The organism is Campylobacter sp. VBCF_01 NA2, from assembly GCF_027797205.1.
Lineage (GTDB): Bacteria > Campylobacterota > Campylobacteria > Campylobacterales > Campylobacteraceae > Campylobacter_B.
Window position 1 is genome coordinate 919,291 of the sequence record NZ_CP115607.1, and the last position, 57,671, is coordinate 976,961.

At 39.5% G+C, this 57,671-nt stretch carries 58 protein-coding genes, 1 tRNA gene and 1 other RNA gene (2 of these 60 only partly in view); 34 read left to right on the forward strand and 26 right to left on the reverse strand.

Going from position 1 to position 57,671, the window contains the following annotated elements; all coding sequences use genetic code 11:
* From PF027_RS04740 to PF027_RS04765, 6 genes are all read right to left on the reverse strand, one after another.
* Positions 1 to 345, reverse strand: the 5' end (the start) of a protein-coding gene (locus tag PF027_RS04740) for an ABC transporter ATP-binding protein (RefSeq protein ID WP_270876199.1). The gene continues 420 nt to the left of window position 1, outside the view; the window shows 345 of its 765 coding nt (coding positions 1-345); the start codon lies at positions 343 to 345; the stop codon falls past the left edge of the window.
* 144 nt (positions 346 to 489) lie between these two features.
* On the reverse strand, positions 490 to 1,206 hold the full coding sequence (locus PF027_RS04745; RefSeq protein WP_270870645.1) for an arginyltransferase: 717 nt from the start codon (positions 1,204 to 1,206) through the stop codon (positions 490 to 492).
* Positions 1,206 to 1,430, reverse strand: coding sequence for a hypothetical protein (locus PF027_RS04750; RefSeq protein WP_270859463.1), 225 nt, complete (start codon positions 1,428 to 1,430; stop codon positions 1,206 to 1,208). Before PF027_RS04750 ends, PF027_RS04745 begins: the two co-directional genes overlap by 1 nt.
* 9 nt (positions 1,431 to 1,439) lie before the next feature.
* Positions 1,440 to 2,870, reverse strand: coding sequence for an acetyl-CoA carboxylase subunit A (locus PF027_RS04755; protein ID WP_270871764.1), 1,431 nt, complete (start codon positions 2,868 to 2,870; stop codon positions 1,440 to 1,442).
* Between the two features lie 104 nt (positions 2,871 to 2,974).
* Positions 2,975 to 3,061: transfer RNA gene (locus PF027_RS04760), tRNA-Leu, on the reverse strand.
* Between the two features lie 86 nt (positions 3,062 to 3,147).
* The gene (locus tag PF027_RS04765; protein ID WP_270859461.1) at positions 3,148 to 3,444 is read right to left on the reverse strand and encodes an HU family DNA-binding protein; all 297 of its coding nucleotides are present in this window, start codon (positions 3,442 to 3,444) and stop codon (positions 3,148 to 3,150) included.
* A gap of 255 nt (positions 3,445 to 3,699) precedes the next feature.
* Between PF027_RS04765 and PF027_RS04770 the strand changes: the two genes are divergently transcribed.
* From PF027_RS04770 to PF027_RS04835, 14 genes are all read left to right on the forward strand, one after another.
* Positions 3,700 to 4,380 carry a response regulator transcription factor gene (locus tag PF027_RS04770; protein ID WP_270859460.1) on the forward strand — a complete coding sequence of 227 codons (681 nt, stop codon included), beginning with the start codon at positions 3,700 to 3,702 and terminating at the stop codon, positions 4,378 to 4,380.
* Positions 4,381 to 4,396: 16 nt separating this feature from the next.
* A complete protein-coding gene (locus tag PF027_RS04775) occupies positions 4,397 to 5,632 on the forward strand; it encodes an ArsS family sensor histidine kinase (RefSeq protein WP_270871763.1) in 1,236 nt (411 codons plus the stop codon).
* 51 nt (positions 5,633 to 5,683) lie between these two features.
* Entirely contained in the window at positions 5,684 to 6,067 is a 384-nt protein-coding gene (locus tag PF027_RS04780) for a c-type cytochrome (protein WP_270864475.1), read from the forward strand.
* The gene (gene hemL, locus PF027_RS04785) at positions 6,051 to 7,322 is read left to right on the forward strand and encodes a glutamate-1-semialdehyde 2,1-aminomutase (protein ID WP_270864476.1); all 1,272 of its coding nucleotides are present in this window, start codon (positions 6,051 to 6,053) and stop codon (positions 7,320 to 7,322) included. The genes PF027_RS04780 and hemL overlap by 17 nt, the downstream gene beginning before the upstream one ends.
* 23 nt (positions 7,323 to 7,345) lie before the next feature.
* Positions 7,346 to 7,642: an AtpZ/AtpI family protein gene (locus tag PF027_RS04790; protein WP_270866191.1), complete on the forward strand. Its 297-nt coding sequence runs from the start codon at positions 7,346 to 7,348 to the stop codon at positions 7,640 to 7,642.
* The gene (locus PF027_RS04795) at positions 7,639 to 8,082 is read left to right on the forward strand and encodes a hypothetical protein (protein WP_270871762.1); all 444 of its coding nucleotides are present in this window, start codon (positions 7,639 to 7,641) and stop codon (positions 8,080 to 8,082) included. The genes PF027_RS04790 and PF027_RS04795 overlap by 4 nt, the downstream gene beginning before the upstream one ends.
* Positions 8,083 to 8,580: 498 nt before the next feature.
* Positions 8,581 to 9,639, forward strand: a complete 1,059-nt coding sequence (locus PF027_RS04800) for a quinone-dependent dihydroorotate dehydrogenase (RefSeq protein ID WP_270872350.1) — start codon at positions 8,581 to 8,583, stop codon at positions 9,637 to 9,639.
* 7 nt (positions 9,640 to 9,646) lie between these two features.
* Positions 9,647 to 10,900, forward strand: a complete 1,254-nt coding sequence (locus tag PF027_RS04805) for a M16 family metallopeptidase (RefSeq protein ID WP_270872351.1) — start codon at positions 9,647 to 9,649, stop codon at positions 10,898 to 10,900.
* The gene (gene dapA, locus PF027_RS04810) at positions 10,893 to 11,789 is read left to right on the forward strand and encodes a 4-hydroxy-tetrahydrodipicolinate synthase (RefSeq protein ID WP_270859452.1); all 897 of its coding nucleotides are present in this window, start codon (positions 10,893 to 10,895) and stop codon (positions 11,787 to 11,789) included. Before PF027_RS04805 ends, dapA begins: the two co-directional genes overlap by 8 nt.
* Positions 11,789 to 12,577: an enoyl-ACP reductase gene (locus tag PF027_RS04815; protein ID WP_270864481.1), complete on the forward strand. Its 789-nt coding sequence runs from the start codon at positions 11,789 to 11,791 to the stop codon at positions 12,575 to 12,577. Before dapA ends, PF027_RS04815 begins: the two co-directional genes overlap by 1 nt.
* 14 nt (positions 12,578 to 12,591) lie before the next feature.
* Positions 12,592 to 13,164 carry a CDP-diacylglycerol--glycerol-3-phosphate 3-phosphatidyltransferase gene (gene pgsA, locus PF027_RS04820; protein ID WP_270859450.1) on the forward strand — a complete coding sequence of 191 codons (573 nt, stop codon included), beginning with the start codon at positions 12,592 to 12,594 and terminating at the stop codon, positions 13,162 to 13,164.
* Positions 13,165 to 13,167: 3 nt separating this feature from the next.
* Positions 13,168 to 14,286 carry an RIP metalloprotease RseP gene (gene rseP / locus PF027_RS04825; RefSeq protein ID WP_270872352.1) on the forward strand — a complete coding sequence of 373 codons (1,119 nt, stop codon included), beginning with the start codon at positions 13,168 to 13,170 and terminating at the stop codon, positions 14,284 to 14,286.
* Complete coding sequence (locus PF027_RS04830) at positions 14,283 to 14,930, forward strand: YggS family pyridoxal phosphate-dependent enzyme (RefSeq protein ID WP_270872353.1); 648 nt, start codon at positions 14,283 to 14,285, stop codon at positions 14,928 to 14,930. Before rseP ends, PF027_RS04830 begins: the two co-directional genes overlap by 4 nt.
* Positions 14,927 to 15,355: a hypothetical protein gene (locus tag PF027_RS04835; protein WP_270862413.1), complete on the forward strand. Its 429-nt coding sequence runs from the start codon at positions 14,927 to 14,929 to the stop codon at positions 15,353 to 15,355. The genes PF027_RS04830 and PF027_RS04835 overlap by 4 nt, the downstream gene beginning before the upstream one ends.
* Positions 15,356 to 15,447: 92 nt before the next feature.
* Here PF027_RS04835 and PF027_RS04840 read toward each other — a convergent pair whose 3' ends face one another.
* From PF027_RS04840 to PF027_RS04850, 3 genes are all read right to left on the reverse strand, one after another.
* Positions 15,448 to 16,431 (reverse strand): diaminopimelate dehydrogenase, encoded by a 984-nt coding sequence (locus PF027_RS04840; protein ID WP_270872354.1) that lies wholly within the window; start codon positions 16,429 to 16,431, stop codon positions 15,448 to 15,450.
* 116 nt (positions 16,432 to 16,547) lie between these two features.
* Positions 16,548 to 16,916 carry a DMT family protein gene (locus PF027_RS04845; RefSeq protein WP_270864912.1) on the reverse strand — a complete coding sequence of 123 codons (369 nt, stop codon included), beginning with the start codon at positions 16,914 to 16,916 and terminating at the stop codon, positions 16,548 to 16,550.
* 42 nt (positions 16,917 to 16,958) lie between these two features.
* A complete protein-coding gene (locus tag PF027_RS04850) occupies positions 16,959 to 19,577 on the reverse strand; it encodes a valine--tRNA ligase (protein ID WP_270876280.1) in 2,619 nt (872 codons plus the stop codon).
* Between the two features lie 168 nt (positions 19,578 to 19,745).
* Between PF027_RS04850 and PF027_RS04855 the strand changes: the two genes are divergently transcribed.
* Positions 19,746 to 21,377 (forward strand): cation:proton antiporter domain-containing protein, encoded by a 1,632-nt coding sequence (locus PF027_RS04855; protein WP_270872356.1) that lies wholly within the window; start codon positions 19,746 to 19,748, stop codon positions 21,375 to 21,377.
* Between the two features lie 46 nt (positions 21,378 to 21,423).
* Positions 21,424 to 22,389 carry a methionine ABC transporter ATP-binding protein gene (locus PF027_RS04860; RefSeq protein WP_270872357.1) on the forward strand — a complete coding sequence of 322 codons (966 nt, stop codon included), beginning with the start codon at positions 21,424 to 21,426 and terminating at the stop codon, positions 22,387 to 22,389.
* A gap of 113 nt (positions 22,390 to 22,502) precedes the next feature.
* Here the strand turns inward: PF027_RS04860 and PF027_RS04865 are convergent, their stop codons facing one another.
* Entirely contained in the window at positions 22,503 to 23,915 is a 1,413-nt protein-coding gene (locus PF027_RS04865) for a DegQ family serine endoprotease (RefSeq protein ID WP_270862406.1), read from the reverse strand.
* 166 nt (positions 23,916 to 24,081) lie between these two features.
* Here PF027_RS04865 and PF027_RS04870 point away from each other — a divergent pair, with 166 nt between their 5' ends.
* The 8 genes from PF027_RS04870 to PF027_RS04905 all read left to right on the forward strand — a co-directional run bounded on the left by PF027_RS04870 (position 24,082) and on the right by PF027_RS04905 (position 32,862).
* Entirely contained in the window at positions 24,082 to 24,969 is an 888-nt protein-coding gene (locus PF027_RS04870; RefSeq protein WP_270872358.1) for a DnaJ C-terminal domain-containing protein, read from the forward strand.
* Between the two features lie 9 nt (positions 24,970 to 24,978).
* Positions 24,979 to 25,287, forward strand: a complete 309-nt coding sequence (locus tag PF027_RS04875; protein WP_270859439.1) for a heat shock protein transcriptional repressor HspR — start codon at positions 24,979 to 24,981, stop codon at positions 25,285 to 25,287.
* 397 nt (positions 25,288 to 25,684) lie between these two features.
* Entirely contained in the window at positions 25,685 to 27,253 is a 1,569-nt protein-coding gene (locus PF027_RS04880; RefSeq protein ID WP_270872359.1) for a dynamin family protein, read from the forward strand.
* The gene (locus tag PF027_RS04885; protein ID WP_270872360.1) at positions 27,250 to 29,007 is read left to right on the forward strand and encodes a dynamin family protein; all 1,758 of its coding nucleotides are present in this window, start codon (positions 27,250 to 27,252) and stop codon (positions 29,005 to 29,007) included. Before PF027_RS04880 ends, PF027_RS04885 begins: the two co-directional genes overlap by 4 nt.
* Before the next feature lie 9 nt (positions 29,008 to 29,016).
* Positions 29,017 to 30,924 (forward strand): dynamin family protein, encoded by a 1,908-nt coding sequence (locus PF027_RS04890; RefSeq protein ID WP_270877215.1) that lies wholly within the window; start codon positions 29,017 to 29,019, stop codon positions 30,922 to 30,924.
* Positions 30,921 to 31,364: a DNA double-strand break repair protein Rad50 gene (locus PF027_RS04895; protein ID WP_270872362.1), complete on the forward strand. Its 444-nt coding sequence runs from the start codon at positions 30,921 to 30,923 to the stop codon at positions 31,362 to 31,364. Before PF027_RS04890 ends, PF027_RS04895 begins: the two co-directional genes overlap by 4 nt.
* A gap of 21 nt (positions 31,365 to 31,385) precedes the next feature.
* Positions 31,386 to 31,574 (forward strand): hypothetical protein, encoded by a 189-nt coding sequence (locus PF027_RS04900; protein ID WP_270872363.1) that lies wholly within the window; start codon positions 31,386 to 31,388, stop codon positions 31,572 to 31,574.
* 145 nt (positions 31,575 to 31,719) lie between these two features.
* Entirely contained in the window at positions 31,720 to 32,862 is a 1,143-nt protein-coding gene (locus tag PF027_RS04905; protein WP_270872364.1) for a hypothetical protein, read from the forward strand.
* A 315-nt stretch (positions 32,863 to 33,177) separates the two neighbouring features.
* Here PF027_RS04905 and ftsZ read toward each other — a convergent pair whose 3' ends face one another.
* The 4 genes from ftsZ to PF027_RS04925 all read right to left on the reverse strand — a co-directional run bounded on the left by ftsZ (position 33,178) and on the right by PF027_RS04925 (position 37,882).
* A complete protein-coding gene (gene ftsZ, locus PF027_RS04910; protein ID WP_270866416.1) occupies positions 33,178 to 34,338 on the reverse strand; it encodes a cell division protein FtsZ in 1,161 nt (386 codons plus the stop codon).
* A 20-nt stretch (positions 34,339 to 34,358) separates the two neighbouring features.
* The gene (gene ftsA / locus PF027_RS04915; protein WP_270872365.1) at positions 34,359 to 35,738 is read right to left on the reverse strand and encodes a cell division protein FtsA; all 1,380 of its coding nucleotides are present in this window, start codon (positions 35,736 to 35,738) and stop codon (positions 34,359 to 34,361) included.
* The gene (locus PF027_RS04920; RefSeq protein ID WP_270872366.1) at positions 35,731 to 37,188 is read right to left on the reverse strand and encodes a peptidylprolyl isomerase; all 1,458 of its coding nucleotides are present in this window, start codon (positions 37,186 to 37,188) and stop codon (positions 35,731 to 35,733) included. Before PF027_RS04920 ends, ftsA begins: the two co-directional genes overlap by 8 nt.
* Before the next feature lie 127 nt (positions 37,189 to 37,315).
* Positions 37,316 to 37,882, reverse strand: coding sequence for a class II aldolase and adducin N-terminal domain-containing protein (locus PF027_RS04925; protein WP_270859434.1), 567 nt, complete (start codon positions 37,880 to 37,882; stop codon positions 37,316 to 37,318).
* A 63-nt stretch (positions 37,883 to 37,945) separates the two neighbouring features.
* Between PF027_RS04925 and rsmH the strand changes: the two genes are divergently transcribed.
* Together rsmH and PF027_RS04935 are read left to right on the forward strand one after the other, a co-directional pair.
* Positions 37,946 to 38,881, forward strand: coding sequence for a 16S rRNA (cytosine(1402)-N(4))-methyltransferase RsmH (gene rsmH, locus PF027_RS04930; RefSeq protein ID WP_270872367.1), 936 nt, complete (start codon positions 37,946 to 37,948; stop codon positions 38,879 to 38,881).
* Between the two features lie 128 nt (positions 38,882 to 39,009).
* Entirely contained in the window at positions 39,010 to 39,387 is a 378-nt protein-coding gene (locus PF027_RS04935; protein ID WP_270868033.1) for a hypothetical protein, read from the forward strand.
* A gap of 385 nt (positions 39,388 to 39,772) precedes the next feature.
* Here PF027_RS04935 and rnpB read toward each other — a convergent pair.
* An RNA gene (rnpB, locus tag PF027_RS04940) (RNase P RNA component class A) lies at positions 39,773 to 40,099 on the reverse strand.
* 84 nt (positions 40,100 to 40,183) lie between these two features.
* On the opposite strand from rnpB, the gene PF027_RS04945 reads away from it, so the two are divergent.
* On the forward strand, positions 40,184 to 41,026 hold the full coding sequence (locus tag PF027_RS04945) for a tetratricopeptide repeat protein (protein ID WP_270872368.1): 843 nt from the start codon (positions 40,184 to 40,186) through the stop codon (positions 41,024 to 41,026).
* A gap of 223 nt (positions 41,027 to 41,249) precedes the next feature.
* On the opposite strand, the gene mrdA is transcribed toward PF027_RS04945, so the two are convergent.
* The 9 genes from mrdA to dsbD all read right to left on the reverse strand — a co-directional run bounded on the left by mrdA (position 41,250) and on the right by dsbD (position 48,744).
* Entirely contained in the window at positions 41,250 to 43,070 is a 1,821-nt protein-coding gene (mrdA, locus tag PF027_RS04950) for a penicillin-binding protein 2 (protein ID WP_270872369.1), read from the reverse strand.
* Positions 43,067 to 43,555, reverse strand: a complete 489-nt coding sequence (locus tag PF027_RS04955; protein ID WP_270872370.1) for a hypothetical protein — start codon at positions 43,553 to 43,555, stop codon at positions 43,067 to 43,069. The genes mrdA and PF027_RS04955 overlap by 4 nt, the downstream gene beginning before the upstream one ends.
* Positions 43,522 to 44,121 (reverse strand): GNAT family N-acetyltransferase, encoded by a 600-nt coding sequence (locus PF027_RS04960; RefSeq protein ID WP_270872371.1) that lies wholly within the window; start codon positions 44,119 to 44,121, stop codon positions 43,522 to 43,524. The genes PF027_RS04955 and PF027_RS04960 overlap by 34 nt, the downstream gene beginning before the upstream one ends.
* The gene (locus tag PF027_RS04965; RefSeq protein ID WP_270872372.1) at positions 44,118 to 44,756 is read right to left on the reverse strand and encodes a GTP-binding protein; all 639 of its coding nucleotides are present in this window, start codon (positions 44,754 to 44,756) and stop codon (positions 44,118 to 44,120) included. Before PF027_RS04965 ends, PF027_RS04960 begins: the two co-directional genes overlap by 4 nt.
* Positions 44,753 to 45,268 (reverse strand): lipopolysaccharide transport periplasmic protein LptA, encoded by a 516-nt coding sequence (gene lptA, locus PF027_RS04970; RefSeq protein WP_442867878.1) that lies wholly within the window; start codon positions 45,266 to 45,268, stop codon positions 44,753 to 44,755. The genes PF027_RS04965 and lptA overlap by 4 nt, the downstream gene beginning before the upstream one ends.
* Positions 45,232 to 45,762, reverse strand: a complete 531-nt coding sequence (gene lptC, locus PF027_RS04975) for an LPS export ABC transporter periplasmic protein LptC (protein WP_270872373.1) — start codon at positions 45,760 to 45,762, stop codon at positions 45,232 to 45,234. Before lptC ends, lptA begins: the two co-directional genes overlap by 37 nt.
* Entirely contained in the window at positions 45,753 to 46,241 is a 489-nt protein-coding gene (locus PF027_RS04980; protein ID WP_270872374.1) for a KdsC family phosphatase, read from the reverse strand. The genes lptC and PF027_RS04980 overlap by 10 nt, the downstream gene beginning before the upstream one ends.
* A 95-nt stretch (positions 46,242 to 46,336) precedes the next feature.
* Positions 46,337 to 46,561, reverse strand: coding sequence for a hypothetical protein (locus tag PF027_RS04985; protein WP_270859425.1), 225 nt, complete (start codon positions 46,559 to 46,561; stop codon positions 46,337 to 46,339).
* Positions 46,562 to 46,962: 401 nt separating this feature from the next.
* Positions 46,963 to 48,744 (reverse strand): protein-disulfide reductase DsbD, encoded by a 1,782-nt coding sequence (gene dsbD, locus PF027_RS04990; RefSeq protein ID WP_270872375.1) that lies wholly within the window; start codon positions 48,742 to 48,744, stop codon positions 46,963 to 46,965.
* Positions 48,745 to 48,845: 101 nt separating this feature from the next.
* Here dsbD and ppk2 point away from each other — a divergent pair, with 101 nt between their 5' ends.
* From ppk2 to PF027_RS05005, 3 genes are all read left to right on the forward strand, one after another.
* Positions 48,846 to 49,766 carry a polyphosphate kinase 2 gene (ppk2, locus tag PF027_RS04995; RefSeq protein ID WP_442867879.1) on the forward strand — a complete coding sequence of 307 codons (921 nt, stop codon included), beginning with the start codon at positions 48,846 to 48,848 and terminating at the stop codon, positions 49,764 to 49,766.
* Between the two features lie 122 nt (positions 49,767 to 49,888).
* Positions 49,889 to 51,481, forward strand: coding sequence for a long-chain-fatty-acid--CoA ligase (locus tag PF027_RS05000; RefSeq protein ID WP_270859423.1), 1,593 nt, complete (start codon positions 49,889 to 49,891; stop codon positions 51,479 to 51,481).
* A 207-nt stretch (positions 51,482 to 51,688) separates the two neighbouring features.
* On the forward strand, positions 51,689 to 52,240 hold the full coding sequence (locus PF027_RS05005) for a hypothetical protein (protein ID WP_270872376.1): 552 nt from the start codon (positions 51,689 to 51,691) through the stop codon (positions 52,238 to 52,240).
* A gap of 94 nt (positions 52,241 to 52,334) precedes the next feature.
* On the opposite strand, the gene PF027_RS05010 is transcribed toward PF027_RS05005, so the two are convergent.
* A complete protein-coding gene (locus tag PF027_RS05010) occupies positions 52,335 to 52,460 on the reverse strand; it encodes a hypothetical protein (protein WP_270872377.1) in 126 nt (41 codons plus the stop codon).
* A 1-nt stretch (position 52,461) separates the two neighbouring features.
* Positions 52,462 to 52,707 carry an XRE family transcriptional regulator gene (locus PF027_RS05015; protein WP_270859471.1) on the reverse strand — a complete coding sequence of 82 codons (246 nt, stop codon included), beginning with the start codon at positions 52,705 to 52,707 and terminating at the stop codon, positions 52,462 to 52,464.
* Positions 52,708 to 53,045: 338 nt separating this feature from the next.
* On the opposite strand from PF027_RS05015, the gene PF027_RS05020 reads away from it, so the two are divergent.
* The 4 genes from PF027_RS05020 to napA all read left to right on the forward strand — a co-directional run.
* On the forward strand, positions 53,046 to 53,834 hold the full coding sequence (locus tag PF027_RS05020; protein WP_270859420.1) for an HrcA family transcriptional regulator: 789 nt from the start codon (positions 53,046 to 53,048) through the stop codon (positions 53,832 to 53,834).
* Positions 53,831 to 54,451, forward strand: coding sequence for a nucleotide exchange factor GrpE (locus PF027_RS05025; protein ID WP_270872378.1), 621 nt, complete (start codon positions 53,831 to 53,833; stop codon positions 54,449 to 54,451). Before PF027_RS05020 ends, PF027_RS05025 begins: the two co-directional genes overlap by 4 nt.
* Before the next feature lie 54 nt (positions 54,452 to 54,505).
* Positions 54,506 to 56,377 (forward strand): molecular chaperone DnaK, encoded by a 1,872-nt coding sequence (gene dnaK / locus PF027_RS05030; protein ID WP_270872379.1) that lies wholly within the window; start codon positions 54,506 to 54,508, stop codon positions 56,375 to 56,377.
* Positions 56,378 to 56,670: 293 nt separating this feature from the next.
* Positions 56,671 to 57,671, forward strand: the start of a protein-coding gene (gene napA, locus PF027_RS05035; RefSeq protein ID WP_270868046.1) for a nitrate reductase catalytic subunit NapA. The gene runs 1,777 nt beyond the window's last position; the window shows 1,001 of its 2,778 coding nt (coding positions 1-1,001); the start codon lies at positions 56,671 to 56,673; its stop codon lies beyond the right edge, outside the window.

Genomic DNA, 57,671 nt, shown 5'->3' on the forward strand with positions numbered 1-57,671 from the left:
GGTGTCGTTTTCTTTGTCCGTAAAATACCTGCCCCCGTGCGCATATCTGCCCGCCATAACTAGCTCCAAGCCCGTCAAATTAGAAGCGTCTGGTAAAATTTGGGGCAAATAAGCAACACTTTTGGCAAATTCTTTTTTTGCGTAATCTTCGATTTTTTTGCCATTTAGCGAAATTTCGCCACTTTGATTTTTGATTTGTGCGGCTAAAAGCTTGATAAGCGTGGATTTGCCAGAGCCATTGTGCCCTATGAGAGCGTAAAATTCGCCCTTTGCAAACTCTAAATTTATATTATTTAAAATTTTTTTATTTTGTATTTGGTAATTCAAATTACTAGTTTTTAACACGATGATAATATCCATTATTAAAATAAAAGATAGATATTATCAAAAATTTAATAAATTTAAACTAAATATTTAACAATTATTATCAAAAGCCATATCAATTTAAAAATTTTAAAAATGATAAAGTATAGCAAAACCTGCCCTACTCTACTCCCATAGACTAGGCTCCTGCGGGTCTGTATAGCTAAATAAAATTTGATATGGCTGGTAGTCGAATTTGTATTTTAGGCTCGGACACTCACGCACTGCATACCCCAAATATATCCAGCGCAGATTAAATTTTTTCGCAATCTCAATCTGCTTTAAAAGCGAAAATTTCCCAAGGCTAAGATCGCTTCTGTATGGGTCGTAATAGCAATAAATCGAGCTTATCCCATCTTCGACAATGTCGATCAAATCGACGCAAATCAGCCTGTCAAACTCATCGTAATACGAAATTTCCTTGCCGAAATTTCCATATCCCTCCACATAAATTTCATAGTATTTCTCAGGCGTGATATTTTGGCGTGGCCAGCCCTTTTTTTCGCTCATATAGTTATGATAAATTTCGAAAAGCTCCAAATGCTCGCCGTCTAAAATCGGTGCTGAAAAGCCAAGAGTGGTTTTTTCGTTTTTTTTATAAACTCTGCGGTGCGATTTGGAAAATTTGAAATTTCTCGCATCTACTCTCAGGCTTTTACACTCATCGCAACCCGCACAAATGGGCTTTTGGAAGTAATTCCCAAAGCGTCTGTATCCGTGAGTGACTAAATTTGAATTATAAGAATACGAGGCATTTTTGACAAAAATGTATTCATTTCTAGCTGATTTTCCCTGCAAATACGGGCAGGGAAAATCGAGCGTGCAAAATGGAATTTCAAGCATTAAATTTTTCTAATATTTGCATTTTCGATATATTTCAAAAACTCATCTTTTAGCCGATTTTCGCGCGCACTCACACTCTCATCGCCTAAATCCTCATCTTTGAAAATATCTTTAAATTCATCGCGATTTGGGTTTGGTTTTGGCTTAGGTTTGGGCGGATTTTTCGCCTTTTCTTCTTTAATCATATCTTTTTTTATGCTATTTAGCGATTCTAAAAAATCCATTTTCGCTCCCTAAATTTCGGCTTCTCGCATAGCAGAAGCGATTGCAGCGACGACTTCGGTTTTTTTCGTATCGAAATCGTCCTTGGTATTTGCCAAAATTTTGTCCAAATTTTTCTCGACATAGCTCGTATCGAAAAATCCCAATCTAAACTCACGCGATTTGCTGATCGAGAGCAAAAATGGGATTATCGTGCGCACACCCTCTATGCGGAACTCCTTCAATGCCCTTTCTAGCTTATTTACCGCCAAGTCGTAATCTGTGGTTTTGATAATGAGTTTAGCTAAAAGCGAGTCATAAAATGGCGGAATTTTATAGCCTTTGTAAATATGACTATCCACGCGCACGCTAGGTCCCAAAGCTGGGTAATAATCCTCGACCTTGCCAGGTGCTGGGGTGAAATTTTTCCATACATTTTCGGCTGTAATTCTCGCCTCAATCGCGTAACCGCGCGGTTTGATATCGCTTTGTTCGAGCTCTAAAATTTCGCCATTTGCGATACGGATCTGGCGCACGACGATATCCACGCCAGTGATTTCCTCGGTGATTCCGTGCTCGACTTGAATTCTGGTATTCATCTCCATAAAATAGAAATTGTTGTAATCATCGAGCAAAAACTCCACAGTGCCGACATTTGAGTAATTCACAGCCTTAGCTGCGGCTACTGCGGTGATACCCATGGTCTTGCGCAAATGCTCGCTAATCGACGGGCACGGGGCGATTTCGATGATTTTTTGGTGACGGCGTTGGATTGAGCAATCGCGCTCGCAAAGGTGGATAATGTTGCCGTAATTATCGCCGATGATTTGAAACTCGATATGGCGCGGATTGACGACGAGTTTTTCCATAAAAACTTCATCGTTGTTAAAATACGCCTTCGCCTCTCTGGTGCAGGATTCAAACGCCGCTTCCATATCCTCTTCGCTCCAAACTTCGCGGATTCCACGCCCTCCACCGCCGCCGCTTGATTTCAAAATCACCGGATAACCGATTTTGCGGGCGTATTCTTTGATAGTCTCCATTGATTCGTTGTTTAATTTTTCGGTGCCTGGCACGATAGGAATACCATTTTTACGCATTAAATAGCGAGCGATGTTTTTATTACCCATTTTGCGGATAACTTCTGGTTTTGGACCGATAAAGATAATCCCCGCATCCTCGACCTCTTTTGCGAAATCATAATTCTCACTCAAAAATCCATATCCAGGGTGGATAGCGTCCGCACCGCTTGCTTTGGCTATTTCTACGATTTTTTTGGCGTCCAAATACCCAGTAAGTGGTTCTGTACCGACCTCATAGGCCTCATCAGCAATTTTAACATGCAAGCAGTCTCTGTCAGGCTCGGTGTAAATCGCTATACTTTTTATGTGCAAATCTCTACATGCTCTAATAACCCTAACCGCGATTTCACCGCGATTTGCTATGAGAATTTTGTGTATCATACTAAAACACCTTTTTGTAAAAATAATATTGCGTATGATAGTATAAAAAATGTTATATCAAGTTGAAATTTAGGGGAAAAAGTCAAAATTTTAAAGGATTTTAGTGGTGCCCAGAGCCGGAATCGAACCGGCACGGAGTTGCCTCCGCCAGATTTTGAGTCTGGTGCGTCTACCAATTTCACCACCTGGGCTTGAATTAAAAATCGAGATTATACAAAAATTTGATTAAAATAAAATTAAGCCCCAAAAATTTTGGGGCTTAAAGAGTTAAGAAAAATTATTTTTTCTTTTTAGCTTTTGAAGCAGCAACAGCCTCTTTAAGTTGTTTGCCAACTTTAAATTTAACTACTTTTGTAGCAGGTGATTTGTAAGTTTTGTTTGTGCCAGGAACTTTGCCTTCACGAGCAGCACGCTCAGCAATGCTAAAAGAACCAAAGCCAATGAAACTAATCTCATCGCCTTTAACTAATAGCTCTTTAATTGTTTCAAGAGCTTTATCTACTACTGCTGTAGTATCTTTTTTGCTTTGTCCTGCTTTTTCAGCAACAATACTGATAAAATCAGCTTTTTTCATAGAGTATCCTTTGTGATAAAGTGTAACGGCGACCATTTTACAATACTTTGATAAAAATTTCAATAGAATTTTGCGAATTTTTCGCCAAATTTGGCAAAATTTCACGAAATTTGGCAAAATTTTGCCTATTTTCACACTATTTGAAAAATAAATTTTTTCATTTTTTCCCAAATTTACACAAATTTAGGCGCTAAAATTTTTTATAATCTTAAATTTGATATAATGCGCCCAAAATTTTAAATTTAAGGTAAAAATATGACAAAAATTTTGATGATAGAAGATGATTTGGAGTTGGCTGAAATTTTAAGCGAATACTTAGAACAATACGAAATCGACATTACCGTCGCAGATGACCCATTTATCGGACTTTCGAAGCTTAAATTAGAAAATTTCAACCTTGTGATTTTAGACCTAACGCTTCCTGGTATGGACGGGCTTGAAGTCTGCAAAGAAATCCGCAAAACCTCGAATTTACCTATTATCATTTCTAGTGCGCGCCACGATTTGACCGATAAAATCAACGCCTTTGATTTCGGCGCAGATGATTATCTACCAAAACCATACAACCCCCAAGAGCTTCTAGCCCGCATTAAACGCCATGTCGAGCGCTACAACACAGGCTCGATCAAACAAAGTGGCGAAAAAACCAACAAAGACATCGTAGTAGATGATTTTTCGCACATTATCACCTTCAAAGGGCAGCCTTTATCGCTGACAGTCGCTGAATATGATGTCCTCTCATATCTAGTCAAAAAAGAAGGCGGAGCAATCACGCGCGAAGAGCTCATTTACAACAGCTCCTCAATCAGCGAAGAATCTTCGCCAAAAAGCATAGATGTCATCGTCGGTCGTATCAGAGTCAAGCTTGGCGAAACCTCCAAGACACCGCAATATATCCACGCAATCAGGGGCGTGGGATACAAGCTCGTGCAATAAATTTTGAAATTTAAATATGAAATTTAGATCTTCGATTTTTTATACCATTACATTTATTTTCGCGCTTGCGACGATTGGCGTATCGCTCGCACTCATTTGGCTCATCGGATATGATAAACAAAACTACACCAGAGAGCTAAACACAAAATACTCCATAGTCGCGCGCTCGCACCTATACCAGATGAGTAGGCTCATCTCGCAAAACGAATTCCAAAGACAAATCGCAAATTTCGAATTTTCTAGCATTAATGACGAAAATTTTATAAAGCAACTAAACGAAAATGGCGAAATTTTAGATAGTATTTCGGCTGACATCGGCTCGGCTGATATTATAATGTATAACCGCAAACACTACCTCAAAATCACTCACGCAAACGAGGTTAGAATTTTAAACGACAAAGAATACCAACCATATCGCTACGATATTTTTAGGGCGATTTATGGCGGAATTTTGGTGATTATTTTGCTCGCATACATTTTTATTATACGCAAAATCAAACCACTTCGCAAGCTAAAACGCCAAATCGATAAATTTGCCACAGGCGATCTAAATATCGCAAATGTCGCCACAGGCACAGACGAAATCTCCGAGGTTTCGCGCGCGTTTTACGGCGCAGTTACGCAGATCAACAAACTAAACGAATCGCGCCACCTATTTTTGCGAAACATCATGCACGAGCTAAAAACGCCCATTACCAAAGGTCGCATAACCGTCGAAATGATCGAAAAAAACAAATATCAAGAGCGCTTGTTATCGGTATTTGAAAGGCTAGAAGATTTGATTAACGAATTTGCCGCAGTCGAAAGGGCGACTTCTGGGATTCCGCTTGGAGAGCGTGGAATTTACTCAGCCAAAGAAATCATAAACGAAGCCCTAAAAATCGCAATGATAGGCGAAAATTTAGTAACCATAAATGCGCCAGAGGATTTGAAATTTAATGTAGATTTGAAGCTGTTTTCAATCGCTGTGAAAAATCTAATCGACAACGCAATCAAATACTCCACCGACCGCCATGTCATCATAAATGTCGGAGCGACCTTTGATTTTATCAGCAATTCGCCAGAGTTAGAGCAGGATTTCGAGCATTACAAAGAGGCATTTTCCAAGGGCTCAAACGCCAAACAAAGCTTCGGTCTTGGGCTATACATCGTCGATAATATCGCCAAATCGCATGGTTTAGCCTTTAAATACCGCAGAGAAAATGAGACAAATATCTTTTATTTTGATAATATGAGTGAAATTTTACTCTAAATTTTAAGGCGATTTGATATATGATTGCAAAATTTTTTAAAAAGTGAGTTTATGCGAAATTTAATATTTTTACTAGCATTTTTCGGTGTTTGTTTGTGTGCAGAGAGCTTCATCACAGATGAAGAATACGGAGCCATGCTCTATCAAAACCCCCGTGGAATCGGCTGTGATAAGTGCCACGGCGAGCGTGGCGAGGGACAGCTCATCGCAAAATACGAGGAATTTAACCGCTCAAACGAAACCTACTATGAAAAATCCCTTTTTGCACCCAAAATCAACACCCTTTCACTGCAAGAATTAGCCGACGGAATCGGCGCTAGCAAGGACATTATGCCAAGCTATTTTCTTACAAAAGATGAAATTATCATTATTTACAAATATTTAAAAGCCAAAAATCAAACCCAAAAAAAGGACGAAAATGACAAACAAAACTGAATTTGCAAAGGCTATGAAATTTATCCCAGGTGGCGTTGATTCGCCTGTTCGCGCATTTGGAAGCGTAGGTGGCGAGCCATTTATGGTAAAAAAGGGCAAAGGCGCATATATCTACGATGTCGAGGGCAGAAAATACCTTGATTTCGTGCAAAGTTGGGGTCCGCTAATTTTCGGACATGCCGATAAAGATATCCAAAAAGCGGTTTGCGATGCAGCGAAATTTGGACTAAGTTTTGGCGCACCAAGCCCGCTAGAAACGAAACTTGCTAAGCTTGTTTTAGATAAATTTCCATTTTTGGATAAAATTCGCTTCACTAGCAGTGGCACAGAGGCCACAATGAGTGCAATCCGCCTAGCGCGCGCTTACAGCGGAAAAGACGGCATAATAAAATTCGCTGGTTGCTACCACGGACACAGCGACTCGCTTTTGGTCAAGGCAGGTTCAGGGGCAACTACATTTGGGTATTCAAGCAGTGCTGGCGTGCCAGAAGATATCGCTAAAAACACATTTGTCGCTGTTTATAACGATATCCAAAGCGTCAAAGCGATTGTCAAAGCCAATGATATCGGCACCATAATCATCGAACCAATCGCTGGAAATATGGGCTTGGTGCCTGCAAAAGCCGAATTTTTAAGCGAACTTCGCAAAATTTGCGACGAGAAAAAAATCGTGCTAATCATGGACGAGGTAATGAGCGGATTTCGCGCTAGTGCGCGCGGAAGCTACGATGTGTATGGCATAGAGGGCGATATCGTAACCTTTGGCAAGGTAATCGGTGGGGGTATGAGCGTGGCAGCCTTTGCCGGAAAGTCTGAAATCATGGATCTAATCAGTCCTCTTGGCGGTGTTTATCAAGCAGGCACGCTAAGCGGAAACCCAGTGGCAATGGCGGCTGGAATTGCGAGTTTGAGTAAAATTTATGCTAAGAAAAATTTATACAAAGATTTAAATTCACTCGCCAAACGCTTTATAAACGGCCTTAGCAAAGCCGCCAAAAAGCATGGTATCGCGCTTCAAACGGCTTGTGTGGGAAGTATGTTTGGGTATTTTTTCAACGAAAATGAGGTGAATAACTACGATGACGCGCTCAAATCCGACACTAAGCGTTTTGCGAAATTTCACCGCGAAATGATAAAACGGGGCGTATTTTTGGCGCCAAGTCAGTTCGAAACTGGCTTTATTTGCGAGGCAATGAGCAAAAAAGATATAGATTTTGCCATAAAAATGGCAGATGAAGCAATGGCAAATTTGTAAATTTTGAAATTTAAGGCGAGATTATGAAATACACAAAAAACCTGCACAAGGTCGTCCCGATCGCATACGATGTGAGCCTTGGGATTTCGATAGTCGTCGCAATCGCCATTGGCGTGGGACTTGGGCTATGGCTCAAATCCCTAACCGGCTCGTTAATCGTTTTTTGGGTTTGCGTGTGCTTTGGTATAGCTGCGGCGTTTTTAAATGTCTATAAGGCGTTTAAGGGGCTAAACGAAAGTCTCAAAGAGCTCGAAGACGATCCCAAATACAAGGCCGCAAAAGAGAATTTCGACGATGATGATTGGGACGAAAAAGAGTGAAAAAAGAAATTTTAAAAATCTACTTGATTTTTGATTTTCTAGTCCTTGCGCTTGGGGGTTTGCTTTGCGCTTTTGGGGCGAAATTTGCCCCATTTTTCGCTAGTTCGCAACTCGGATTTTTCTGCTCGCTTGCGGTTGTGTTTTTTTCGCACAGAGCCTACGCACTGCGCCTCGAAGATGAAATTCGCTCTGGCAAATATGACAAAATCGCTAATGATGAATTTGATGATGAAAATTTAGCCGAGCCCAAAAAAAGCGCGGTCAAATCAAATTTTACCACCGCGTTTTTTTCACCATTTAAAATTTTATCTTACGCTGCGCTAATTTTTGGAATTTGGCTTTTGGCTAAATTTGGACTTTTAAACCCGCTTGCACTAATGCTTGGCGTAAGCGTAATCCCACTAGGCACGCTCGTTTTTGCATTTTGTAATAAAGAGTGAATTTTACTCTACAATTGCAAAGAAATGCGAAGCATTTCAGTAAAATAAACCCAGCTAAATTTAGAAAAACGAAGTTTTTCTAAATTTAGCCACTTCTAAGGTTTTACAGGGGTGGGGGTTGGTAAGGGGGAGGGTAGCGTCTCCTAAAAAGCGCGCCCTCCCCCTTACAGAGAATTTCACGGCGCAGGTTAAATTCAAAAAATCGTTCAATGCTAAATTTAGTTTGAAATTTGAATTTAAATTTTCTGGATTGCTTCGCTTTCTGCGAAAGCTCGCAATGACAAACCTAGCGTAAATTTTGCCTAATCTGTCATTGCAAGATTTACGAAGTAAATCGAAGCAATCTACGAATTTAAAATTCCCGCCGCTAAATTTGCAAAATTACTGACCCGAAATTTTAAAAAACAAAAACAATCAAAACTACACAAATTTGGCTAAAAATATAAAGAATTATTAATTCAAATTTCGCTAAAATGATGAGTTTTGAAAAGGAATTTTATGGATTACAACACGCTAAAAAAAATATTTTTTAAATTTCAGCCAGAAACTGCACACCATATCGCAGAATTGGGGCTTCGCACACTAAGTGTAGTTCCGTTTGGACTGGAAATTTTAGCCAAAAATACAACCTTTAAAGATGAAATTCTAAATCAAAAAATCTGGGGGTTAAATTTCGAAAATCCGCTTGGAATCGCCGGTGGATTTGACAAAAACGCAACCATGCTAGCCCCACTTTACGCCCTTGGATTCGGGCATGCTGAGTTTGGGACATTTACACCAAAACCCCAACCTGGCAACGCCAAACCGCGCCTTTTCCGCCTAGTCGAAGAGGAAAGTATCCAAAACGCAATGGGCTTTAACAACGAGGGTGCCGAGGCTATCGCAAATCGCGTGCGCAAAATTTACCCAGCCAAATTTCCGCTTGTCGCAAACATTGGCAAAAACAAAATCACGCCAAACGAAAACGCTCTAAGCGATTATGAAATTTTAACTCGCAAATTTGAGGGTCTTTGCGATATTTTTGAAATCAACATTAGCTCGCCAAATACGCCAAATTTGCGCGCTTTGCAAGACGAAAGTTTCATAAAAGAAATTTTATCTATGATGAGAGGCATTACCAAAAAACCAATAATTTTAAAAATCGCCCCCGATATGAGCGCGCAAAAGGCCGTGTCGCTATGCTCGTGCGCCATAGAGGCTGGGGCAGATGCCTTGCTAGTAAATAACACTAGCATTGATTACTCGCTAACGCCCAAAGCAAGGGATTTTGGCGGAATTAGCGGCAGGTTAATTACGCAAAAATCGCGCGAACTATTTCGCGCTGTCGCAAAAGAGCTATTTGGCAAAGCAGTGCTGATTAGCTGCGGTGGTATCGATAGCGCTACCGAAGCATACACCCGCATAAAAGACGGCGCGAGCCTAGTGCAAATTTTCACAAGTTTTATTTTCAAAGGCCCTAAAATAGCCTATAATATCAACTCCGAGTTAGCTTCACTCTTGCGCCAAGACGGCCTTTCAAATATCACAGAAGCAATCGGTTTAAATTTAAAAAAATGAGGTTTTTATGTTTGCAAAATTCAATAAAATCACGCTAGAAAACGGCTTAGCCGTCTATCACATACCGGTAAATTTAGGTAGCGATGTCATCAGCGTCGATCTATTTTACGATGTGGGCTCAAAGGACGAAGTCATGGGCAAAAGTGGCATAGCCCACATGCTCGAACACCTAAATTTCAAATCCACCAAAAACCGCAAAGCTGGCGAATTTGACGCCATTGTAAAAGGTTTTGGTGGCGTGAATAACGCAAGCACAGGCTTTGATTTCACGCACTATTTCATCAAATGCGAGCGCTCGAATCTAGCCACCTGCCTCGATTTATACGCAGATATCATGGAAAATTTAAAGCTCGAAGAGAGCGAGTTTTTGCCAGAGCGAAATGTGGTTTTAGAAGAGAGGCTTTGGCGCACAGATAACGATCCGTTTGGGTATCTGTTTTTTAGGCTGTATAACAGCGCCTTTGTTTATCACCCATATCACTGGACGCCGATTGGATTTAGAAGCGATATAGAGGGCTGGAAAATCGAGGATATCAGGGAATTTCACGCTAAATTTTATAATCCAAACAACGCGGCACTTCTAATCAGTGGCGATATCGACGAAAATAATGCGTTTGAGCTAGCAAAAAAGAGCTTTTCGCATATCAAAAATCGCTGCGAAAAATCGCATGTTTGCGCGCCAGAACCAGAGCAAGACGGCGCTAGATTTAATCTCATACACAAAGACTCTCATGTCCAAATCGTGGCAACCGCCTTTAAAATCCCGCCGTTTAACCACACTGACGCAGCCAGCATAAACGCTCTTTGCGACTATCTTGGCGGTATGAAAAGCTCGCTTTTGCAACGAATTTTAGTCGATGAGAAAAAGCTAGCCAATCAAATCGATGTCTATAATCTAGCCAGCAAACATGAAAATTTAATGATAATTTTCGGCGTTTGCAACGCTGGGGTCGCTGGCGAGAGGCTAAGAGATGAAATTTTTGCTATCCTAGAAAATGCCAAAAATTCTCAAATCAGCGATGATGAAATCACAAAACTCAAAAATTCAGCCAAATCAAGCCTAATTTACTCCATGGATAGCGCTAGCAAGGTGGCTAGCATTTATGGCTCATATATCATCAGAGGCGATTTGGACGCGCTGTTTAGACTCCAAAGCGATATCGAAAACATCTCAGCGCAAAATTTAAACGAAACTATGAAAAAATATCTCAAATTTAAAAATTCAACCACATTGATTTTACGAAAGGAAAACGATGAATAAAAATGTAATTATCGGTTCAATGACCGCATTAATCACACCGTTTAAAGATGGCAAACTTGACGAGCAAACCTACGCCAAACTCATAAAACGCCAAATCGATAACGGCATAAATGTCCTAGTCCCTGTCGGCACCACAGGCGAGAGCGCCACATTGACCCACGATGAGCACAAAGTCTGCATAGAAATCGCAGTCGATACCTGCAAAAACACAGGCGTCAAAGTCCTAGCGGGTGCCGGCTCAAACGCCACGCACGAGGCTGTGGATTTAGCCAAATTTGCGCAAGCACATGGGGCCGATGGAATACTCTCTGTCGCGCCATACTACAACAAACCGACCCAAAAAGGCTTGTATCTGCACTACAAAGAGATTGCAAACTCTATCGAAATTCCAGTGCTTTTATACAATGTCCCGGGTAGAACAGGGTGTAATATCGACACAGAAACCATAATCAAGCTTTTTAACGACTGCGACAACATTTATGGCGTAAAAGAGGCAAGTGGCAGTATCGATAAATGCGTAGATTTGCTAGCGCATGAGCCGAAACTAAGCGTGATTAGTGGCGAGGACGCGATAAACTACCCTATCCTATCAAACGGCGGAAAGGGCGTCATCTCCGTAACTGCAAATTTATTGCCTGATTATATTTCAAAGCTCGTAAATTTCGGACTAAATAGCGATTATATCAAGGCAAAAGAGATTAATGATGATTTGTATGCAATAAATAAAATTCTCTTTTGCGAAAGCAACCCAATCCCGATAAAAGCGGCAATGTATATCGCTGGGCTAATGCCAGCTTTGGAGTATCGCTTGCCACTTTGCGAGCCTAGCAAGGAAAATTTAGCTAAAATTGAAGCTGTTATGAAACAATACAATATCAAAGGATTTTAATGATAGAAACTATCAACGAATTTAAAGGAAAAACCCTAGTAATCAGCGGTGGAACGCGTGGAATCGGTCGCGCGATTGTTTTGGAATTCGCCAAAGTTGGCGTAAATGTCGCCTTTACCTACAACTCAAACGAAGAGTTAGCCAAAACCCAAGCAGCGGAGTTAGAGAAGGAATTTGGCATTAAAGCAAGGGCGTACGGCTTAAATATCTTAGAGCCAGAGACCTACAAAGAGCTATTTGAAAAGATCGATGCGGATTTTGATAGAGTGGATTTTTTCATCTCAAATGCCATTATTTCGGGTCGTGCGGTGGCTGGTGGATACACTAAATTTATGAAACTAAAACCACGCGGGATTAACAATATCTTTACCGCGACCGTAAATGCCTTTGTCGTGGGCTCGCAAGAAGCAGCCAAACGCATGGAAAAGGTAGGCGGTGGCAGTATAATCAGCCTAAGTTCGACTGGAAATTTAGTCTATATCGAGCATTACTCAGGACACGGCACTGCAAAAGCGGCAGTTGAGGCTATGGCAAGATACGCTGCAACCGAGCTTGGCGAGAAAAATATCCGCGTAAATGTCGTAAGTGGCGGACCAATCGAAACAGACGCGCTAAGAGCTTTTACGAATTATGAAGAAGTGCGCGACAAAACAGCCGAGCTAAGCCCACTTAATCGCATGGGACAGCCGACAGATTTAGCAGGTGCGTGCCTGTTTTTGTGTTCGAGCAAGGCTAGTTGGGTTACAGGTCATACATTTATCGTCGATGGCGGAACGACTTTTAAATAAAATTTGGAAAAAATATGTGGAATTTACCAAATATATTAGCAATTTTTAGGGTTTTACTAGCACCTTTGTTTTTTTATCTCATTTTGCTGGCTGGCAATGCCGATAGTAGCGGTATGGTTGGCGCGGTGCATGTCAGCTGGATAAACTACTTCGCCGCCCTAACCTTCGTAATCGCCTCCGTGACGGACTTTTTCGACGGATTTATCGCTAGAAGCTGGAATCAAATCACCAAATTTGGCGGTATCATCGATCCTCTGGCTGATAAAATGCTAACCTTGGCTGGATTTTTAGGGCTTATGTATATTGATAGAGCGAGCCCATGGGCTGTGTATCTAATCCTAATCCGCGAGTTTTTTATCACAGGTTTTCGCACGGTTATGGTGAGCGAAAATATCAGCGTCTCAGCCTCAATGGCGGGCAAGGTAAAAACGGTGTCGCAAATGTTTGCCATAGGATTTTTGACAATGCAGTGGAGTGGCGGAAATTTCTTGCTATGGCTCGCAGTGGCACTCACGCTGTATTCGGGACTAGAATACATTTTAGCTTATGCTAAAAATCACAAAAAAAATGCAAAAGCAACGGAGTGATGTTTGAAAAGCATACTTTTAACCATAGGAATTTTGCTTTGTGGATTGTATTTTTACGGGTTGCATTTTTTCGTAACGATTTTAGCCATTAGCTTTTTGATATTTTTCCACGAGCTTGGCCATTTTAGCGTTGCGCGCCTGCTTGGCGTGGGCGTAAATGTATTTAGCGTGGGCTTTGGCGAGAAAATTTACACCAAACAAATCGGCGCGACACAGTATTGCATAAGCGCAATCCCGCTTGGCGGATATGTCAGCCTAAAAGGCCAAGAGGATTTAGACCCAAGTGCGAAAAATTTCGACCCCGATAGCTACAACACCAAAGGCCCGCTAGCGCGCATTGCCATACTTGTGGCTGGGCCTGCATTTAATATAATTTTGGCGTTTTTAATCTACATTAGCCTAGGCTATATCGGCGTAGAGCGTATCGCGCCAATCGTAGGCGCAGTTAGCGAAAACTCAGCCGCACAAAGTGCTGGAATCATGGTTGGCGATGAAATTTTATCAATAAATGGCGCGCAAATCAGGGAGTGGGACGATATCTCTAAAAATGTCGTAGCCGGGGATTTAAACCTGCAAATCAAGCGCGCAGGCGAAATCAAAAACCTAAATTTAACCCCAAAAATGGGCGAGAAACTAAACATTTGGCGAGAGCGTATCCAAACCCCGCTAATCGGAATTTCTCCTGGAAAAGAACCCAAATATATCACGCTCTATCACACGGGCGCTAGCTCGCTAAGTTTTGCGCTAGATGAGACAATCCAATCGAGCAAAATCATCTTGGTGGGGCTCGAAAAACTAGTCTCGGGCGTCGTATCTCCTAAGGAAATGGGCGGAATCGTCGCTATCACCGATATCACGACTAAGGCCGTAAGCTACGGAGCTTCGGTAGTTTTGCTCCTTGTCGCGCTGATTTCTGTGAATTTGGGCATAATAAATCTCTTCCCAATCCCGGCTCTTGATGGCGGACATATTTTGTTTAATCTAATCGAGCTTGTGTTTCGCCGCCCAGTGCCAGAGAAGGTTTTCATCGGCGCTAGCTACGCTGGAATCGCGATTTTGGCAATGCTAATGATTTTTACGATAGTAAATGACTTCGCGCGCATGCTAGGATTTTATCAATGAATCTAGCGCAAATTTTAGAGCGTATCCAAAACGCTAGAATTTCGGCTGGAATTTGGGACAGCGTCCGTCTAATCGCTGTGAGCAAAAATGTAGATACTGACGCAGTGCAAAATCTCTACTCGCAGGGGCAAATCGAATTTGGCGAAAACCGTGTCCAAGAGATGAAACGAAAATGCGAAATTTTAAGCAACCTGCCCCTAAAATGGCACTTCATCGGCTCGCTTCAAAGCAATAAAATAAATCATTTGCTCTCCTTACGCCCGTGCTTGTGGCAAAGTTGCAACTCTTTTGAGCTTGCTACTGCTGTGAATAAACGGCTAAATTTCACGCTAGATACGCTTTTGGAGATAAACTCAGCTAACGAAAGTAGCAAAAGCGGGCTTGAAATTTCGCGCGCGATTGATGAGTTTTTGCAAATAAAAGAGAGTTGCGAAAATCTAAATTTATGCGGTGTGATGAGTATCGGCGCACACTCGAACGATGAGCGCGAAATACAAAAAAGCTTTGAAACCACTTACAAAATTTTTGAAAATTTGCATCCACACGGCGCAAAAATCTGCTCAATGGGCATGAGCGATGACTTCGAATTAGCCATAAAATGCGGGTCAAATATGGTGCGTTTAGGACGAATTTTGTATCGATGAAAAACGATATCGTAATATTTTTGCTAGGCATTTGCTGTATAGCGTTTCCAGCCCATGATAATTTGTTCATCTGCTTTGAAATTTTGCTTTTTAATATTCTAGCTTGCGCCCTATTTATAGCGATTGCGTATAAATTTCAAATCTTGCAAAAACGCTACTTCGCGTTATTTTTTTTGATTTTGGCAAATCTTGCAACATTGGCGAATATCTGGGGGATGCCGTGGCCTTCTAACGGATACGAAGGCACTATCGTCCGAATCGAGATTTTCAAGGCAATTTCGGTTTTTAACTTTTGGCTAGTTTATGCTGGATTTTGGCTCTTAGCGGTGCCAATTGTCATCTATATATTCTTTTTGGATCTGCTTGGCAGAATTAGCCTAAAAATACTTTCTAGCAAAAAATCTATCCAAAATTCGAATATTTAAAACAAAATTCTGCAAATTTGGCTAGTGTTTGTGAAAAAACGAATTTCGCCGTGCAAATTTGCCAAATTCGGCATTTCACACGGTAAGTAAATTTACAAAATCTCTTTTCTGAGTTGCTCGGGGGTTTTTGGCGAGATTAGAGCTGGTGCGATGTCAAAAATGCTAAACGCACCGCTTTTGCCGTCCTTATGTAATCTATACGCCGCTCTTGCGTAAGCCACTAGCACGCTAGCTGTGAATTCAGGGTTTGAATCGAGTTTTAGGCTAAATTCGATTAAATGTTTTGTCTCGCCGTGTTCGCCTGTGCTACCGCTTCTTAGCACGAAGCCACCATGCGGGATTCCGCCGTGTTCGCGTTTTAGCGTTTCAAGGTCGATAAAATGCACGGTCGTATCGTAATCAGCGAAATAATTTGGCATTGTTTTGATTTCGTTTTCGATTTTTGCTTTATCAGCGCCATCTTCGGCGACCACGAAACACTCACGCAAATGCTTTTCTCTCGTGCTTAAATTTGGATTTTCTCCGGCTCTGACACTAGCCAACGCACTTTCTATCGGCACAGTGTATTGTCTAGCATCGACTACGCCTTTGATTCGGCGGATAGCGTCAGAATGTCCTTGGCTCACGCCTTTGCCCCAAAATGTGTAGCTCTCGCCGTTTTCTAGCACACTTTCGCCCACAAGGCGATTTAGCGAAAACAGACCCGGATCCCAGCCAATAGCGATAATGCCGACATTTCCGCCGCCTTTGGCTGCCTTATCGACATTTGCAAAGTGTTCAGGGATTTTGGCGTGTGTATCGAAACTATCGACAACGCAGAAGTTTTTGGCAAATTCTGGCGTTTGAGTCGGCAAATCGGTCGCCGAGCCACCGCAAAGCACCAAAACATCGAATTTGCCTTTGAAATTTAATATTTCATCTATGCTATAAACACTCGCGCCGCAGGTTTTCACGCTAGCTGGCTCACGCCTAGAAAAAACGCCGAAAACTTCCATGTCGCTTGTGTTTCGCACGGCAAGTTCCACGCCACGACCTAAATTTCCATAACCTAAAATTCCTACTTTGATTTTACTCATTTTTTTATCCTTTTTATTAAATTTTATTTCTGAATTTTGCCTATTTTTGGGCTTTCACGGCACCATCTCAAATCGCCAAAATCGTTTTGAAAAACCAAAAAATATCATAAAATTTCCTATTTTTTAAACATAAAATACACAGCCAAAACTAGGAAAACAAAGCTTATAATGTGGTTTATGCGAAAGGCTTCGCTTTTGAAAATCAGCAGTGCAAACACGCTAAAAACGCTAAGTGTGATGACTTCTTGCAGGACTTTGAGCTGCCAAATGTCAAACGAACCGCCGTTGCCGATGTAGCCGTATTTGTTGGCTGGTATGAGCAGGCAATACTCGAAAAACGCCACGCACCAGCCAAAGAGAATAATCCCAAAAAGCCCAAGGTTGCTAAAAAACGGGATTTTGGTAAATTTCAAGTGCGCATACCACGCAATCGTCATCAAAACATTTGAAAAAATCAGTAAAATTATGGTGTAGTATGGTTTCATTTTATCTGCCTAAATTTTTAATTTTATACTCTTTCGCATTTTTCACTTCACTCCCAAATTTGCGAGTTCCCCGCAAACTTTGCTAAATTGTTCTTTTGCGTTTGCTAAGCCATTGCGATTTGTTTCGATGACGCTAGCTGGGGCCGATGCCATAAATTTCTCATTTCCTAGCATATTTTCTAGCTTGTTAATCTCTTTTTCAAGCTTGGTTTTTTGCGAATTCAGGCGATTTATGATAGGGCTTAAATCCACGCCTTCAAGCGCGACAAAGCTTTCTAAATTCGCGCTCACATCACGCACGGCATTTGCCACAGGAGCGCTTACAAACTCGATTTCATCGCATTTGGCAAGTGTTTTGATATAATCTTTTGCCCCGCTTAAATCAAATGAGCTTAGCACAAAAGCCTTTGCGATTTTTGCATTTCCTAGATCGATCGTCGCTTTTGCACGGCGAATGCTCACAATCGCTTCAATCACGCGCTCAAAAAGCTTTTCGATCCCTTCGTTTTGCGCCGAAGTTTTTGGGTATCTCATCATGGTTACGGATTCTCCGCTCTCCAACGAAGTCCCGCTAAGCTCGTGGTAAAGATATTCGCTGATAAACGGCATAAATGGGCTAAGAAGCTTCAAAGCTTCTTTAAAAATCATACCAAGCTCAGGGATTGCGGCTTTGTTTGCTTTGCTTAGCTCAATCCCCCAGTCGCAAAATTCGTCCCAAAAAAACTTATACAAATCAGTCGCAGCGTCGTTGAAGCGATACGCGTCGAGATTCGCCCTGACCGAATTTACACACGCTTTAAAACGGCTTAGCATATATTCTCCAAGCTCGGTTTTAATTTCGCTCTCAACCAAATCATCAAATTTGCTTGAATTTAAAAGCAAAAATTTACTCGCATTGTAAAGTTTATTTACGAAATTTCTATAAATCAAAAGCTTATCGTCGCTTAGGCGCAGATCCCGTCCCTGCACGCACAAAACGGTCAGCGTAAAACGCAAAATGTCGGCTGAGTATTCATCGATTTTATCAAGCGGATCGACGATATTTTTGCTTGATTTACTCATTTTTTTGCCGTCTTTGTCCTTAACTAGGGCGTGAAGATAGACATCTTTAAACGGCAATTTGGCAGTAGCGTTTTCGCATTGGAAAAACATTCTTGCAACCCAAAAGAAAAGTATGTCAAAGCCCGTAATCAGCATAGTATTTGGATAAAACTCTTTCAAATCGCTCTCATGCCATTTTTCATCTTTTAGCGCGTCGCCATTGCCCCAGCCAAGTGTGGAAATCGGCCACAAGCCGCTAGAAAACCAAGTATCAAGGACATCCGGGTCTTGCGTGAATTTCGCACTACCGCATTTTGGGCATTTGCTAGGGTTTTCGCACTCGTCCGCCCACTCGTGTCCGCACTCGCAGTAAAACACAGGGATTCGGTGTCCCCACCAAAGCTGACGGCTAATGCACCAGTCTTTTAGCTCTCTCATCCACGCATTGAAGCTATTTATCCAGTGCGCTGGGAAAAACTCAGCTCCGCCGTCATTTACCATTTTTATGGCATTTTTAGCGATGTCAGATTTCACAAACCATTGCTTTGAAATATAGGGCTCGACGACATTTTTACAGCGGTAGCAATACCCGACTTGATTTTCGTAATCTTCGATTTTTTCGATAAAGCCCAGCTCATCAAGCTTTGCGACGATTTTATCTCTGGCTTCAAGGCGTTCAAGTCCAGCAAATTCGCCACAATATTCGTTTAAAATTCCCTTTTCATCGAAGATTGTGATAAATTCCAAATCGTGGCGATTGCCGACTTCGTAGTCGTTTTGATCATGCGCTGGTGTTACTTTTACGCAGCCTGTTCCAAAAGCCATATCGACATGCTCGTCGGCGATGATTTTGATTTTTCTCCCTATAATAGGGAGTTCTACAAATTTTCCGATTAAATTTTTATAGCGTTCATCGTTTGGATTTACCATTACAGCAGTGTCGCCGAAATATGTTTCAGGACGCGTTGTAGCCACAACTATAAATTTATCTTTTTCGCCGTCCAAATAATATCGCACATAGTAAAGTTTGCCTTTATTTGCCTTGTGTTCGACTTCGACATCGCTAAGTGCGCCGTCGTGAGTGCACCAATTCACCATATAATTTCCGCGAACAATAAGCCCTTTTTCGTATAAATTCACAAATGCTTTTCGCACGGCGTTTTTAAGCCCGTCGTCCATGGTAAATCTCTCTCTACTCCACGCTGGACCCACGCCAAGACGGCGGATTTGTCGAACTATCGTGCCGCCGCTTTGCTCTTTCCATTTCCAAACATGTTTTAAAAACTCTTCCCTGCCGATTTCTTCTTTTTTTATGCCTTTGGCTAAAAGTTCGCGTTCGACGACATTTTGAGTGGCGATTCCTGCGTGATCAAGCCCTGGTTGATACAGTGCTTTGTATCCGTCCATGCGTTTATAACGAGTCATAATATCTTGCAAGGTGCAAGTAAGAGAGTGTCCTATGTGCAAAACGCCCGTTACATTTGGCGGTGGCATCATAATGCAAAATGTTTTGCCCTTTTCTTGGATATTTTTGTTGCCGTCGATCTCGAAATAACCGCGTTCTTCCCAAATTTTATAAAATTTTTCTTCAACTTCTTTTGGATTGTAAAAATCTGCCATTTTAACTGCCTTTTTATTTGATTTTAAAAACTGATGATTATAGTTAAATTTCACTAAAAACCAGTTAAAATTCGAAATTTTATCGCCAAATTTGCCCTAAATTTGCGATATTTTAAGCAAAATTTTAGTAAAATCAAAGATTTAAAATTTTCCCCAGAAAGGTTGCAAATGGATTTTGCTATCGAGCTATTTTTGACGATTACTGCACTTGCAATCGTTCTAAACATAGTTTTTAAAGTTTTTGAAATCCCTAGCATTATCGGATATATCGTCGCAGGTGTGTGCTTCACGCAGATTTATAGTCTCACACGCGACGAGAGTATGTATATGTCGCAAATCGCCGAATTTGGCGTGGTTTTTCTGATGTTTAGCATAGGATTAGAGTTTAGCTTCAAGCACTTGATGAGTATGAAAAAAGATGTTTTTTTCAACGGATTTTTGCAGGTTGCAGGCACTGGGCTGATACTCACTCTCATAATAGATCAAGTTTTAAGCGAAAATATCAAAACCGCCATTATTATCGGTCTTGCGCTATCTTTAAGCTCGACTGCTATCGTGCTAAAAAGCCTAAATGACTCTGGCGAAATAAATCGCAATCACGGAAGAAAGGTGCTTGGAATTTTGCTTTTCCAAGATTTGGCTGTAATTCCGATTTTGCTTATGATTGATATTTTTGCCTCCACAGATAGCACGCCCGTAAATGAGCTGGTTTTGCGCACAGCCATAAGCGCGGCGATTGTGATTATATCGCTTTTTTTAATCGGCAAATTCCTGCTAAACACCCTGCTAGGCTATGTTACAAAGCTAAATTCCAAAGAAATTTTCATCGCCACGGTTTTATTCGTGGTAATCGGTGCTAGCTTTTTGGCTCATGTGTTTGGATTTAGCTACACGCTGGGCGCATTTATCGCTGGCATGCTGATTGCCGAAACCGAATACAAGCGCGAAATCGCCGCAGGTATGAGTTCGCTCAGAGATATTTTGCTAGGACTTTTTTTTATCACAATCGGAATTCAGATTAAATTTGACATTATCGCCAACCACTACGGCGTGATTTTACTAGGAATTATCATTATAATGGCGTTAAAAGCAGGTATTGTATATGCGATACTCATCATATCAACTCACAAAAGAATCGCGCTCAAATCAGCCCTATCTCTGGCGCAAATCGGCGAATTTGCCCTAGCGATTTTCGCACTTTTAATCTCCAAAAATTTAATAAACAAAGAAAACGCTCAAATTCTAATCGCTATCGTTGTGGCGACGATGATTTTGACACCATTTATCCTAAAAAACCTAAACCGCATCGCAAACCGCTTCGAATCAAATGTCGAAAAACTCGAAGACGAGGTGCATAAGGTCAAAATTTCGCCTATGAAAAACCATTTTGTCATCGTTGGATACGGCAGAGTAGGACAAGAAATACTGCTTAGACTACGCGATAATGGTCTGCCATATATCGTGGCTGAAAGCGATTTGGAGCTTGTGGATCTTGGTAAATCGCGCGGAGAAAATGTGCATTTTGCAAATATGATGCAAAAAAGCGTCATCGACGAATTTAGCCTGCGTCAGGCATCTGTGATAATCCTAACGCTCACAAACCAAGAAAAACTCGATATCGTTACAAATATGCTAAATAAGGAAAATTTAAGCGCAAAAATCATTGTGATGTATTCAGGGCCGTATCGCAAGGTCGAATTAGAGGGCGAATTCGGCGAGAATTTTATATTTATGAAGGAAGAGCGTATGCTGGCTGGCTCACTTTTGCAAGAGGCGTTAAGACAAAAATTACAAAGCTAAAATTTTAAAAATTTAAGTAGAATATAGAAAAAATAAAGGAAATTTAGTGATAAAAATCGAAAATTTGCATAAAAGTTTCGGAAAATCCGAAATCATAAAAGGTGTCAGCGCCGAGATCAAAAAAGGCGAAATTTTCGCTATCGTAGGACAAAGTGGCGCAGGCAAAAGCACCCTACTTCGCTGTATAAACGGACTAGAAAATTACCAAAGCGGCAGTCTAAAAGTCGCCGGCAAAGAGGTGGCGGATTTAAAAGGCGATGAAGTGCGCGAATTTCGCAAAAATATCGGTATGATTTTTCAACATTTCGCGCTGATGAGCCGAAAAACGGTCGCCGAAAATGTCGCCACACCGCTTAGGTTTTGGAAATTTGAGGAAGGATATATCAAAGAGCGCGTGGCCGAACTACTCGTTCTAGTCGGCCTCAAAGACAAAGCAAACGCCTATCCTAGCGAGCTTAGCGGCGGTCAGAAGCAAAGAGTAGCCATTGCAAGGGCATTGGCGCTAAAACCGCAAATTTTACTTAGCGACGAGGCGACCTCAGCGCTCGATCCAAACACAACGACGCAAATTTTAAATTTGCTTAAAGAAATCAACCGCTCGCTTGGCATTACGATAATTTTGGTAACGCACGAAATGGAGGTCGTCAAAAGCATAGCCAACCGCGCCATGCTCCTAAAACACGGCGTCGTCGTGGGCTCTGGCGATATCGTGGAGCTGTTTTTGCACCCTGATGAGCACATGAAGGAATTCCTAGGCGAAGAGGAAGTGCTACCGCCAAATAATATAAATGTAAGGCTGTTTTTCCCGCCAGATGTCGCGTTTGATAGCATTATCACGCACATGGCGCACGAGCTTGGCATAAATTTTAATATCGTCTGGGGTAAGTTAGAGCGCCTGGATAAAAGCGTCGTGGGCTCGCTCGTGATAAATGTCCTACCAACCCAACTCGAAGCCGTGGAGAAATATATCAGCGAAAAGGGCGTGATTTACGAGGTCGTGGAGAAAAAATAATTTTTCCCAAAAAATTATAATTAAAATTAAAAATAAAATCGGCGAAGTCGTTTGAAATTTGACTTCGCCAAGTGAAATTTGGCAAAGCCTAAGCCCTGCCAAATTTACCAAATTTAGCGGATTACTAGCCCTTGTGGGATACCGTTTCTAATAACCCAAACTAGGACTTTTTTGCCTTTGTAGGCTTTGATATATTTGTTAAAATCATCGATATTTTCGACATCGTTTTGACCGATTTGGATAATAATATCGCCCTTTCTAAACCCATACTCGCTCGCTTTTGAATCAGCTTTTACATTTGTTACGATTGCACCTTTTAGATCTTTATTTAGCGCATATTTTGAGCGAATTTCATCATCTAGGTTTTTAAGGCTAAGTCCCTCTAATGCGCCCTCATCGACATTTGAGCTGCCGGCGTTAGATGATTTATCCATACTATCTAGTTTGAGGGTTACTTTTTGGTTTTTGCCGTCGCGCTCAAACTCGATTTCGACCTTGCTACCCGGATTCATCGAGCCGACCAAATTTTTAAGCTCGTTTGCGTTTTTGACAGGTTTATCATCGACTTTTATAATCAAATCGCCCCTTTTAATGCCCGCTTTATCCGCTGGCAAGCCCTCTTCTACGCTCGAAATCAGCGCACCTTCTTTGCTATTGTAAATCTCTTTTTGCTCTTTTGACATATCGCTAATCGTTACGCCGATATATCCGCGCTCGATTTTGCCGTCGCTAATGAGCTTTTTGGCGATATCTTTGACCATATTTGACGGGATTGCAAATCCTATGCCGTTATTTCCGCCACTTCTGCTTAAAATCGCCGAATTTATGCCAATGAGCGCACCACGGCTATCGACTAGCGCACCGCCTGAGTTGCCCGGATTTATCGAAGCGTCTGTTTGGATAAAATTTTCGTATTGATTAAGCCCGATATTGTTTTTATTTAGCGCAGAGACGATTCCTTGCGTAATCGTGCCACCCACGCCAAAAGGATTTCCGATAGCAAACACTATATCGCCCTCCACAGCCTTTGACGAATCAGCAAATTTAATCGCGGATAGCCTTTTTTCCTCGATTTTGATAATCGCCAAATCGGTTTTTGAATCCGTTCCTACGACCTTGGCTTTATACTCTTTGTCATTATCGAGCAGCGTAACTACGATTTCATCGGCATTTTCGACGACATGGTTGTTTGTGACGATATATCCGTCATCTGAGATAATCACGCCCGATCCCAAAGAGCTGACCTCGCGCTCTTGTCTAGGCAGGTTAAAATCGAAAAATTGCTTAAAAAACGGATCGTTAAACATCTCCGCCATTGGGTTGTTTGCGACTTTGTGTTTTGATTTGGTCGAGATATTTACGACAGATTTTTTCGCCTCGGCAATCGAGCTGTGGTATGAGAGAACGACATCCTTGCTAAACTCAGGATTTACACGATCAAATTTCGCCCCAGCCTCGCTGATATCGATATTCGCGCCAAAAAGCGAAGCGCTAAGTGCCAAAGATAGCAAAATGGTTTTTTTCATTTAAATTCCTTTTGAATAAAATTTTCGTGCAATTATAAATTTCTAGGGCTAATATTTGTTTAATGTAATTACAAGATTTATAAACAAAATATATTAAACTTGATTGACATAGACTAAACTTTTATGATATAATCAATATAAAATTTAGACAAAAAAGGAAGGTAAAATGGCAAATTCTAGCCTTTATGAGACTCTCGGCATTAGCAAATCTGCCAGTGCTGACGAGATTAAAAAAGCCTATCGCAGGCTCGCTAGAAAGTATCACCCAGATATCAACAAAGACCCCGGCGCAGAGGAAAAATTCAAAGAAATCAACGCAGCGTATGAAATTTTAAGCGATGAGAAAAAACGCGCTCAGTATGACCAATACGGAGATTCTATGTTTGGTGGCCAAAATTTCCACGATTTCGCCAAGGGTTCGGCTGGCATGGGCGATTTAAACGACATTTTAAACAGCATTTTTGGCGGATTTTCTGGCGCAAAGGGCTCACGCGGGGGCTTTGATTTTGGTGGCGGGTTTAATCCGTTTGGATTCGGCGCTGGGTTTAGTGGTGGATTTGGCGCGGATTTAGACAAACACAGCGCGATCGAAATCCCCTTTGACACCGCGATAAATGGCGGAGAAATGAGTATAAATTTAGGTGGCGAAAATGTGAAATTCAAAATCCCAGCAGGGATCAACACAGGCGAGAAACTGCGCATTAGGGGTAAAGGCAACTCAAACGGCGAGCAAAGCGGGGATTTGATTTTGGAGATTAAAATTTCGCCAAGCGCTGAGTATGAGCGCAACGGCGATGATTTGAGCAAAAAAATCGATGTCCCGCTAAAAACTGCGCTTTTTGGTGGCAAAATCGAGGTCGCCACACCCAAAAAAACAGCCACGATTAAAATCAGCAAAAACACCAAAAACGGCCAAAAATACCGCCTCAAAGGCTATGGCGTGCAAAACCGCAAAACCAAAATTTTAGGCGACCTTTACGCCGTGGTAAATATCACGCTACCAGACGCCGATAGCCTAAGCGATGAAGCGCGCGAAGTGCTAGAAAAATTATAAGGAGAAAATATGCACGATTATGACGAGCCGGTTTATCTAATCTCAATCGTAGCCAAGGTGCTAGATATCCACCCCCAAACCCTGCGCCAATACGAGCGCGAGGGGCTAGTCAAGCCGGGTAGAACGGACGGCAAAATGAGGCTGTATTCGGCGCGCGATATGGATAAAATCCGTATGATAGTAAATCTCACAAAGGAGCTCGGCGTGAATTTAGCGGGCGTGGATGTGATTTTTAGACTGCAAGATCAAATCAGCGAATACGAAAAAGAGATTGAAATTTTGCGCAGCAAAATCTTAGAACTCGGCGGGGAGATTTGAAAATTTGAAAAATAAAAACCCATAAATGCAATATTTATTTTATGTAATGATAAAAAAATAAAATAAATTTAGCCACAAAAATTTGAATTTGAAAATTATCAAGCTAATATTTATATTTTTTTTAATACAATGACAATCTTATAATTTTCATTAGGAAATCCAAAATGCAAAATACGCTAAACAACCGTATCAGAGAGAGAGAGAGAGAGTAAATCTCTTTGGTTTTGCATTTTTATTTACTTTATAAATTTAGTTTTATTCACATTTTTAAATTTACACCACACAATAAAATTTAATATTTTCTTTTTATGTTTTGAATTTATAAATTCATATACTAAAAAATTCTCTTTTTACACAAATTTGAAAATAAATTTAATCTCAATACAAAGGATACACTATGCAAATTCGAGAAATTTGTGAAAAATATGGCATTGACGGCGTAGCTGAGCGATATGAGCAAGATTGCAAAAGTTTGATTCAAGTTGGATTTTTGGGCGAATTTTCAAGCGGAAAATCAAGTTTGATAAATTCGCTTTTAAAAAGAGATTTATTGCAAACTGCATTAAAACCAACGACAAAGGCGATTACTCATATTTTATTTGATAAAAAAGCTTCGGCTGGATTTGTCCCTAGCGAAAACTACTATATCAAGCAAAATGGCGAATATGAAGAAATTTCAAAATCAAAATTCGAAAGCTATCAACTTGGCGATGGCGAAAGAGAGCTTTTTGTTCGACTTGAAATCGATAGCGATATTTTAAATAACGAATTTGAGTTTATCGATACTCCGGGCATTTCAAGCTTGGACGACATGGACTTGGATATTACATTTGGGTATTTACCTAATTTAGATTGTGCTGTGATTTGTCAAGATATAAATCAAGGAAGCCTTACAAAATCGATTTTAGACTTTGTAAGCCTAAACGCCAACGAAATAGCCGATAATCTTATATTTGCACTGACTAAAAGCGATTTAAAATCCCCTAGTGAATGCAACGCTGTAAAAAAGGCGGTTATCAACCAGCTTAAAGAGCTTGAAAATAAAGGCAAATTTAAAATTCCAAATTTAGAACAAAAGGTCGTTTTAACCTCAGCCAAAGGTGAAAATACCGAGTTTTTCGCTCTTATCAAGGATGAATTTTATAAGAATTTCACCACTATACAAGACAAAAAAATTGCAAAACTAACACAAGAATATAAAAAGCGCTTGGTGGAAATTTTAAAAGATAGAACCGAAAATATCGATACCAGCGATGATGAGTTGATTCAAAAAAGCGAAAATATCAAAAACGAAATCGCAATTATCGAAGATACTAAAAATAAAGAACTAGCTAGACTTGAAGATTTTGTTTATTCGAAATACCCAGTTATAGACGCTGTATCAGCTCAAAGCATTGAGTATTTACAAAATAGAGATTTGGATTCATTTAAAAATCTTGTCATAAATACAATCGGGCAAATGTTAAAAGAGTATTTTAAGGACATAAATATCAATTCGAATTTCGTCAGCACCGTTATTATAAATGAAGTTGAAGCCTTGCTAAATAAAGGTAAGTTTGCGTCGTTTGCCGTAAATACATTTTGCCAATTAGCTCCACATCTAGCAAATGTTGCAGATAATACTATCGGCAACATTCACCCGTATGTCAAATCATTTACAACAATCATAAAACATGCAAGTAAAGCTTTGCCATATCTTGGTGATAAATTTACATCTATGCTGACCACAAGCCCTGATGAAATTCAAGATTTCATCGCTTCATCGCTAAAAGAAATGTTAAAACAAACAGCTAAAAACTTTGCCAATGAAAATATTTTCTCTAAATTTCAAACCGAACTAGATGAGAAATACGACAGTGCGAACGACATTATCAACCAACGAAAAGAAAACGCAAACGCTATGGAAGCGATAAAAAATGAAATTTTAGATGATATTGAAAATTTAATAAATGAGATAAGAAAATGAAAGTTACGCTAAATGATGAATTTGAAAAATTTATGGATATTTATGCCTTTTTGCATGATATTTCGAACGACCACGGTATCGATGACGATGAAAACATAAAAGCGAATTTGAAAATTTATGAAAACAAATCAAAAGAGCTGGTGGCAAAAGAAGTTGTAAATTCTAACAGCGTTGAAAAAGTTTGGGTTTGTGTTATCGGGGATTTTAGCTCGGGCAAATCTAGCTTTATAAATTCTATCTTAGGCGAAAGCGTGTGCCCCGTCGCACTTGGAGCTACTACTAGCTCTATTACGAGATTTGTTTATGCAGATACAGTTTCTATCGTGCTAAATGATAAAGAAATTTCGCAAGATGAGTATGAAAAAACAGTCAGACACGCAAAAGATATGGAACAAACCAAAACATATCAAATTGAATATGGTTACCCATTTAGGCTCTTGCAAAATATCGCCTTGCTAGATACTCCCGGATTTTCAAACTCACAAAACAGCAATGACGAAACAGTTACACTCAATGAAGCAAAAAAATCTGACATTGCACTTCTTGTAGTCGATATAAATCAAGGCGATATAAATAGCGCATTGCTAAATAAATGCAAAGAGATTCAAAAAGAAAATCCAAATTTAAAATGGCACATTATCCTAAACAAAGCCGATACAAAAGCACCTAGCGAAAGAGAAAAGATAAAACAAAGTATTTTGCAAAAGTATGATTTCGTAGATGATTGTTTTGTATATTCAGCTTTGGATAGTGAAAAATTTTTGGATAGCAAAAATCAAATCATATCTATCTTAAATACTCTTAGCAAACAAAAAGATGAAATTTTAAAAGAAAAATTTAAAAATGAAAAGATTGAATTTTATAGAGAATTTGAAAATGTGATTTTTGAAACAAAAAACCACCTAGAAAAGGCTACGAAGTTTGAATTTAATATAAAAATAGAAGATTTTAAATTTATTCGTTCAAAGTATGAAAATGCCATAAGACAAACTTTAAGTAATAATCTAAAAGAAGTTTTATTACAAAGTTCTGAGAAAAAAACTAGTGGTATCGGTGAAATAGCAGGAAGCGGGGGCGGAGCTTTTGCTGGTGCTATGGCTGGTGCGACTGCTGGTTCTTTTATCCCTGGTGTAGGAAATTTACTTGGCGCTATGATTGGTGGCGTACTTGGTTCTATTGCTGGAAGTTCTGGTGCAAATGAAATAGAAAAAGAATTTACAAATGAATATTATCACGACCTATATTTTGTTATAAAAAATTACGATGATTTTGTATCTACAATGCAAGAAAATACCGCTGAAACTTTGGCAAATGAGATACTTTTATTGTTTTGTGATTTATACAAAGAATTTGAAAATGAAAGCAGCGAAGAAGAGTTTTTAAGCGAATGGAAAGAGATAGCGATAAATATAGCAAATGAAGCTATCAAACGATTTACAAGTTACTGCTATCAAGAATTATTAAACGAAAACAGTCCGCAATGGCAAGTGGTTTGCAGATATGAAGAGTGGGCTAAAAATAAAGAAACATTAAAAGAATTGGTAAAAGCACGAACAGATCGCAGAGGAACTTTATGCAATTTATTATACAACGAAGGTTTTGATGATTTTTGTGGATATATAAATGATACATTAAACGATGCAAACTATCATGGAAATTTAAATAACGATTTCAGCAAAGACTTATATCGAAAAACCATAGATAAGATTAACGAATTTATGAAAGATTATAAATTTAAAGCAATTACAAGATAAGGATTAAAAATGCTTGAAAACTACCAAATCAAAAAAGAAAAAATTCTAAAAGCTTATGCTAGGATAAGTGAATTTAGGGAGCTTTTTTACGAAAGACTAAGTATCGAAAATATAAAAGAGCGCGAAAATTCATTACAAAATAACGAATTTGTTCTAGCAGTCGCCGGTCAAATAAAAGCTGGAAAATCAACGCTTTTAAATGCTATTTTTAAAGACGATATTCTGCCAAGTGATGCTACTCCACATACAGCTAAAATCACCGAAATTAGATATAGTCAAAAGCCTTATCTAAAAGCAGTTTTTTATACACAGAGCGAATTCAACGAGCTAGAAAAAGACAAAGAAATTTGGGAAAATATCCAAGATGAATTAATAGATAAAAGCATCTTACAATTACTTGGTGGCGAAAAAACCGATAGCATAGAAAACGCCAAAGAATACGCCGCAAAGGGTGGCAAGTATTTGGCTATCACCAAAAAAGTTTTGATCTATTATCCAAATGAAATTTTAAAAGATTTGGTTATCGTAGATACTCCGGGCACCAACGATACAAATCAATTTCGCTCACAAATGACGCTTGAATGGATAGCTAAGGCTGACGCTGTGATTTATGTCAGCTACGCAGGACGGGCTATGGACGAAAATGATATAAAATTTATGGATAAATACCTAATCGGCATAGAAGCAGATAAACGAATAATCGCCATAAATAAAATCGACACAGTGGATAAAAACGAAATTTCTACCTTGATAGAAAGACTAAAAGATGATAAAAATCTAAACACAAGAATTTTTAATGATAAAAGTGAATTTGTCCTAGCTAGTGCATTTAGCCATATTTTAAAAGAAAAACAAAAGCAAGGAAAGGCTTTAAGCGATGATGAAAAGTGGTATCTAGGCAGAGCTATCGAGGCTGATGGCATAGACGAACTAAGGGATAAAATCGGCAAAAAACTTATCGAAAATAAGGGAGATAGTATTTTAAAATCTCACGAGGATTTTATAAAAAACAACCTTGAAGAGAGAATTTTATTTGCCAAAACCCAAATAGATAAAAAAACTGAGCAAATTTCGGCTAATAGCAAAACTGTGGAAGAGATAAATAAACAAAGAAAAGGGCTAGAAAAAGCAAGAAACGATATTTTAAAGATTACAGAAAATAGCAAAAACGAGATTAACGAAAAATTTGCAACTGATATGAGAGAGCTAAAAAGCGAGATTAGAAAGCTAAGAGAAAGGACGCAAAATGATTTGCAAAACAAAATCGAAAGCTATAAAAATACCGATGATTTGCTAAATAATGCCGTTTGGGATTTAAAAAATATCATAGAGAGCAATAGCGAAATCGTGCAAGATAAAGTCGTAAAATGTATGGAAAAAATCAAACAAGAATTAGAAACGCAGGTTATAAATATCACTGAAAAAATGGATTCTTATCAGGCTTTTAACAAATCCGTGATAGAAAATGCCATTAAATTTGAAACCTATGGAATTTACGGCATTATAGATAAAATTTTAGAATTTGATTATAACAAAGACGACTTTAAGAAGATAAGAAAAGATGCTACTATATTTTGGGATCGCTGGTGGTTTTCTAAAAGAGATTCACAAAAAACAAAAAGTGCGATAAAAGGCGAAATAAAGGACTTTATATACGAATCATACGCAAATCTATATGGCGAAGATAACAAGATTTCTCTTGCGATAGGAACGGTTCGAAATGAATTTATCTCAGCTGTGGAAAGTGCCCTTAAAACTGTAATCGACTACAATCAAGATATTATAAACGATATAGAAAACAAGGGTAAAAAATCTCAAAGCGAAATAGATGAGATTAAAAAAGAAATCGAGGGTTTAGAAGGTGAAATCAAAAGAATTTCAGAGTTCAAAAATCAAATTTTAAAGGAGATAAGATGAGTGAAATAAGTGTTGAAAAAATTCTCGTTGCAGCAGTTGTAGTGGGAGTGGTTTTTTATTTTGCTAAAATGAAAGACAAGTCAGCAAATGCAAAACCAAAAATTTCAAACGAAAAGCCAGTAGTAGCTTCGAATTTATGGGAGCTAAAAGAGAAATTCAAAACCGAATATTTCTGCGATAAACTTAGTATATTTGCTAGAAATAACAATATCGATGATGAAAGAATAAAGGCTTTTTTCCCAAAATTTGCCAAAACTAGCAAGAGTCCGTTTATCGACTGGACGAAATTTACAGGCAGAGCCGATGAGTTAAAAGATGAAATGAGAAGTTGGAATAAATTTGAAAATTTCGATACTTATGATAGATATATCGAATTTCTAAAAGAAAAATTCGATAACGAAATAGCCGAAATTTGCGAGAAAATCAAACCAATAAGATAGAGAGTTAAACAAAGGATTAAAATGATAACCCTAGCGATAATAAAAGGCTCGACACTTTTTGTGTATAACGGCTCGAAGTTGCTTTTCAGTAGAAATGCGGTTGGCGTTACGCTTCTTGGCTTTACAGCCAGTAGCGTAACACTAGCTAGCAAAACCAGCATTTACACTTACGATGAAAAAGGCAGACAGATAAGCATGCGACCAAGATAATCGTATGATTTTGTGATAGGCAAATATGTCCCAAGTAGAAAATTTAACAATAACCCAAATAGATATTTGATAGAAACCACCCAAAAGGATCACAAATGAAACTAGCCAAATTTTACGGATTAAGAGATAAAAAGGAGCAAAAAAAATGAATTCATTAAATTTGCCTTACAAATATGTGGGGATTTATCTTTTGGTAGATGAGATAGAAAAAAGCAAAATTTACGCCATAAATAAAAATCTTTTAAAAAAAGTAGATATTTGCGGATTAGAATATATTGATGATGCGATTTTGAATTATTTTGTCCTTTTAAATTCGCAAAGAATAAATTTCATCAGCAAATATATGAATTTGTATTATTATACTAATTTTAGTCCAAGAGCAGTGCCGCTTTTTAGAGGACTTCTGCTAAAACCAATAACAGCTGAAAAATTCAAAGAAAAATTAGATAATTATCTTTTGAAACTATACTCTTTAAGCGATATAACCGACGAATTTTTAAAAGCCTTAAATTCGCTAGATTTTACTAAGATAAAAAGCGAAATTAAAGAGATATATTTGCAAAATGGTCGCCACCTAATTGAGTGGGAAGTATTTAAAGATATTTTTCAAAGGCAAATTCCAGATGAAAACTACAAATGGCTTTTGGATTTTGTATTAAATGATACTTGGTATCTATCTGAAAATGAAGCTGTTTTTGACGAAAAAATAGTGCCGATAATAAATAATAAAGCAAAAGAATTGCAAATCGAAAATGAAAAATTTAAAGCCCTTTGTGAAAATTTACAAAACCCAAACACCCCCTCAAAAGATACTTCATCAAACGATATTTTTACAAAAGAATTTTTATATAGTATAAAATTTAGCATTATTTGTCACGAAATTTTCTGCGATTTGATTTTGCAGTATTATCCTTTTTTTAAAAATTTATTAGTCGATCAAAAGTATATATCAATCAATCACGAGAAAGATAAATTTATTATTTTGGAGTTTTTTAAAAAGGCTTTACAAAATTCGATAAATTTAAGCCTGTATCTACAAAGTGATAGGAACAATGATGATGAGATTAAACAAATTGCCTTTTGTGGATTTGAAATGCCTGAATTCAAAGAAAAATCAGACATTGGATCTATATTGTATGGGGGCTATATTAGTTATTATAGCCATAATTCGTTTGAACTAAATGAAATCATCAAAATGTGCAGAAAATTAAGACCAAAGGGTATTGAGATTTTACGCGATTTTATAAATAAAATCGAAAAATTTGAAGTCGAGCAGATGATAATTTAAAAACCAAAAACGGCTATGTCACTACGACAAAGATAAAACTAGCAAAAACTCTTATTTTGCTCGTGAAAAAAGATAGTAAATTTGGCTTATTTGATGAAAATTCAAGGAGTTTATCCCTGCGATTTGCGATGAGATAAAATTTGACAATGAATTGCGAAATGATGCATTTTAAATACAAGCGAACCACGCTCAAAATCAAAGCTCATATTGCATGAAACAAAGGCTCATAAAATTTTCTAAATTTTAAAATTTATCTAAATCAAACCGGTGCGCGGGGTGCGCACCGATAATAGAAGAATTGCTTTTAAAGGATTATTAATCCATTTGTTTGCGTAAAAATGTCGGCTCTTCTAACTCATCATAAGTTTCATCGCCGTTGAAATCGCCACTAGCTACTTTTTGTTTAGCAAAAAACGATTTTCTAGCGTAGCTTTCTATGATAGCTTGTCTGCTATCAGCGACGCTTTGTTTAGTTACTTGCTTTTTTTCAGCGGCGCTCTTTTCGAAACCAGTAGCTATCAAAGTTACCTCTACGCGATTGTTTTCGATACTATCATCTGTTGTCGTTCCAAAGATTATGTCCGCGTCCTCGCTGACAGCCTCTCTGATGATATTCATAGCGCACTCGATTTCGATAAGCGAGCAATCAGGTGAAATTTTGAAATGAACCAAAACGCCTTGTGCGCCGTTGATTGAAACATTATCAAGTAATGGTGATTGGATAGCTGCTTTTATCGCTTCCTCTGCTGCGTCCTCGCCGTCGCATACACCTGTGCCCATTAGCGCCATACCGCGGTGTTGCATTACCTTGCGAACATCAGCGTAATCCACATTCATATCGCTATCGCCTGATTCTAAAATCACAGAAATCATACCATTTACAGCTTGTGCTAGGACATTATCGACCTTTTTGTAAGCCTCTTTGATACCTGTTTTTTTATCAATGATTTTCAATAAATTTTGATTTGGGATTACGATTACAGAATCGCACTCTTTTTTAAGCTCTTCCAAGCCCTCTTGCGCTAGGCGCATGCGTTTTTTACCCTCGAAATCAAACGGAGTTGTAACGATACCGATTGTTAGGGCCTTTTTTTCCTTAGCAGCTTTTGCTACGATTGGAGCCGCACCAGTGCCTGTGCCACCACCAAAACCAGAGCCCACAAAGACCATATCAGCGTAATCTAGGCGATCTTTTAGATCCTCATAGCTCTCCTCAGCAGCGCCACGACCCATAGTAGGATCCATACCGCAACCAAGCCCTCTGGTTAAATTTGGTCCAAGTTGAATTCTAGTTTTTGCAATTGATTTTTCTAGTGCTTGAACATCTGTGTTAGCTACCATAAGCTCGACATCAGCCTTAGTAAAACCCTCTCTAATCATATGATTAATCATATTGCAACCGCCGCCGCCGACGCCGATTACTTTCATTTTGGCGCCATAAACACCTTTGTTTTCTTCCACAATAAATCCTTTCATTGCAATCTCCTCTATTAAATTTAAAAGCTATTTTTTAACATTGTCATAAATTTTTCAAACATATTTGGCTTCTTTTTTTCTGGAAGCCCAATGCCCAGCCCACCGTTATTTGCCGTAGTGTTAGTGTTAGTAACACTGCTTTTTACCTCTTCTGTTTCTATCGCTTGCGTTACTTCTTTTTCATAGTATGTCGAACTCTCTCTGCTTGTAGAGATTTTTATAGTTTCATCTTTGTAACGAAGCTCGCCGTTAGAATCAATCTCATACGGCGTAAAATCGCCAAATCCATACATACAAAGTCCAACCGCACAAGCATTAGCGCTATCATAAGAGATCTCAGAAAGCCCACTAACGCTCTTTGGTCTAGCTACTCTAACAGATATGTTATCAAAAACCATAGTGCCTAGGTCTCTGACATCATCTAGCTTAGCCATACCACCAGTGATGACTACGCCAGCACCAAGCCTGTCTTTGTAGCCACTTTTATCTATTTTATCGGCTAAAAGATCGAATATTTCCTTAACTCTTGCCAATATTACTTGCGAAATAATTTCAAGGGAAATCAACTTACTCTCATCTTCCCTTTCACCCATGATAGGCAAATTTACCTCGCTGTCGCCCTCGTTTATCAAATCATTATATGTGATTTTTATATTTTCTGCATAAGGTAGCGGTGTGTGAAGCGCGCGAGAAAGGTCGTTAGTGATGTTATTCGAACCCAACATAACAACATCGTTATAACGCAATGAATTGCCTAGGTGAATAACCACATCGCAAGTCGCTCCACCCATATCTATAAGCACGACGCCTAACTCTTTTTCATCTTTTGTTAGCGTAGAAATTGATGAGGCATAGCCAGATAAGACTATATTGCTAACCTTTACCCCTGCCATTTCTACTGATTTTTTCAAATTTTGGATTGAGCTTTTTGGAGCGATTATGATATGAACCGATACTTCTAGCCTCGATCCACTCATGCCAAGAGGATCTTCTATATGCTCTTGCTCGTCGATTTTGAAATCATAAGGAAGCACATGCAAAATAGTATAGTCGTTCGGGACATTGGCTTGCGCTTGGGCTACCTTCATAGCGCGATCTATCTCGTGGATACCGATCTCGCGCTCCATAGTGATTACGCCACGCGATTTGACACTTTTGGCATACGAACCAGATATCGAAACCACCGCTCTATCGTAGTTGCGACCAGCACTTTTGATAGCGCCTTTTACAGCTTGTTTGATTGAGCTAGCAGCCTGCTCGATGTTAGTAATCACACCCTTTTTTATACCCAAGGTATCAGCTACACCTACTCCGCTAATGCTCAACTCGCCGTCATTTTTGGCTATTAAAGCACGAATTTTGTTAGACCCGATGTCTAAGCCTAAGATATACTCACTCACTATCTCTACCTTTATAATATCTTTCGAGTTTATAACGCTTTTCAAGAAGTTTTAACAAATCGCCTTGGAGATTTGAATTTATCATACCGTCGATTTTTTGCGCCACCATAGATTTGTTTTCGTTTATGCTAGTATCATCGCCTAAGCTTTGTTCTGTGATTTTATAGACCAAAGCCTTATCGTCAAAAAGCACAACGCCCTCTTTGGCAGGCTTAGAAAACATTTCGCTGATAAATTTATAAAATTCGTCATCTCTAAGCGAAGTTGTATTTTGTGAATTTAGCGTAAATTTGCCAAATTCAGTTCCTTTGAAATCTTTGAGTGCGTTTTGCGCATTTTCGTTTAAAACCTCGCTAGCCCTAACCACGCGGTAATCAGCCGCCGCTAACTCTTTTGCCTCTTCGAAACTAAGAGGTTTTGGCTCGTCTATGCTAGCGATTTTTACGATTAAATTTCCGTCATTGTAAGCAAAAGGTTTTAAAATCTCGCCGACCTTAGCCTCTCCAAGCTCACCCACAGGAAATGTGCTAGGCGTGGCGATAATGGTTTCATTGGTATCGGCTTCGCCTTTTTTGATTTCTAAATATTTTTTTAGCGCTGTTTTTTTGGCTTGATCGAGGCTAAAATCCTTAATCACACTATCTTTTGCTGCGGCGAAATCTAACACCTTATCATCGCTTCCACGATATGCCGAGCGATTTTCGTTATAAAATTTTTCCAGCTCGGCGTCGCTAACCTCTGCTGTTTTAGTCGGCATGAAGTATGTATTTAGGGTGTATTTTTTCTCACTCATATAGTGATCTTTTTCGCCCTCCCAAAATTTCTTTAACTCATCGTCGCTAAAACTGACATTATCATCGGCGTAAATCATCTGCGCTTGCACGCTATCTTGCACCAAACCAGAGGCTGTGATAGCCTCGACGATATCCATATTTGGCACGACTTTTATCGCGTCGCTAAGCTTTTCTAGCGTGATTGCTTTTTGTAAATTTCGCTCAAATTCTTTTTTGGTAAGACCTGAATTTTTGACGCTGTTATCGTATAAAGTCTGATTAAAAACGCCATTTTCTTGGAAGGCTGGCGCATTTACCACAAACTCGGCCACATCTTTTTCCGTAGCCCTTAGCCCCAAATCGTTAGCAAAATTTAAAAAATATGCCTCTTTAATAAGCTCGTTTGCAGCGATTTCGTCTAGGCGCATTTGATCGGCTTGCTCCCTAGTAAATCTGCCATCACTCATGCTATAAAGACGATTGTAAAGCTCAGAATATTTCGTATTTAGTTCTTGGTTAGTAACAGAAATTTGTCCTACTTTGGCGATAGAACCAGCTCTGTTTGCGTTCATATCATACGCGCCCCAGCCCACAAAACCAGCACCAACGAAAGCTATCGTGCTAATCCAGATAGTAGGTATGAGCGACTTTTTATGCTTTTGCATCCAATTGATCATAAATTATTTCCCTTTAATCAACTAACAAAATGTGTTAGTATTATACAGATAAAAACCTTATGTAACACTGAAAAATAGGCATTTTTGTCATTTTATAACGCGTTAGTAACATTTTTTTACAAAAAAGTTAATTATGGTTTAGTAAAAGCATTTTGCAACTATTTTCCAAAACAGCGATTTTTTTCGCAAGACTCTGTGCGCTTCTGGCATACGCAAACACGCCATATCCCCTAACCACGATGATATCACTATTTTCGCTCATCATATAATTGTAAATTTCGTGCGGTGCCCTATCGTGCCAATCATCGTAATTTTTCGGATCGTAAATTTCAAGCCGTTTGATGATAGTCGCACCATAATAATCACGCGGTATGATAAAGTCGTGTTCTAAGGTATATGCAAGCAAATACGGCGGCATAGCGTAAGCAACGAATTTGGCTTCTTTAATATTTTTATATATATTTAAATGTATATCACTATCTATACTCGCCTCTTCCCAGCGATAGTCCTTTTTGGCAAACAACGCCACGAAATCGTCCAAACCTAGGCTGTCAAAAATGGCATTTTTTTTATTGATAATGAATTGATTATCCTTAACTTTGGCTGAAATCGAGCCGTGAAAAATGCCAAAAAGCTCCTTTCTAAACATCGAAAGCGAAATTCTACGCAAAATTTCGTAATAATACTCGTCCATTTTTTACCTTTTACCTAAAAAATGCGCTATTATACTAAACTAGAAATTTTAAAAGGATTAAGTTTGCAAATTCCTCATATTCCAGTTTTGTTTAACGAAACACTTAGCGCATTTTCGGACACCCAGAGTGGCTACATACTTGATTGCACCCTAGGATACGCAGGGCATAGCCAAGGTATCTTGCAAAGCCTACCAAATGTCCATTTAATCGCATGTGATAGGGATAGCGAGGCGATAAATTTTTCAAGTAAAAGGCTAGAAAATTTCAAAGATCGCGTGCAAATCCATAAGGCAAAATTTAGTGAAATTTTAAAAATTTTGCCAGATGAAAAAATAAAAAACATAAGGGGAATTTTAGCCGATATCGGCGTTTCATCGCTTCAAATCGACAAAAACGAGCGGGGTTTTGGGCTAGGAAGCGACGAGCTAGATATGCGTATGGACAGCTCCTGCTCAAAAGACGCGAAATTTATAGTAAATAATTATACAAAAGATGAACTTGCACGGATTTTACGCGAATACGGCGAGCTACCAAACGCATATCAAATCGCTGAAAAAATTATCCAAGCACGCAAACTCTCACCGATTACCAGCGCGAAAGATTTGGCGCAAATAATCGGCACTAAACCTGCCAAAAACAGAAGCGTAAGCCCTGCAATCCTCGCATTTCAGGCAATCAGAATCGAGGTAAATAACGAACTTGGCGAACTTGGCGAACTTTTAAATTTAATCGAACAAAAAGCAAGAAATAAAGTCTTAACTAATGCAAAAATTGCTATAATCTCCTTTCACTCGCTCGAAGATCGTATCGTAAAAACGCGTTTTAAAGAGTGGGAAAAAGCGTGTATTTGCCCAGAATTTGCACTAAAATGCGAGTGTGGAGCTAACCACAATCTAGGCAAAATCATAAGCAAAAAGCCAATCACCGCTAGCAGCGAAGAGCTAGCGCAAAATTCTCGCGCAAGCAGTGCGAAGCTGAGAATTTTTCAGATAAAATAGCCAAATTTAGGCTATTTTAGTAAAATTTTATTAAAAATTATAAGCAAAATTTTGTGTAAAATATTATGCTAAATTTTACTTATAATTTTTCGAATTTTGAAAATTTTAAAATTTAAGTGGAGAAAATTTTGAATAACGAATATGATTTTATCATAAATAATTCCGTCCCAAACAGAGCTAAATCCGCGCCCAAGACGAGCGAATATATCAGCGACGAACAAAACCAAATTTTGCAAAACTACCAAACCACAAATTTCAAAGAGGTAAATTTATCCTTAAACAAACTTTTGATGACCTATTTGATAATGATGTTCGTGTTTTTACTAACCGTGCCGGCGATTTTTATCCGAAACGAGATTTACTACATTTCGCGCGACATCGCAGAGCTTCGCACCAAACACGAGGTCCTACTCGAAGAAAACCGCGCGCTTAAAAACAATATCGAGTTTTTGCGCTTCAAAAAAGAGATCATCGACGCCGTCAATCTCGATGACAAACCAAACTAACGCCCATTTTGGCTAACTAACACACTAACTAACAAAAAATTTATGTGATTAATTTTAAATTTATTTCGCTACCGCAAGTTTGAAACACTGCCCCGAAATTTTGATTTGCCATTTTGAGAAGCTGTTTTACTAGGCGTGCAATCCAGAAAAATTCCATAGCACTTAATCTGTCATTGCGAAAATTTTGCGTTAGCAAAATTCGTGGCAATCTACGAGCTAAAATCACCGAACGATAAATTCGCAAATTTTATAAAATTCCATAAATTTCAAAATTTTAGCAAACAAACTAACCCTAAATTTTAAACTCATAGATTGCTTCGCTTCGCTCGCAATGACAAATTCAACTACATTTACTACTATTATTGTGGAAATTTTGCAAAAATAAATGAAAGGCGTGGCTATAAGCCGAGTTCTGTCTGTGCGGTCATTTATCTACACTGGTTTTTGCAAACCAGTTCTAGCGAATAGTATCTCATAAGACCTTACCTTCTATTCTTGCTGCGAGTTGGGTTTGCACTGCCGCCCATGTCTCCATGCGCGCGGTGGGCTCTTACCCCGCCCTTTCACCCTTACCATAGCGCGAACGCTATGGCGGTTTGCTTTCTGTTGCACTTTCCCTATGGTTTCCCACGGCGTCCGTTAGACGCAACTCTGTCTTATTGCAGCTCGGACTTTCCTCTTGTTTATCACAAGCGACCGCTCGCCACGCCGAAGCGCAATTATAGCTTTTTATGCTTAAATTTTATTTCTTAACCTAAAAATGCTATTATTGGTTTTTCACTACAAAGGATAGCAAATGAACGATTTATTAAAAAAACTCTCACCGCTACACCAAGCATACATACAACAGACAATAGACACATTTGGATCAGACCACTATACCACCGCCTATGCTTACTATGATATAGGCAAGAGTAATAAAAAATCTGGGGATTATAATATTGCCTTGGCATGCTTTGAGGCGGCACTTAATATACAAGAAAAGGTCTTTGATAATACTCACTCAGATAAGATCCACCCGGACATCGCCCGCTCTTATGTTAACATCGCAGAGTGCCATGCTAATCTAGGAAACAGTGAAAAAGCGCTTGAATACTATAATAATGCTATAAAATGCGGATTAGAAGTGCTTGAAACGCAGCGGAGAAACCCTGAAAAAAAAGATATTTCTTACATTGCAGATATCTATGTTTTTCTAGGAGTAGCTTATTCAGCAATCAAAGATTTTGATAATGCCATAGAATATAAACTAAAAGCTCTCAATGTGCGAGAGATGATTTTGGATAAAAACAGTAGGGATATTATAGAATCTTGTTTGTTATTAGCGATGGATTATTCACACATAAATGATAATGACAATACGATAAAATACTGCCAAAAAGTGCTTCAAATGCTAAAAGAGTCGTCAGATAAAGATGATGGACCTAGCCACGCAATTAGCGAAAATTTAGGGCTTAGCAATGATGAAATTATCGGCGCAACTTACGGGATTTTAGGGCGATCGTATTTTTTAAAAAACGAGTATAGCAAAGCCTTGGAAATCTTTGAAAAAGTGCTAGATATATCTGAGCGTTTAGGCGATATCGATAGCGTAATTTTCACAAAACAACTCATAGCTGAAATAAAACAAAAGCTGTAATTTTCTTGCAACAAGAGCGTTGCAAAAATTTTAAAATTTCGCAGAAATTTTAAAATTCTGCGAAATTCTGCCATTTGCCCTGCTTTTAATTTAAACTTTGTAGATTGCCACGAATTTTGCTACGCAAAATTCTCGCAATGACACCAAAAGCAAAATTTGCAAATTTTAAAATTTCGGCGCAGTATCCATAGATTGCGTCAGCAAGAAATTTGAAATTTTAATTCTACTTTTTCTTCAAATTTTGCGTAGAATTTGCCGTAGCGTTTGCGTCGATATAGCCCATATCCACGAGTTTTTCAAAGATTTTTTTCACCACAGGACCAGCCGCGCTTCCGCCACCGCCTCCATGCTCGACTAGCACCGTGACGGCGTATTTTGGGTTTTCATACGGGCCGAAGCTCGTCATCCACGCATGCGAGCGGTGGAAATAATCCATTTGCGACTCTTTTAGGCGTTTATTTGTCTTTTGCGATAGTCCTACGACCTGCGCGGTGCCGGTTTTGACCGCGAGCGGGACGACGGCGTCTTTCATGATTTTATACGCAGTTCCGCCGTTTGGGTTGTTTCCCACCTCATACATACCGCGCCTTACAAGCGGGAGTTGGTTTTTTTCAGCCGGAGTGAAAAGCTCGCCCGGCTCGAAGCTAATCTCTTCGCCGTCAATGCTCTTTAAAAAATGCGGGATTATCGCCTTGCCTGTGGCGATTTGGGCTGTGTTTTTGGCTACTTGCATAGGCGTTACTAGCACATCGCCTTGACCGATTGAGGCATTTACGGTCTCGCCTTGATACCATGGGCGTTTGAATTTCTGCATTTTCCACGCCTTATTTGGCATGGTGCCTACGAATTCGTTCGGCAAATCCACGCCTGTTTTCACGCCATATCCCATGCGGTTAAGGTAAGCTGACATATAATCAATCCCCACAATCAACGAGCCTTCGTAAAAATATATATCACAGCTACTTTTGATAGCCTGCACTAGGCTCACTCTGCCGTGCCCTCCACTACTCCAACACCTAAATCTGCGCCCTCCAAGCTCAATCGCACCACCGCAAAACGCGCTCCAATTCTCATTTATCTTGCCGCTGTTTAAAAAACTCATTCCAACAGCCATTTTGATTACCGAGCCTGGCGGATAGAGGCCATTTACGAGCTTGTTTGTAAATGGGTGGCGCGGATCTTTGATTAGCTCGTCCCACTGGGCTTGCGAAATTCCGCCCACAAAGGTGTTTAGATTATACTCAGGGAAGCTTCCAGCGCCCAGTATCGCGCCGTCTTTTAGATCAATCACGATCGCCACGCCGTCTTTGTCTTTGAAAATTTCCTCTAAATATCTTTGGAATTCCAAATCAATCGTCAGCGAAATCTCGCTACTGCTTGGCTCCTCGTATGAAATCTCCTCGACAACCTCATTTAGCGCAGTTACCTTGGTCTTGCGCTCGCCCCTTTTGCCCTGTAAAATTTCATTATAATACCCCTCCACACCGCTTCTGCCGTTATATCCAGTAAGAGCCGAAAGAGGGTTGGATTTGATATCTTTTTTATTCGCGCGTCCGACATAGCCGATGATATGTGAGGCGAGGTGATTGTGCGGATAATAGCGTTGCGAAGCAGGCTCGACACGGATATTTTCGTGCAGATTTAAATTCGCAAAATGCGTGATTGTTTCGTTGTAATCCAAAAATTTAACGACTTCGATAAAATTTTGGTTATAAACCGAGTTTTCGTCCTTGTAAATTTTGCGCATTTGCGTGGTGTTTAAATCCGCGAAATATTTGCTGATATTTGCTAGCTCAGCGTCCAGCGCGCTATCTTTTAAATGTGGCGCAATCAAAAGCGAAAATCCGATATTATTAATCGCTAGCGGGCGGTTTTTGGCGTCTAGTATCTGCCCCCTCACAGGCGGGATATACTCGGTCGAGACGACATTGTTTTTGGCGATTTGCTCGTAAAATTCGTTTGATTTGATAGCTAGATAATACACCCTAACCAAAAGCATGGTAAAAAACGCCAAAACAAAGAAAAAGACGAATTTCAATCTCATACAAATCGCCCCTTAAAAAAGAGCAAACTAAGCAAAATATCGACCACGATATAGCTTAAATACTCGCTTCCCACACTCATAGCGTCAGCTTTTTTGATATACGAAATCGCGCCATTTACCCCCAAAATCAGCGCATAAGCAATCACCACATAAAAGCCAAGCAAAAAGTTGCGGAATTTGATATTTCGCAGGCTAAATTCGTAGATAAAAGTGTAAAAAATAATGTAAGCTAGCGCAATGCTAAATAGGTTAAATCCGTAAATTTGCTCGGCGCAAAATAGATAAAAAATCGCAAAATAGTAAGCGAAATTGTATTTTTTAAATTTGTTTTCATGCTCGAATTTCAGCACCACCAAAGTCACGAAAAAAAATCCCAAAAGCGGCGGCAGTCCCCGATACATCACGCTTAAAAGCAGATAAAACGCGACGCCAAAGCTTAGGGCAAAATCGACTATAAGGTATAAATTACCGCGACTTCGTTGCATACTGGAAACTTTTTGCAAGATATACAATCTGCCCAAATTTTTTGGGCTGGAAGCTCGTCTTTACTGATTTCTTTAAAGCCGTTTTGCTCGAAAAAATGCTTTTGATAAGTTAGCGCAAAGACATTTTTTAAGCCATAAAATTTCGCCTCGTCTAGCAGGGCTTTGACGATTTTTGAGCCGATTCCTCGCCTGCGAAATTTCGGCGAAACGACAAATGAGCGAATTTCTGCAAGATCTGCATTGAAAATTTTCAAAGACGCATATCCTGCAAGTTCGGCGTTTTGTGGTTTTTGGGCGAAATACTGCGTGTAAGAGGCGCAAATTTGGGAATTTTGGTTTGAAATTTCACTAGAATTTGCCCCTAAATTTGCACTATCAAATTTCGGCTCAGTGTTTTCTGGCTTGGCGCGCGCCTCATCGCAGACATACGCTAGCGTATATGAGCGGATATTTGTGGCGATTTCGTCGTTGCTTCTAGGCAAAATCACGCCACTTTCAACCTCGGCTTTTATCATTTCTTGCATTGCGCCTATGTCGCACAGACGCGGTTTTTCTAGCACTATCATAGTCCAAACGCCTTTTTTATGATTAATTCGCGTGCTTTGGCTATGCCAGAACCTTTCAGCGTCGAGACGAAAAGTGCGCCAGGATTGCTTTTAAGTAGCTTTGCGCGCCCAGCTTGATTTAGTTTGTCAGCTTTCGTGTAAAGGCGCAAAATTTGCTGATCGCCTCGCAAAAAGCTCTCCACATACTCGCGCAAATTTCTATCAATATCCAAATCGAATTGGCGCGAATCTATCAAATGGACAAAAAGCTTGATATTTTGGCGGTTTTTGATAAATTCGTCCAAATTTTTCTGCCAGATATAGTGCATTTTTTTCGATACTTTTGCATATCCAAAACCCGGCAAATCCACAAACATAAGCGAAAAATTCTCGCCTAAATTTGCCAAAGCTTCATCAAATTTTTCATTTTCGCTAAATTTTTGCCCAAATTTTACCTCGAAATAATTCACAAGTTGCGTCTTGCCCGGCGTCGAGCTTGATTTGGCTAGCCCTTTGCGCTGAGTTAGAGCGTTTATCAGGCTGGATTTGCCCACATTTGAGCGCCCCAAAAACGCCACCTCGCTCATCGCAAACTCTGGACTATCGGCAATCCCTGCGGCGGAAGTTATAAATTTCGCGTCGTTTATGTTTATCATTTTTGCTGATCTTCTACTTGAAAGATTAATCTCACAGGCTTTTTGCCAGCGCCGCCATTTGGCGCAGATTTGACCTCATAGGTGCCTTTGGTGCGATTGACCACAATCTGCTCGCCAAAGACCTCTTTTTTGGTCTCAGTTTCGTGCAAATGCGCGTTTCCTTCGAGCGTGTATGTCTCAGCGCCCGGCGTGTATGTCAGCACTGCGCCCTGCCCGTCGTAGTGTTTGTCATTTACTAGCACCTTAAATTTCGCATTTCCTGTGGCGACATATTTTGTGGGTTGCTTTTTGGCGTCGAAATAAATCGTAACCTTATCCGAAGTTAGCGTATCATAAGAGCCTTTTTTTATCTTTACATTGCCCGTTAGGGTGCTTATTTGTTTGACCTCGTCAGCGAAAAAATTATCCGCCGTAACCTCGACTAACTCAGGTGCGCCAAATGCGCTCATACAAGCCAAAAGCGATGAAAAAATCGCTAATTTGATGAATTTTTGTCCTGCGTGTAATACCATGCGTGAATTCCTTTTGAGTTTGTTTTTTTATTTTTTGTATCGTAACTGATTTTTTCGCCAGTTACTTTGTTTTCGCCCTGAGTGAGGGTGTATGGCACATCTGAGCGAACGATTTTGTTTTTGAGATTGTAGGTGATTTGCTCGGATTTGTAATCTATTTCGTCGCTGTTGCGGTAATGCGCCGAACCGCTAAATTTGATATTATCGCCCTTTTTAACGGCTAAATTTGAGCTAATTGTGTGATTTATATCATCTAAAATCACAGCGCCAAATTCGTAAAATTCATCGCGATCTTTGTAGCGAATCCCGTTTTTGGCTCTAAATTCGCCAGTGATTTTCTCGCCCACTTGATAATCTCTCACGCCTTGCATTTCGAGATTTGAGACATTTAAATTTTCCTTAAACATCTCCTCGAAATACGGAGTTTGCACGCTTAGAAACACCATAGCGACGCTAAAAATTGCGATTACGACATAAAAAATTTTTATAACCATTTAGAGTTCCAAATCTCTCGCATATTGTTTTTATCGACTAAGATTTCAATCATCTCGCGCACCGCTCCATGCCCGCCACGCGCATTTAGCGTATAATGGGCGTTTAACGAATTTAGCGCGTCGCTTGGCTTGAAACTCATACCAACGGCGTTTAGCAGTTTCGCGTCGTTTAAATCATCGCCAATCGCCGCAGCCTCGCTAAAATCGAGCCCGAGTTCGGCTAAAATTTCGCTAGCTCTGCCGAATTTGTCCTTTTCGCCCTGGAAAACAAAAGGAATTTTAAGCTCCTTTGCCCTATTTGCCACGATTTGCGAGCTTTTGCCCGTGATTATGGCAGCGTAAAGACCGCACCTTTGCCACTCTTGGATCCCAAAGCCGTCTTTGACATCGAATCTCTTCATCGTCTCGCCACTCTCTGCGTGATACAGCGCGCCGTCAGTGAGCGAACCATCGACATCTAAAAAAATAATTTTTATCATAAATTTTCCCATAATTTGTAAATTTAAAAGCTAATGATTTTAGCCAAATTTTGCTTATAAAACAGCCATTTTAGAGTAAAATTTTAAAGCTTTGGTTAATAAATAAAAATCGAAAAAATATAAACCAAACAAAACAAAATCGGCAAGATTATCGCAAAAATGCAAAGCGCACTTTTTATTCGCCTTTTGTAATACGCTCTTTGGTCGCTAAAATTCGGCGTGCGCGCAAATTTTATGATATAAAAAATCACAAAACAAAGCGAAATTAGCCATAAAAGTGGTAAAAAGCCAAGAAATGCCAAAGCAAGAGTTGTTTGCATTTTAATCCTTATAAATTTCGCTAAATTTTAGCGTGAAATTTGCTAAAATTTGTCATTGCGAGGCGTGGCAATCTACGAAATCAAAATTCCAAATTTGTAAATTCTCTGTCATTGCGAGCTTTCGCAGAAAGCGAAGCAATCCAGTAAAATTTAGAGTTAAATTCAACCTAAATTTAGCATTGAATTATTTTTTGAATTTAACCTGCGCCGTGAAATTCTCTGTAAGGGGGAAGGGGGCTTGAATTGCGAGGTCGCGCCCCTTCCCCCTTACAATCCCCCAACCCCCGACGACGCTTTTAAGGTGGCTAAATTTAGAGCTTCGCTCTAAATTTAGCTGGTTTTTTTTTACGGAAATGCTTCGCATTTCTTTGCAATGACAGATTATACAAAATTAGCAAATTTCAAATCTGCAATAAAATTTGCGCTAGTTTCGCTGAATTTAGCGAGCCGATTTGGCGCAGGTTTTCTAACTCACTGCCGTTTTTAAAAAACAAAATCGCAGGAGGCCCCATAATGCCAAATTCTTTTTTAATCTCGCTCATTTGGGGGCTGTTTTGGGTCAAATCAACCTTAGCAAGCGTGAAATTTGACAAAATTTCAGCCAAACTCTCATCGCCAAACGCCGCCTCACTCTCTTCGCAGTTTTTGCACCACTGCGCCCAAAAATCCACAATCACGGGCTTTTGCGAGCCTTTAATCATCTCGCGTAACTCACCCAAATCTCGCACGAAAATAAATCTTTCCCCATTTTTCGCACTTTGCGTCATAACGCCTTTTTGCGCAGCTACGCCCTTTTGTGCCGAAATTTCGCTAAGTGGCTTGGTAAAATCCCTCGCCCCGCTTGCAAATCCGATTAGCAAAAGCACGCTATAAACTAGCGTTAAAAGCGCGAGTGCGCGTTTTAGTGCGTTTGCGCGCGCATCAAACAATCCCAAAACCCCAGCCATTAACGCGCACAAAATCGCGTAAAATAGCAGTGCTAAATTTTCGCCGATTATGAAGCGCACTATCCAAACCGCCATAAACAAAAGCAAAAATCCAAAGATTTTTGGCACCACTTCCATCCACTCGCCTGGACGCGGCAGCGCGCCTCCAAGCCCGATTATAATGAGCAAAACCCCGCTTCCAAGCCCCAAAGCAAAAAGCGCACTGGCTCCAAGGGCTATATTTGCGCTATTTGCGATGTATATTAGCGCAGCACTTAGCGGGGCTGAAATGCAAGGGCTAACCATAAGTGATGAAATCGCCCCCATTAAAAACACACCCACAAATCCGCTTCTCGCGTCGCTTTTAGCACTTAGGAAATTTTGCAATCTGCCAGGAAGCCTAATCTCATAAACCCCAAAAAGTGAAAACGCCAAAGCCACAAAAATGGCTGCCGTGATGATTAGGGCGATTTTATTTTGCAAAATACCTTGCAAATTTTCGCCCAAAACCGCCACCCCAGCGCCCAAAACCGCATACGAACTCGCCATGCCAAGCACATAAATCACGCTTACAATCAGGCTTAATTTCACGCTTGGCTTGCTAGCTGTTTTAGCCACGATAATCGACGAGAGTATCGGTATGAGCGGATAAATGCAAGGTGTCAAAGAGAGCAAAACGCCAAAACCAAAGAATAAAATCAAGGTCATAAAAAAGCTTTTGTTTTCAAAAATTTCTAAAATTTGCGATTGGCTTAAATTTGAGCCAAAATTCCCCGAATTTTGCGCAGGCGAATTTTGCTCTAAATTTTGCCCCGAAATACCTGCGCCGGGATTTTTCAACGCCGAAATTTCATAACTCTTGCCACTTTTATTTAGCGCAAAGCCTCTGTTTTGTGGCTCGTAGCAAAACCCACCCACAGTGCAACCAAGAAATTTCACTAAAATTTGAAAATTTTTGTTATCTTTTGCGTTTGCAAGCACTAGCCCCATAGGCAGGGCAATGCTGAAATTTCCGTCATAAATTTGGTGATTTTTATACTCTTTTGGCTCTGGTAAATTTAAAAGTGCGCTAACTTCGGCATTATCAATAAAAATTTTAATCTCGTCTTTATAAATATAAATCTCATCTGCGACGCGAAAATTTAAGCTAATTTCGCTTTCGCTTGTGTTTGTATCGACGATGAAGGCCTCATTTGGTGCGATTACTTCGCCAAAAAGCGTGATAAAAAACAGAAAAATAAAAGATAAAATTCTCATTATTTGCCTTGAAATTTTTTCGTAATATTATCAAAAACATATTAAATTTTAATTCTTTTAAATGTATAATTTAAGTTTTATTTTCAAAAAAGGAGAACAAAATGGCTGAACAAACAAGCGATACACAACTCAAACAAATCGCATACGAGGGCAAAAAAATCAAAAAAATGAACAAAGAATTTTACGAGAGCGAGCTTGTAAAATTTCAAATCGAGTTACTCAAACTTCAACGCTATGTCAAAGATAAAGGGCTAAAAGTCCTAATCATCATGGAAGGTCGCGACGCAGCGGGCAAAGGTGGCACAATCAAACGCCTAACCGAGCACCTAAACCCACGCGGTTGCCGTATAGTCGCACTCGAAAAGCCAAGCAATGTCGAAAAAACACAATGGTATTTCCAACGCTATGTCGCGCATTTGCCAAGTGCGGGCGAGATTGTGATTTTTGATAGAAGCTGGTATAACCGCGCTATGGTCGAGCCTGTAATGGGATTTTGCACCGATGCTGAACACAAAGAATTTTTACGACAAGTGCCGAAATTCGAGGAAATGCTAGCAAATTCTGGCATTATTTTGTTTAAATTTTATTTCTCAGTTTCAAAAGAGGAGCAACAAAAACGCTTCGAGGCGCGCCGCACAGACCCTCTTAAACAATACAAACTCTCCCCAGTAGATGCCAAATCGCAAGAGCTTTGGGAGCAATACACTTTGGCAAAATACTCAATGCTACTAGCCTCAAACACCGATATTGCGCCATGGATCGTGCTAGATAGTAATGACAAAAAAGCTGCAAGATTAAATGCGTTTCGCTGCATTTTAGCCAGAATTGATTATGATGAAAAAATCGATCCTAGCGAATTTAAAGTCGATGTGGATTTGGTCAGAACCGGCACAGAAGAAATCATGCTTATGGAAAATAGCCTTAGAAACGAGGGCTTGGAAAAACTAGAAACCCTAAAAAAAGCACAAAAAGCTGAAAAACAGGTAAAACTAGGCACAGGTAAGCCAAAAGATAAAAAATAACCGAATTTAGACGCCGTTTGTGCGTCTAAATTTATCTTTTCTTAAATTTTTGATTTAATTTAACTAAATTTATATAAATTTTGATAAAATTCGCGGGAAACCAAACCACATAAAGGTAAAACATGACATATAAATTCGAAAATTTATACCAAAATTTAAGTTTCTATGCGAGCGAAAAATCTCGCCATATAGCGATTTATGACGAAGATATGGAGATTAGCTACGCAGAGCTTAAAGCCAAAGTCGATGCGATTGGCGCATATTTGCAAAATAGCGGAATTCGTTTCGGCGATAGAGTGGCTATGTATGTGCAAAACGGCTATGAGTTTTTCACCATTTTTCTAGGTATTACCTCAATCGGCGCGGTCGCTGTGCCTATGAATACCTTCCTTAAAAACGAGGAAATTGAGTATATTTTAGACAATTCGCGCTCTCGCATGATTTTCGCTTCAACTGCCCTTAGCAAGGAGCTTAAAAGCATTAGCGCACCAGATATCAGACGCATAATTTGGGTCAAGGGCAAAAGCGATGAGCCAACCCCAAACTCAGCCCTTCCAAACGCGCAAACACAAGGCGCACTTAGCGAGCACAATGTCAGCTTCGATACTGTGCTAGCCTGTAAAACCAAGCTAGAAATAGCGAAATCTCCGACCGAAAACGATCTAAGCCATATCGTCTATACCTCAGGCACGACAGGCAGGCCAAAGGGCGCTATGATTCGCTACAAAAACATACTCTCAAACGCCGATAAAGCCACACCTCGCTACAATGTGAGTGGAAAAGATAGATTTTTGGTATTTTTACCGATGTTTCATAGCTTCACGCTGACTGCGACGCTGATTTTATCGCTATACAACGGCGCGAGCATAATCGCTCTAAAATCAGTTTTCCCTATCACAAATGTCCTAAATACCGCCCTAAAACGCAAAGCAACGGTATTTTTGGGAATCCCGTCAGTTTATACAATGCTAGGCAAGGCAAAACTTGGCTGGAAATTCAGATGGTTTAATAAGCTTAGAGTATTTATGTCAGGTGCAGCCCCTCTTGCGCAACAAACAATCGACGAATTTTACAAAAAATTCCCAAAAGCCCACCTTATCGAGGGTTATGGACTTAGCGAGTGTTCGCCTATCGTATCGCTGAACTACTACGACAAACAAAAAATCCTAAGCGTAGGCACACCGCTTGATGGATACGAGGTCAAAATCGTAAATGATGAAACAATGGAAGTCGCTCGTGGCGAGATCGGCGAGATTATCGTGCGCGGGGATTGCGTCATGGAAGGCTACCTAAATATCCCGCCAGAAGAGACGCTGACAAACGGCTGGATTCGCACAGGGGATCTTGCGTATATGGACGATGAGGGATTTATCTATATCGTCGATCGTATCAAAGATATCATCATCGCCAAAGGCATAAATGTCTATCCGCGCGAGGTCGAGGAAATCATCTACAAAATGCCACAAGTAGAAGCCTGCGCGGTCGTGGGTATCAGAGATGAATACGCAGATGAGGAAGTCGTAGCCTTCGTGCAACTCAAAGAAAATCAAAAATTAAGCGAACGCGAAATCAAAACTTATCTGAAAAATCACCTAGCAAACTACAAAATTCCAAAGGTCGTGCATTTCGTGCCTGACCTGCCACGCAACGCCACTGGCAAGGTTCTAAAACGCGCATTAAAAGAGCAGATTGCAAAAGAAGGCGAAAAAGCATAATTTGGCTTTTTAATTTTATTTTAACTTTAAATTTGACCCGTCGCTAACTCTCTTGACGGGTCAAAATCCTAATCAATACCTAAATTTCATCATAAAGCTTGATTTTTTTATATAATATAAATTTTAAAATTCGCAAATTTGATTACTAGGAGTTACTTTAAATTTTGTTTTATAAATTTTTGCAATAATAAAAAAATAAGGAAAAATATGAAATTTAAAAATCCGATTTACTATGTGGATAAATTTAATAATTTAATCAAATTTGCTTTTAAAAATAATCATATTTTTTTAGGAATTGTGCTTTTAATGTCGGCACTTTTATCGCCAGTGTGCTTTTTAATGGCGTATAATAATGTTCCAAACGAAAATGAAAAAATGGCTGTTGCTGGAATAATAACAGAGTTAAAATGTTATCCAGCAGGTTTTAAACACTCGGCATTTTGCAGAGTAAAATTTGATAACTATTTTTTTAGACATGAATTTACTGATAGTTTTAATAATGGAGAAAATGGTCTTAAAAGGGCAAATTTAAGTGATTTATTGAAGATTGCTTATTATGAAAAGAAGTGTGTATTTATAGAATATTACAATAGCACGATTTTAAAAATGGAATATTGCAATGGCGAAACAATATATTTATTCGAACATTTAAACACATGGATTTTGGAACGCAAGATAACCACACTTTTAGGAATATTATTACTTTTAATTGCGATTTTTACAGCTATAAAATTAAAAAATTTAAACCCAATGCGTTAGATTTAAATTTGCAAAAATCAAATTCAAACACAAAAGCATCATCGATAGCTAAAAAACTATCAATGATTGCAATTTTTATAAAATTTAACGAAAATTACCTAGCCAAAATTCGTCTAAAAAACGCTCTATAAAATGCACAAAATTTCGATTCTTTTTTTGCATAAATTGCGCAAAATACGCTTTGTAAATCCATTTTTTCTTGCAATGTGATCTTATACATATCAATCTCCTAATAATTTTTTTATTTTATGTAGCACAAAAGACGCCTCATCGCTATCAAGCTCGCAGAGCATTTGGCAAATCGCAGTCGCTGCCTGCGGTTTGGTCGTGCCAAGGCGCCAATCCTGGTATGTCCTCATCGACACGCCAAGCTTTTTCGCCATTACAGCGTGAGAAATCTTTTTGCCCATATTTTTTGCCTCGACGGCATTATGCAAAATATTGAATATATCGCTCGTTTCTAACATGCCAAAATTATACAAGTTTTAGGATTAATTATACATTAATCTGTATAATTTATCTAAATTTTGTATTGTTTATAAGCAAAATTAGTAAATTTTTGCGTTATATCGTGTGAATTATACAGAATTTCTCATAAAACAAACATAAAATTTTACAAAATTTCCAAGAATTTTAAGGGGGAAATTTAGCTATGAAACCGCCAAATTTTGCACCCAAAAACAAATTTTGAAATTTCAAAATTTAGCAAACAAACAAGTAAAGTGCTAAAATTTTTAAAAAACCTTGACATTTTGCCACTCAATGTTGTATAATGTTAGCAATCAAAACGAAAGAGTGCTAATAAATGAAAACAAACAAGCGTGATTTGATACTTGATTCTATCATCGAAGCCTATTTGGACCTCAACGCTCCGATTGGCTCGTCGCAGTTAGGCGGGCGCATGGAGGTCGCTATACCAGCCTCGACGATTAGGGTGTATTTCAAAAAACTCAGCGACGAGGGCGCAATCACGCAACTTCATGTCAGTGGCGGGCGAATCCCCACAGTAGCGACCATGCAAGATTACTGGCGCGCTAAGCTCGATTTTAGCGAGATTTTATCGCTAAGAGACGGCGATGAGCTAGAAGCAATCTTAGAGGATTTTGATATTTATTGTATGATTTTTAGCGCAGAAAGCGAGTGTTTGACCGAGGTCATAAAACACGATGAGCGTTTTATGATTTTGGTTTTCGACAAAGATGAGATTATTTTGAAATTTGATAACAGAATTTTCGAGCTTTTGTCGAATTTAATCGGAATTTCGCTCAAAGACTTAGAAGTTGCCTCTATGCAAATCGGTCTTAGGGAGCTAAACACCAAAATCCGCGAGCTGAAAAACTCAAAAATCGAGTTTATCGCAAACGAAGTCATGGCGTATAAAATTTTTAAAGATGAGAGATTTAAAATTTTGCTAAACCCCTCAATCGCCGTGAATTTTGACAAAAATTTAATCTTTGCGCCCTATTTCGAGCCCGGTTTTATGGGGATAAAATGCCCAGTAAAATTCGAAAACAAGGACGCTACGATGATTTGCGCTGGAAGTGTTTATGAGGATTATGAAAAATTTTTTAAATTTAGTAAAGGAGTAGCATGAGCCAAAAATTTGACGAAAAAACGCAAAATTCAGCAGGTGAATTTGAGGAAAAAGAGCACAAAAACTGCGGCGCTGGCTGCGGCTGCCAAAGCCCGCTAGCTGACGACAGCGATGAATTTAGCGAAGAGTTACAAAGCGAGTGTGAGTGCGAAAGCGCGCAAGATGATGAAATCACTAAGCTACAAAACGAACTTAGCGAGATTACGGATAAATTTTACCGCGCTAGTGCTGATTTCGACAATATCAAAAAGCGTTTAGAGCGCGAAAAAACCACAGCCGTGGAGTATGCGGCGGAAAAATTTGCAAAAGATCTCTTGCCGATAATCGACGCACTCGAAGAAGCCGCGAAAATCGACATTGAGGGCAACGAACTAGCCGATAAAATCGAAGAAGGCGTGAAGCAATGTATAAATTTGTTTTTAAGCACATTTGAAAAATACGGCATTACGCCGATTTCGATCGATGAGGGCTACGAGAGCGAAAGCGGTAAATTTTACCCAATCCAACTCGTAGAAAAAGAGGGAGCCAAAACAAACGACATAGTCCAAGTTTTGCAAAAAGGTTACCTTTACAAAGAGCGAATTTTACGCCCTGTAATGGTTATTTTGGCGAAGTAAATTCGCAAATTTACAAAATTTAAAGAAAACAAAATTTAATAAAAAGGATAAAACATGGGAAAAGTCATTGGAATTGATTTAGGCACAACCAACTCTTGCGTTAGCATTTTTGAACGAGGCGAGAGCAAAATCATACCAAACAAAGAGGGTAAAAACACAACTCCGTCAGTTGTCGCATTTACCGACAAAGGCGAGGTTTTAGTCGGCGATAGCGCCAAACGCCAAGCCGTCACAAACCCTGAAAAAACAATTTATTCAATCAAAAGAATTATGGGTTTGATGATGAACGAGAAAAACGCGCAAGAGGCTAAAAAACGCCTTCCGTATAAAATCGTAGATCGCAACGGCGCGTGCGCGGTCGAAATCGCGGGCAAAGTCTATACCCCGCAAGAAATTTCAGCAAAAGTTTTAATCAAGCTAAAAGAGGACGCAGAGGCCTTCTTGGGCGAGCCTGTGGTCGATGCGGTCATCACTGTGCCTGCGTATTTCAACGATAGCCAAAGAAAAGCGACAAAAGAAGCTGGCACAATCGCAGGATTAAATGTCCTTCGTATCGTAAATGAGCCAACCGCGGCAGCTTTGGCGTATGGATTAGACAAAAAAGAAGCCGAAAAAATCGTAGTTTATGATTTGGGTGGCGGAACATTTGATGTCACCGTGCTAGAAACCGGCGATAGCGTGGTAGAAGTGCTAGCAACTGGCGGAAATGCTTTTCTTGGTGGCGATGACTTTGATAACAAAGTAATTGACTTTTTAGCAAGCGAATTCCAAGCAGAAAACGGAATCGACCTTAAAAATGATGTCATGGCTATGCAACGCCTAAAAGAAGCTGCTGAAAATGCCAAAAAAGAGCTTTCAAGCGCAATGGAAACAACTGTAAATTTACCATTTATCACAGCAGATGCCACAGGTCCTAAACACCTTATGAAAACCATAACTAGGGCTAAATTTGAGAGCATGATTGATAATCTAGTCGATGAAACAATCGATACTCTAAAACGCGTAGTTAGCGAAGCAGGACTTAGTATGGGTGATGTCAAAGAGGTCGTCATGGTCGGCGGCTCTACTCGCGTGCCACTTGTGCAAGAAGAGGTCAAAAAAGCATTTGGCAAAGAGCTAAATAAAAGCGTCAATCCTGACGAAGTCGTCGCAATCGGCGCAAGCGTGCAAGGTGCTGTTATCAAAGGCGATGTAAAAGATGTGCTTTTGCTTGATGTTACGCCACTTAGCCTTGGTATCGAAACGCTTGGCAATGTAATGACTAAAATCATCGACAAAGGCACTACAATCCCAACCAAAAAATCGCAAGTCTTCTCGACTGCCGAGGATAACCAATCAGCCGTTACGATTAATGTCTTGCAAGGTGAGAGAGAGTTTGCCAGAGATAACAAATCATTAGGAAATTTCAACCTAGAAGGCATTATGCCAGCCCCTCGCGGTGTGCCTCAAATCGAGGTTGAGTTTAACATCGACGCAAACGGAATTTTAACAGTTACCGCAAAAGACAAAGCCACAGGCAAGGCAACTGATATTCGCATTACTGGTTCAAGCGGTCTAAGCGACGAAGAAATCGACAAAATGGTTAAAGACGCCGAACTTCACAAAGAAGAGGACAAAAAGCGCAAAGAAAGCGTAGATGCTAGAAATCACGCTGACGCTATCGCTCACCAAACAGAAAAATCACTTGCTGAAATGGGCGAAAAAGTCCCAGGCGAGCTAAGAGCAAATATCGAAAGCGCACTAAATGATTTAAAAGAAGTTCTCAAAAACGAAAACGCGACAAAAGATCAAATTGACGCTAAGGTAAATGCCCTAAGCAAGGCGGCCGAGGATCTTTACAAGGCAGCCAGCGCGAACCAAAACCAAGGCGCAAATTCAAACAACGCTAAAAAAGACGATGATGTCATCGACGCAGAAGTCGAATAAATAAAATTTGAGCTAGCTTGCTAGCTCAAATTTCCGCCAAAATTTCCAAAATATCAAATTTTAATTTTATCCACATACATTAATATTCTATATCAATACAAAATTTGCAGGAATTCGATTATTAGCACAAAATCGTGCTAAATTTATTTAAATTTAAAAATTATAATTTTATACATATTAGAAATTTAGGGATTTATTGCAAATTTTATTGATTTAAATCAATAAATTTGATTAATAATTTGTTATAATTTGCCTTGTGTTTCACAAATTTCTTTGAAAGAAAGGATAATTCTATGGACAGACGAGAATTTATCAAAAGTTCAGCAGCTGCTGCTGCGTGTAGTGCCGCTGGAATTTCTGCCCCAAGCCTAGCTAGTGCAGCGGATGGCGAAAAAGACTGGCGCTGGGACAAAGCGGCTTGTCGTTTTTGCGGAACCGGTTGTGGTATTATGGTTGCCACAAAAGGCGGAAAAATCGTAGCTGTAAAAGGCGATCCACTATGCCCTGTAAATCGTGGTCTTAACTGCATTAAAGGTTATTTTAATGCTAAGATTATGTATGGCGAGGACCGTATCACAAAACCTCTTTTGCGTATGAACGAAAAAGGCGAATTTGACAAAAAAGGTAAATTCGGCGAAGTTAGCTGGAAAAAAGCTTTTGATGTCATGGAAGCGCAATTCAGAAAAGCTTACGAGGAAAAAGGTCCAAGCGGTTTAGCTGTATTTGGTAGCGGTCAATACACTATCATGGAAGGTGTCGCTGCTGTCAAACTTATCAAAGCAGGTTTTAGATCTCACAATATCGACCCGAATGCTCGCCACTGTATGGCAAGTGCGGTTGTTGCGTTTATGCAAACATTTGGTATAGATGAGCCGTCAGGTTGTTTCGATGATATCGAGCTAACTGATACAGTTGTTTGCTGGGGCGCGAATATGGCCGAAATGCACCCAGTGCTTTGGTCTCGCGTAAATGACGCTAAACTTAAAAATCCTGATAAATACAAAGTTGTAAATTTATCAACTTTTTCAAGCAGAACTTCAAGCATAGCTGATATTGAGATTATTTTCAAACCTCATACTGACCTTGCGATTTGGAATTTAATCGCTCACGAGATTGTATATAACCACCCAGAAGCATTTGATGAAAATTTCGTCAAAGAGCACTGCGTGTTTGCAACAGGTCCAGTTGATATCGGTTATGGTATGAGACCAAATCCAAAACACCCTAAATTTGATCCAAAAGAGGTCGATACAGTAGAAAAAGAGCTATCAAAAGTTCTTAGCGAAAACGAAGG

Bases quoted from the DNA above. Each gene is read 5' to 3' on its own strand.
- PF027_RS04745 (WP_270870645.1), bottom strand. From the start codon at position 1,206: ATGCTTGAAATTCCATTTTGCACGCTCGATTTTCCCTGCCCGTATTTG.
- PF027_RS04750 (WP_270859463.1), bottom strand. From the start codon at position 1,430: ATGGATTTTTTAGAATCGCTAAATAGCATAAAAAAAGATATGATTAAA.
- PF027_RS04755 (WP_270871764.1), bottom strand. From the start codon at position 2,870: ATGATACACAAAATTCTCATAGCAAATCGCGGTGAAATCGCGGTTAGG.
- PF027_RS04765 (WP_270859461.1), bottom strand. From the start codon at position 3,444: ATGAAAAAAGCTGATTTTATCAGTATTGTTGCTGAAAAAGCAGGACAA.
- PF027_RS04770 (WP_270859460.1), top strand. From the start codon at position 3,700: ATGACAAAAATTTTGATGATAGAAGATGATTTGGAGTTGGCTGAAATT.
- PF027_RS04775 (WP_270871763.1), top strand. From the start codon at position 4,397: ATGAAATTTAGATCTTCGATTTTTTATACCATTACATTTATTTTCGCG.
- PF027_RS04780 (WP_270864475.1), top strand. From the start codon at position 5,684: ATGCGAAATTTAATATTTTTACTAGCATTTTTCGGTGTTTGTTTGTGT.
- hemL (WP_270864476.1), top strand. From the start codon at position 6,051: ATGACAAACAAAACTGAATTTGCAAAGGCTATGAAATTTATCCCAGGT.
- PF027_RS04790 (WP_270866191.1), top strand. From the start codon at position 7,346: ATGAAATACACAAAAAACCTGCACAAGGTCGTCCCGATCGCATACGAT.
- PF027_RS04800 (WP_270872350.1), top strand. From the start codon at position 8,581: ATGGATTACAACACGCTAAAAAAAATATTTTTTAAATTTCAGCCAGAA.
- PF027_RS04805 (WP_270872351.1), top strand. From the start codon at position 9,647: ATGTTTGCAAAATTCAATAAAATCACGCTAGAAAACGGCTTAGCCGTC.
- dapA (WP_270859452.1), top strand. From the start codon at position 10,893: ATGAATAAAAATGTAATTATCGGTTCAATGACCGCATTAATCACACCG.
- PF027_RS04815 (WP_270864481.1), top strand. From the start codon at position 11,789: ATGATAGAAACTATCAACGAATTTAAAGGAAAAACCCTAGTAATCAGC.
- pgsA (WP_270859450.1), top strand. From the start codon at position 12,592: ATGTGGAATTTACCAAATATATTAGCAATTTTTAGGGTTTTACTAGCA.
- PF027_RS04830 (WP_270872353.1), top strand. From the start codon at position 14,283: ATGAATCTAGCGCAAATTTTAGAGCGTATCCAAAACGCTAGAATTTCG.
- PF027_RS04835 (WP_270862413.1), top strand. From the start codon at position 14,927: ATGAAAAACGATATCGTAATATTTTTGCTAGGCATTTGCTGTATAGCG.
- PF027_RS04840 (WP_270872354.1), bottom strand. From the start codon at position 16,431: ATGAGTAAAATCAAAGTAGGAATTTTAGGTTATGGAAATTTAGGTCGT.
- PF027_RS04845 (WP_270864912.1), bottom strand. From the start codon at position 16,916: ATGAAACCATACTACACCATAATTTTACTGATTTTTTCAAATGTTTTG.
- PF027_RS04850 (WP_270876280.1), bottom strand. From the start codon at position 19,577: ATGGCAGATTTTTACAATCCAAAAGAAGTTGAAGAAAAATTTTATAAA.
- PF027_RS04855 (WP_270872356.1), top strand. From the start codon at position 19,746: ATGGATTTTGCTATCGAGCTATTTTTGACGATTACTGCACTTGCAATC.
- PF027_RS04865 (WP_270862406.1), bottom strand. From the start codon at position 23,915: ATGAAAAAAACCATTTTGCTATCTTTGGCACTTAGCGCTTCGCTTTTT.
- PF027_RS04870 (WP_270872358.1), top strand. From the start codon at position 24,082: ATGGCAAATTCTAGCCTTTATGAGACTCTCGGCATTAGCAAATCTGCC.
- PF027_RS04875 (WP_270859439.1), top strand. From the start codon at position 24,979: ATGCACGATTATGACGAGCCGGTTTATCTAATCTCAATCGTAGCCAAG.
- PF027_RS04880 (WP_270872359.1), top strand. From the start codon at position 25,685: ATGCAAATTCGAGAAATTTGTGAAAAATATGGCATTGACGGCGTAGCT.
- PF027_RS04885 (WP_270872360.1), top strand. From the start codon at position 27,250: ATGAAAGTTACGCTAAATGATGAATTTGAAAAATTTATGGATATTTAT.
- PF027_RS04890 (WP_270877215.1), top strand. From the start codon at position 29,017: ATGCTTGAAAACTACCAAATCAAAAAAGAAAAAATTCTAAAAGCTTAT.
- PF027_RS04895 (WP_270872362.1), top strand. From the start codon at position 30,921: ATGAGTGAAATAAGTGTTGAAAAAATTCTCGTTGCAGCAGTTGTAGTG.
- PF027_RS04900 (WP_270872363.1), top strand. From the start codon at position 31,386: ATGATAACCCTAGCGATAATAAAAGGCTCGACACTTTTTGTGTATAAC.
- PF027_RS04905 (WP_270872364.1), top strand. From the start codon at position 31,720: ATGAATTCATTAAATTTGCCTTACAAATATGTGGGGATTTATCTTTTG.
- ftsZ (WP_270866416.1), bottom strand. From the start codon at position 34,338: ATGAAAGGATTTATTGTGGAAGAAAACAAAGGTGTTTATGGCGCCAAA.
- PF027_RS04920 (WP_270872366.1), bottom strand. From the start codon at position 37,188: ATGATCAATTGGATGCAAAAGCATAAAAAGTCGCTCATACCTACTATC.
- PF027_RS04925 (WP_270859434.1), bottom strand. From the start codon at position 37,882: ATGGACGAGTATTATTACGAAATTTTGCGTAGAATTTCGCTTTCGATG.
- PF027_RS04945 (WP_270872368.1), top strand. From the start codon at position 40,184: ATGAACGATTTATTAAAAAAACTCTCACCGCTACACCAAGCATACATA.
- mrdA (WP_270872369.1), bottom strand. From the start codon at position 43,070: ATGAGATTGAAATTCGTCTTTTTCTTTGTTTTGGCGTTTTTTACCATG.
- PF027_RS04955 (WP_270872370.1), bottom strand. From the start codon at position 43,555: ATGCAACGAAGTCGCGGTAATTTATACCTTATAGTCGATTTTGCCCTA.
- PF027_RS04960 (WP_270872371.1), bottom strand. From the start codon at position 44,121: ATGATAGTGCTAGAAAAACCGCGTCTGTGCGACATAGGCGCAATGCAA.
- PF027_RS04965 (WP_270872372.1), bottom strand. From the start codon at position 44,756: ATGATAAACATAAACGACGCGAAATTTATAACTTCCGCCGCAGGGATT.
- lptA (WP_442867878.1), bottom strand. From the start codon at position 45,268: ATGGTATTACACGCAGGACAAAAATTCATCAAATTAGCGATTTTTTCA.
- lptC (WP_270872373.1), bottom strand. From the start codon at position 45,762: ATGGTTATAAAAATTTTTTATGTCGTAATCGCAATTTTTAGCGTCGCT.
- PF027_RS04980 (WP_270872374.1), bottom strand. From the start codon at position 46,241: ATGATAAAAATTATTTTTTTAGATGTCGATGGTTCGCTCACTGACGGC.
- PF027_RS04985 (WP_270859425.1), bottom strand. From the start codon at position 46,561: ATGCAAACAACTCTTGCTTTGGCATTTCTTGGCTTTTTACCACTTTTA.
- dsbD (WP_270872375.1), bottom strand. From the start codon at position 48,744: ATGAGAATTTTATCTTTTATTTTTCTGTTTTTTATCACGCTTTTTGGC.
- ppk2 (WP_442867879.1), top strand. From the start codon at position 48,846: ATGGCTGAACAAACAAGCGATACACAACTCAAACAAATCGCATACGAG.
- PF027_RS05000 (WP_270859423.1), top strand. From the start codon at position 49,889: ATGACATATAAATTCGAAAATTTATACCAAAATTTAAGTTTCTATGCG.
- PF027_RS05005 (WP_270872376.1), top strand. From the start codon at position 51,689: ATGAAATTTAAAAATCCGATTTACTATGTGGATAAATTTAATAATTTA.
- PF027_RS05010 (WP_270872377.1), bottom strand. From the start codon at position 52,460: ATGTATAAGATCACATTGCAAGAAAAAATGGATTTACAAAGCGTATTT.
- PF027_RS05015 (WP_270859471.1), bottom strand. From the start codon at position 52,707: ATGTTAGAAACGAGCGATATATTCAATATTTTGCATAATGCCGTCGAG.
- PF027_RS05020 (WP_270859420.1), top strand. From the start codon at position 53,046: ATGAAAACAAACAAGCGTGATTTGATACTTGATTCTATCATCGAAGCC.
- PF027_RS05025 (WP_270872378.1), top strand. From the start codon at position 53,831: ATGAGCCAAAAATTTGACGAAAAAACGCAAAATTCAGCAGGTGAATTT.
- dnaK (WP_270872379.1), top strand. From the start codon at position 54,506: ATGGGAAAAGTCATTGGAATTGATTTAGGCACAACCAACTCTTGCGTT.